This window comes from Bifidobacterium asteroides (assembly GCF_030758775.1).
In the GTDB taxonomy this organism is placed as follows: domain Bacteria; phylum Actinomycetota; class Actinomycetes; order Actinomycetales; family Bifidobacteriaceae; genus Bombiscardovia; species Bombiscardovia kimbladii.
In genome coordinates, this window is the sequence record NZ_CP132384.1 from 1,724,753 (window position 1) to 1,782,423 (window position 57,671).

General features: G+C 63.4%; 38 protein-coding genes, 2 tRNA genes and 3 pseudogenes (2 of these 43 running past the window's edge). 7 read left to right on the forward strand and 36 right to left on the reverse strand.

Annotated features, from left to right (window positions below):
* The 6 genes and pseudogenes from RAM15_RS07100 to rpsO form a co-directional block, all read right to left on the reverse strand.
* On the reverse strand, positions 1-41 hold the 5' portion of the coding sequence (locus RAM15_RS07100) for a polyphenol oxidase family protein (RefSeq protein ID WP_306221323.1). Its footprint begins 940 nt before the window's first position; 41 of the gene's 981 nt are visible here — the first part of the coding sequence; the start codon lies at positions 39-41; its stop codon lies beyond the left edge, outside the window.
* Positions 38-919: an aldo/keto reductase gene (locus tag RAM15_RS07105; protein ID WP_306221324.1), complete on the reverse strand. Its 882-nt coding sequence runs from the start codon at positions 917-919 to the stop codon at positions 38-40. The genes RAM15_RS07100 and RAM15_RS07105 overlap by 4 nt, the downstream gene beginning before the upstream one ends.
* A 427-nt stretch (positions 920-1,346) precedes the next feature.
* A pseudogene (locus RAM15_RS07110) lies at positions 1,347-3,263 on the reverse strand (DUF2207 family protein); the annotation flags it as partial.
* On the reverse strand, positions 3,260-3,844 hold the full coding sequence (locus RAM15_RS07115) for a LemA family protein (protein ID WP_144085014.1): 585 nt from the start codon (positions 3,842-3,844) through the stop codon (positions 3,260-3,262). The gene RAM15_RS07115 and the pseudogene RAM15_RS07110, both read right to left, overlap by 4 nt.
* An 81-nt stretch (positions 3,845-3,925) precedes the next feature.
* A complete protein-coding gene (locus RAM15_RS07120) occupies positions 3,926-6,679 on the reverse strand; it encodes a polyribonucleotide nucleotidyltransferase (RefSeq protein ID WP_306221325.1) in 2,754 nt (917 codons plus the stop codon).
* A gap of 250 nt (positions 6,680-6,929) precedes the next feature.
* Entirely contained in the window at positions 6,930-7,199 is a 270-nt protein-coding gene (gene rpsO / locus RAM15_RS07125) for a 30S ribosomal protein S15 (RefSeq protein ID WP_024626835.1), read from the reverse strand.
* Between the two features lie 318 nt (positions 7,200-7,517).
* Between rpsO and RAM15_RS07130 the strand changes: the two genes are divergently transcribed.
* The gene (locus tag RAM15_RS07130; protein ID WP_306221326.1) at positions 7,518-7,847 is read left to right on the forward strand and encodes a DUF4176 domain-containing protein; all 330 of its coding nucleotides are present in this window, start codon (positions 7,518-7,520) and stop codon (positions 7,845-7,847) included.
* Positions 7,848-8,484: 637 nt separating this feature from the next.
* The gene (locus tag RAM15_RS07135; RefSeq protein WP_306221327.1) at positions 8,485-9,711 is read left to right on the forward strand and encodes a hypothetical protein; all 1,227 of its coding nucleotides are present in this window, start codon (positions 8,485-8,487) and stop codon (positions 9,709-9,711) included.
* A 50-nt stretch (positions 9,712-9,761) separates the two neighbouring features.
* Here the strand turns inward: RAM15_RS07135 and RAM15_RS07140 are convergent, their stop codons facing one another.
* The 4 genes from RAM15_RS07140 to RAM15_RS08555 form a co-directional block, all read right to left on the reverse strand.
* Positions 9,762-10,478 (reverse strand): hypothetical protein, encoded by a 717-nt coding sequence (locus RAM15_RS07140; RefSeq protein ID WP_372338652.1) that lies wholly within the window; start codon positions 10,476-10,478, stop codon positions 9,762-9,764.
* Positions 10,479-10,982: 504 nt separating this feature from the next.
* Positions 10,983-11,270, reverse strand: coding sequence for a hypothetical protein (locus RAM15_RS07145; protein ID WP_306221329.1), 288 nt, complete (start codon positions 11,268-11,270; stop codon positions 10,983-10,985).
* 235 nt (positions 11,271-11,505) lie between these two features.
* A complete protein-coding gene (locus RAM15_RS07150; RefSeq protein WP_306221330.1) occupies positions 11,506-11,790 on the reverse strand; it encodes a hypothetical protein in 285 nt (94 codons plus the stop codon).
* A 1,095-nt stretch (positions 11,791-12,885) separates the two neighbouring features.
* Positions 12,886-13,089 (reverse strand): helix-turn-helix domain-containing protein, encoded by a 204-nt coding sequence (locus RAM15_RS08555; protein ID WP_372338682.1) that lies wholly within the window; start codon positions 13,087-13,089, stop codon positions 12,886-12,888.
* 1,299 nt (positions 13,090-14,388) lie between these two features.
* On the opposite strand from RAM15_RS08555, the gene RAM15_RS07155 reads away from it, so the two are divergent.
* Positions 14,389-15,219, forward strand: a complete 831-nt coding sequence (locus tag RAM15_RS07155) for a hypothetical protein (protein WP_306221331.1) — start codon at positions 14,389-14,391, stop codon at positions 15,217-15,219.
* Between the two features lie 324 nt (positions 15,220-15,543).
* Here the strand turns inward: RAM15_RS07155 and RAM15_RS07160 are convergent, their stop codons facing one another.
* Together RAM15_RS07160 and RAM15_RS07165 are read right to left on the reverse strand one after the other, a co-directional pair.
* Positions 15,544-16,014, reverse strand: a complete 471-nt coding sequence (locus tag RAM15_RS07160) for a holo-ACP synthase (protein ID WP_306221332.1) — start codon at positions 16,012-16,014, stop codon at positions 15,544-15,546.
* A 358-nt stretch (positions 16,015-16,372) separates the two neighbouring features.
* Positions 16,373-16,446: transfer RNA gene (locus RAM15_RS07165), tRNA-Gly, on the reverse strand.
* Positions 16,447-16,830: 384 nt separating this feature from the next.
* Here RAM15_RS07165 and RAM15_RS07170 point away from each other — a divergent pair.
* Positions 16,831-17,085: a hypothetical protein gene (locus RAM15_RS07170; RefSeq protein ID WP_306221333.1), complete on the forward strand. Its 255-nt coding sequence runs from the start codon at positions 16,831-16,833 to the stop codon at positions 17,083-17,085.
* Between the two features lie 1,631 nt (positions 17,086-18,716).
* On the opposite strand, the pseudogene RAM15_RS08560 reads toward RAM15_RS07170, so the two are convergent.
* From RAM15_RS08560 to RAM15_RS07190, 5 genes and pseudogenes are all read right to left on the reverse strand, one after another.
* A pseudogene (locus RAM15_RS08560) lies at positions 18,717-21,662 on the reverse strand (beta-ketoacyl synthase N-terminal-like domain-containing protein); the annotation flags it as partial.
* A 173-nt stretch (positions 21,663-21,835) separates the two neighbouring features.
* Positions 21,836-28,046: pseudogene (locus tag RAM15_RS07175) on the reverse strand (fatty acid synthase subunit beta domain-containing protein); the annotation flags it as partial.
* A 51-nt stretch (positions 28,047-28,097) separates the two neighbouring features.
* Positions 28,098-29,669, reverse strand: coding sequence for an acyl-CoA carboxylase subunit beta (locus RAM15_RS07180; RefSeq protein WP_306221335.1), 1,572 nt, complete (start codon positions 29,667-29,669; stop codon positions 28,098-28,100).
* Positions 29,666-31,501 carry an acetyl/propionyl/methylcrotonyl-CoA carboxylase subunit alpha gene (locus RAM15_RS07185; RefSeq protein WP_306221336.1) on the reverse strand — a complete coding sequence of 612 codons (1,836 nt, stop codon included), beginning with the start codon at positions 31,499-31,501 and terminating at the stop codon, positions 29,666-29,668. The genes RAM15_RS07180 and RAM15_RS07185 overlap by 4 nt, the downstream gene beginning before the upstream one ends.
* 64 nt (positions 31,502-31,565) lie before the next feature.
* The gene (locus tag RAM15_RS07190) at positions 31,566-32,672 is read right to left on the reverse strand and encodes a biotin--[acetyl-CoA-carboxylase] ligase (RefSeq protein ID WP_306221337.1); all 1,107 of its coding nucleotides are present in this window, start codon (positions 32,670-32,672) and stop codon (positions 31,566-31,568) included.
* 177 nt (positions 32,673-32,849) lie between these two features.
* On the opposite strand from RAM15_RS07190, the gene RAM15_RS07195 reads away from it, so the two are divergent.
* The gene (locus tag RAM15_RS07195; protein ID WP_306221338.1) at positions 32,850-34,742 is read left to right on the forward strand and encodes a DUF6020 family protein; all 1,893 of its coding nucleotides are present in this window, start codon (positions 32,850-32,852) and stop codon (positions 34,740-34,742) included.
* Positions 34,739-35,971 (forward strand): PucR family transcriptional regulator, encoded by a 1,233-nt coding sequence (locus tag RAM15_RS07200; RefSeq protein ID WP_306221339.1) that lies wholly within the window; start codon positions 34,739-34,741, stop codon positions 35,969-35,971. The genes RAM15_RS07195 and RAM15_RS07200 overlap by 4 nt, the downstream gene beginning before the upstream one ends.
* 90 nt (positions 35,972-36,061) lie before the next feature.
* Here RAM15_RS07200 and rplA read toward each other — a convergent pair whose 3' ends face one another.
* The 12 genes from rplA to dapE form a co-directional block, all read right to left on the reverse strand.
* Positions 36,062-36,751 carry a 50S ribosomal protein L1 gene (gene rplA, locus RAM15_RS07205; RefSeq protein WP_029678147.1) on the reverse strand — a complete coding sequence of 230 codons (690 nt, stop codon included), beginning with the start codon at positions 36,749-36,751 and terminating at the stop codon, positions 36,062-36,064.
* Positions 36,752-36,815: 64 nt separating this feature from the next.
* The gene (rplK, locus tag RAM15_RS07210) at positions 36,816-37,247 is read right to left on the reverse strand and encodes a 50S ribosomal protein L11 (RefSeq protein ID WP_015022451.1); all 432 of its coding nucleotides are present in this window, start codon (positions 37,245-37,247) and stop codon (positions 36,816-36,818) included.
* Between the two features lie 138 nt (positions 37,248-37,385).
* Positions 37,386-38,228, reverse strand: coding sequence for a transcription termination/antitermination protein NusG (nusG, locus tag RAM15_RS07215; RefSeq protein WP_045924864.1), 843 nt, complete (start codon positions 38,226-38,228; stop codon positions 37,386-37,388).
* A 30-nt stretch (positions 38,229-38,258) separates the two neighbouring features.
* Positions 38,259-38,483, reverse strand: coding sequence for a preprotein translocase subunit SecE (gene secE, locus RAM15_RS07220; protein WP_024626851.1), 225 nt, complete (start codon positions 38,481-38,483; stop codon positions 38,259-38,261).
* 44 nt (positions 38,484-38,527) lie between these two features.
* Positions 38,528-38,603: transfer RNA gene (locus RAM15_RS07225), tRNA-Trp, on the reverse strand.
* 120 nt (positions 38,604-38,723) lie between these two features.
* Positions 38,724-39,932, reverse strand: coding sequence for a pyridoxal phosphate-dependent aminotransferase (locus RAM15_RS07230; protein ID WP_306222268.1), 1,209 nt, complete (start codon positions 39,930-39,932; stop codon positions 38,724-38,726).
* Positions 39,933-39,975: 43 nt separating this feature from the next.
* On the reverse strand, positions 39,976-41,118 hold the full coding sequence (gene proB, locus RAM15_RS07235) for a glutamate 5-kinase (protein WP_306221340.1): 1,143 nt from the start codon (positions 41,116-41,118) through the stop codon (positions 39,976-39,978).
* Complete coding sequence (obgE, locus tag RAM15_RS07240; RefSeq protein WP_306221341.1) at positions 41,115-42,773, reverse strand: GTPase ObgE; 1,659 nt, start codon at positions 42,771-42,773, stop codon at positions 41,115-41,117. The genes proB and obgE overlap by 4 nt, the downstream gene beginning before the upstream one ends.
* Positions 42,774-42,900: 127 nt before the next feature.
* Complete coding sequence (gene rpmA, locus RAM15_RS07245) at positions 42,901-43,152, reverse strand: 50S ribosomal protein L27 (protein ID WP_015022457.1); 252 nt, start codon at positions 43,150-43,152, stop codon at positions 42,901-42,903.
* A 32-nt stretch (positions 43,153-43,184) separates the two neighbouring features.
* Entirely contained in the window at positions 43,185-43,493 is a 309-nt protein-coding gene (gene rplU, locus RAM15_RS07250) for a 50S ribosomal protein L21 (RefSeq protein ID WP_024626855.1), read from the reverse strand.
* A 155-nt stretch (positions 43,494-43,648) separates the two neighbouring features.
* Positions 43,649-46,291, reverse strand: coding sequence for an Rne/Rng family ribonuclease (locus RAM15_RS07255; protein ID WP_372338653.1), 2,643 nt, complete (start codon positions 46,289-46,291; stop codon positions 43,649-43,651).
* A gap of 236 nt (positions 46,292-46,527) precedes the next feature.
* On the reverse strand, positions 46,528-47,757 hold the full coding sequence (gene dapE / locus RAM15_RS07260) for a succinyl-diaminopimelate desuccinylase (RefSeq protein ID WP_306221342.1): 1,230 nt from the start codon (positions 47,755-47,757) through the stop codon (positions 46,528-46,530).
* Between the two features lie 143 nt (positions 47,758-47,900).
* Here dapE and RAM15_RS07265 point away from each other — a divergent pair, with 143 nt between their 5' ends.
* On the forward strand, positions 47,901-48,845 hold the full coding sequence (locus RAM15_RS07265; protein ID WP_306222270.1) for an AEC family transporter: 945 nt from the start codon (positions 47,901-47,903) through the stop codon (positions 48,843-48,845).
* 22 nt (positions 48,846-48,867) lie between these two features.
* On the opposite strand, the gene RAM15_RS07270 is transcribed toward RAM15_RS07265, so the two are convergent.
* The 7 genes from RAM15_RS07270 to spxB form a co-directional block, all read right to left on the reverse strand.
* Positions 48,868-50,217 (reverse strand): Maf family nucleotide pyrophosphatase, encoded by a 1,350-nt coding sequence (locus RAM15_RS07270; protein WP_306221343.1) that lies wholly within the window; start codon positions 50,215-50,217, stop codon positions 48,868-48,870.
* Positions 50,207-51,259: a homoserine kinase gene (thrB, locus tag RAM15_RS07275; protein WP_306221344.1), complete on the reverse strand. Its 1,053-nt coding sequence runs from the start codon at positions 51,257-51,259 to the stop codon at positions 50,207-50,209. Before thrB ends, RAM15_RS07270 begins: the two co-directional genes overlap by 11 nt.
* Positions 51,259-52,599: a homoserine dehydrogenase gene (locus RAM15_RS07280; RefSeq protein ID WP_082067735.1), complete on the reverse strand. Its 1,341-nt coding sequence runs from the start codon at positions 52,597-52,599 to the stop codon at positions 51,259-51,261. The genes thrB and RAM15_RS07280 overlap by 1 nt, the downstream gene beginning before the upstream one ends.
* Positions 52,600-52,712: 113 nt before the next feature.
* Entirely contained in the window at positions 52,713-54,284 is a 1,572-nt protein-coding gene (locus RAM15_RS07285) for a diaminopimelate decarboxylase family protein (protein WP_372338654.1), read from the reverse strand.
* 26 nt (positions 54,285-54,310) lie between these two features.
* Positions 54,311-56,068 (reverse strand): arginine--tRNA ligase, encoded by a 1,758-nt coding sequence (argS, locus tag RAM15_RS07290; RefSeq protein ID WP_306221345.1) that lies wholly within the window; start codon positions 56,066-56,068, stop codon positions 54,311-54,313.
* 43 nt (positions 56,069-56,111) lie between these two features.
* Complete coding sequence (locus RAM15_RS07295) at positions 56,112-56,501, reverse strand: Rid family detoxifying hydrolase (protein ID WP_306221346.1); 390 nt, start codon at positions 56,499-56,501, stop codon at positions 56,112-56,114.
* Positions 56,502-56,604: 103 nt separating this feature from the next.
* Positions 56,605-57,671: the 3' portion of a pyruvate oxidase gene (spxB, locus tag RAM15_RS07300; RefSeq protein WP_306221347.1), read on the reverse strand. 688 nt of this gene lie beyond the right edge of the window; the window shows 1,067 of its 1,755 coding nt (coding positions 689-1,755); its start codon lies off the right edge, out of view; its stop codon occupies positions 56,605-56,607.

The window sequence follows — 57,671 nt, forward strand, 5'->3', positions numbered from 1 at the left end:
CTCTGGGTGCCCTGCTCTCTTGGTTCAGGCTTGGGACTCATGCAGTCGCCGCCCGGTTCAGGCGGTCCATCTCGTCCTCGCTCAGTTCCATGTCAGCCGCCTGTAGGGAATCCAGAATGGTGGCCGCCCTGTGAGCCCCGGGAACCACGAAGACGTTGCTGTTCTGGGACAGTTCCCAGGCCAGGACCACGCGCTGGTGGGAGACGCCGCGCTCCTGAGCCACCTGCCGGAAGGCATCATAACGGGTTTCGTCCTTGGGCGCTCGGAAGCCTCCCAGGGGGCTCCAGCAGACGAAGGCCAGCCCCAGCCCGGCCGCATGGTCCAGCTCCTGGCGGGAACTGGTGAAGGTGGGTGAGAACTGGTTCTGCACGGCTACGAGGTCATCGCCCAGAATCTTGCGAGCCAGGTCCATCCGCTCAATATCTACGTTGGAGACACCCAAGGTCCGGGCCACGCCCTGCTTGGCCAGCTCAGCCATGGCCTCCAGGGACTCCTGGTAGGGCACCTGCGGGTCAGGACGGTGCATATAGAGCAGGTCAATGGTGTCCACGCCCAGGGCCTGAGCGGACTCCTTGGCGTGCCGGATCAGGCTCTCCGGCCGACCGTCCACAGCCCAGGTGGGCCGTCCGTCAGTGAAGTTGCGGTAGTGCCCAACCTTGGTGGCCACCAGCACGTCCTGACGAGGTCCCTGCCAGGAGTCCAAAGCCTGGCGAACCAGCCGCTCGTTGGTCTGTTCGGGGCCGCCCGATTCGTAATATGACCAAGCGGTATCCAGATGTCGGCAACCGGCATCCAGGGCCTGGTGGATGACGTCGATGGCCGTTGCCTGGTCCGGCTTGCCCTCGATGGACAATCCCATGCAACCCAGTCCGACCGCTGTCGTAGTAAAGGGCCCCAAGGCCCGCATCGACGATGTCATGTATGTACTCCCGTCTTGTAGATTGAGGCCGGCTTCGACACCGCCGGCCTCCCAACGAGCTTAACTGGCGGCCCGGTCTCAGCGGCCGCCGAAGCGATCCGCCACCGGAACCACCGCCGCCACCGTCGAAGGAGCCACCGCCGTCGCCAAACCCACCAATAACACTGCCAGAGCCGTTGCCGCTGGCCATGCCAATCAGGCCGCCAATCTGGTCGAGTCCCTGGGTCAATTGAGTACCCAAATCAATCACGCCACCTTGGCCGAGCGCTGAATTGACAGCCAATGTTTCAGGGTCACTCAGGGAGGAAGCCGCCGCAACATCCTGGCTGTAAGGCAGGAAGGTCCAGTAGAGCAGGCTGCCGCGCGCATTGTCATTCAGCCAGTCGGAGTCGGTCAGTTCAGGGCTGGCCTGTGCCAGCTGAGCGACGACCCGGTCGCTTATGCCGAAGGCCGTAGCGTAAACCAGGTAACGGTCCCAGAGCACCAGATCCTCCACACCCCGGTGGCTAAAATCGCTGAAGTCAAGCAGATAGCGCCGAAGTCCCGACACCTGGCCGGCCATGGGCTGTCCATTCCTGCTCAGCACCCGCCAACAGTTATAGCGCAAGGAGAATGTCACCACAGCCACCAGAAGCATGGCCAAGAGCGCACGTACCAGTACGGTGCCCGGCAGGAATCCGGCCAACAGAATGAAAGCAGCCAAGAGCACAGCCAGGAAGGCAAAGATGCCTACATTATGACGATAGGCGCGCAGGTCGGCTTTGTTGGTCTCATACTCGACAGCCTGGTAGAAAGCATCCAGGTAGGCCCTGCCATTATCGGATTCAGTCTTGGCGAAGAGCGCAATCATCTCATACAGGTCGAAGCGTTTATTCTCGGAGCCGATCATAGTGGAGGCACCTTCCAGCATGCTCAGGCAGGCTTCCTCGCTTGAGGACAGGGCCAGGGATGCTCGATCCTTGCTGCAGACCGGATTGATGACCACCTCCATGGACTGCTGTTTGCCTTTGAGCAGCAAGCTCCTCACCTGGGTGGTCACGGATCCTTCGCCGAAACTCGCCCGGTCCTCATACTTGACGGGAACAAGAGCGATGGCCCGCTTGGAGGCCAGGGAGAGAATGGTTGCTGACAATTGCCTGCCAATAGGGGATTCTCGGGTCAGCATCACATCGTTGATAACGGCAGCCACGGCGGGTGACAGATCAGGAGGCTGACGGTAGTAGATGATATCGCCTTGGTACTGGGAGTCTCCATAATTGCGGAAGGCATGCCAAAGCATCACTGCAATCAGCCCGATAGCAGCCAAGAGTACCAAGACGCCCGTCAAGAGTGCGATCCGCGCCCGCCTGGTCTGGTCAGCGTGCCAGCGCTCGTACTGCGGACGCTCCTGCCCGACAATACGGTCGCGTGCCGGCTGAGAATCGGTCCTGACCACCGAGGAAGTCCTCCCCGCATCGAAGAGCACCACCAAATCCAGATGCTGGCCCGGCTTGATGCGGTCTGCGGAGAATCGGATACGGCTGTCATCCACCACCTGGTAGGAACCCCTGCCAGCGAAGTGCAGCCAGGCCTTCGCGTCCTTGCCCTTCTCCGTTCCTGTCTGCTTGGGCAGCTTGACATTGGCGCTCACATGCTCAACGGGAATCTGGTTGGTGTCTCCCACGGGCTCCCATTGGAATTCGGCCACATCGGGATGGGCAGTGGTGACCCCGTGGAAGGTCATGTCGATGCGGAAGCGCCGACCTGAATCCTTGGCAGTCTGCGGAATGTTCCAGCCCAGCTCCACTTGGCATTGATTGCCCAGATCGCCGCAGGCGGACCCTTGGCCCGCATCGCCCGGCTTGTAGGATTTCAGCTTCCAGTCCGAGACCATGCCCATATACCAGGTGCCGGCCCAGTTCTTGTCCCAGTCGTGAATGTACTTGACATCATCAGGATACTTTAGCGGGTTGGTCTGCCTATATGTGGAGCCATTAGTCAGGTCAGTCACGCTTACGTCGCTTATGCCGGTCAGCCGGTCAGGCTTGATCTGATAGCGCTGGTAGAGCTCCCGCCAAGGGCGTTTCTTGCCGTGGTCGTCCTCGCGGGAATTCATGGTGACAGTCAGGGTCTGACTGATACGCAAATCCCCATTATCCAGGACCTGGACATCATAATCCACCGAATCGTATACCAGGTCGGGACGATTCCTGTTGGAGATATACAGGACAGCGAGGCACGTCACCAAGACTGCCACCAGAGCCAGCGCCAAGGCCCCGAGAAAGCGTGAGGTGCTCCAGGAGGGATGGCTCGAGGAGGGATGATTCGAGGCCGCCTTCCCGGAGGAGGCTGCTGGGGCGTTCACTGTCCGAAGTCCACAACTGGCGCCTGGCGGCTACCCTCGTCGGCCTGGAAGTACTGGGCCTGACGGAAGTGGAAGAGGGATGCGATGATGTTTGAGGGGACCGTCTCGATGCGGGTGTTGAACTTCTGAACCACATCATTGTAGAACTGCCTGGCGTAGGCGATCTTGTCCTCCAGGTCCTTGAGCTGACGCTGCAAGTCCAGGAAGTTCTGGTTGGCCTTGAGCTCAGGGTAGGCCTCCGCCCGAGCCATCAGAGTGACCAGGGATTGACCCAGCCGTTGCTCAGCATCGGCACGTGCCTGCATCTGGTCTCCGCCAGCCGTCTGTGCCTGGGCCACGTCGGCGCGGGCTTTGGTCACCTCCTCCAGGACGGTGGACTCGTGTGAGGCGTAGCCCTTGACCGTCTGGACCAGGTTGGGCACCAGGTCGGCACGCTGCTTGAGCTGGACGTCAATCTGGGCCCAGCCATTGGCCACCCGGTTGCGCAAGTTGACCAAACCGTTGTAGATACCGATTCCCCAGATGACCAGCAACACGACCAGCAAAACGATGATGATGAGCACGATCATTGATACGGACATGCCATCATTCTCTCACTAAATTCAGAAGAGACAAAAACGGGGACCCCGTCCAATGGAACGGGGTCCCCGCATCAGTGGGAATCAGTCCTCACTGTCGAAGGGATCGAAGTCCCTGCGTACGCGGCGACGGGGACGCTCTGAGCGCTCCTCCCGGTCGGCCCGGTACTCGTCGTAGTGCTCGTCGGCGGCATAACGCGGGTTCTCCCTGCGGCCACGGTAGCCGCCACGTCCGGAAGAGCGACGCTCATGACGACCGCCGCGGTCACCACGGCCACGACGCTCGCCACGGCCCCGGCCGCCACGATCCTCGTCATCATCGCGGGAGACCCGACGACGGTCGCGACGTGAGCCACGGTCCTCATCCTCGAACCAGTCTCCGCCGTCCTCATAGTCACGGTCGCGGCTCTGACGACGGTGCCGGGGACGGTCCTCCTGGTCCTCGTCGTCGTAGTAGCGATCATCACGCTCGGAACGGGAACGGCGCGGGGCCTCATACCGATCCTCGCGGTCGGAGGAACGACTGCGGCGATCACGACGATCACGGTCACCACGTCCGCCGCGCTCACGACGGTCGCCACCACGGTCACGACGGTCTGTGCGGCCGCCACGATCACGGCCGCCTGCAGACTCCTGATCCTCGAAGCCGGGGATGGCCAGGGAGATCTTGCCGCGGTCGTCCACACCCTGGACGATGACCTCGACGGTGTCGCCCTCCTTGAGGACGTCCTCCACGGAGTCGATACGCTCGCCGTTGGCCAGGTTGCGGATCTGCGAGATGTGCAGAAGCCCGTCGGTGCCGGGGGTCAGATTGACAAAGGCGCCGAAGCTGGTGATCTTGACCACCTTGCCGTTGAAGGTCTCCCCCGCCTCGGGCACGTGCGGGTTGGCGATCTGGTCGATGACCTCCTTGGCCTTGGCCGCTGCCTCGCCGCCCTCGGAGGCGATGTAGACCGTGCCGTCGTCCTCGATGGAGACGTCGGCACCGGTGTCCTCCTGGATCTGGTTGATCATCTTGCCCTTGGGTCCGATGACCTCGCCGATCTTGTCGACAGGAACCTGGGTGGTGATGATGCGCGGCGCATAGGGGCTCATCTCGGCGGGCCCGTCGATGCACTCGTTGATCACGTCCAGGATGGTGGCCCGGGCTTCCTTGGCCTGCTGCAGGGCGGCGGCCAGGATGTCGGCGGGGATGCCGTCCAGCTTGGTGTCCAGCTGCAGGGAGGTGATGAACTCGGAGGTGCCGGCCACCTTGAAGTCCATGTCGCCGAAGGCATCCTCGGCACCCAGAATGTCGGTCAGGGTCTTGTAGGTGGGCCGACCGTCGACCTCGCCTGTGACCAGGCCCATGGCGATGCCCGCCACAGGGGCCTTCAGGGGCACGCCGGCAGCCAGCAGGGACAGGGTGGAGGCGCAGACGGAGCCCATGGAGGTGGACCCGTTGGAGCCGATGGCCTCGGAGACCTGACGGATGGCGTAAGGGAACTCCTCGCGGCTGGGCAGAACCGGGATCAGAGCGCGCTCGGCCAGGTTGCCATGGCCCACCTCGCGGCGCTTGGGCGAACCCACGCGGCCGGTCTCGCCGGTCGAATAGGGCGGCATCTCGTAGTTGTGCATGTAGCGCTTGGTGGTGGGGCCGGACAGGGCGTCGATGGTCTGCTCCATCTTCAGCATGTTCAGGGTGGTGACGCCCAGCACCTGGGTCTCGCCGCGCTGGAAGAGTGCGGAGCCATGCACGCGAGGCACCACGTCCACCTCGGCGGACAGGGTGCGGATGTCGCGCAGGCCACGGCCGTCGATGCGGTAGTCCTGGGTCAGGATGCGGCGGCGGACAATCTGGCGCTGGAGCTCCTTGAAAGCGTTGCCCAGCTCCTTGTCCTTCTCGGCCTCGTCCATATCGGTGAACTCGTCAGCCAGAGCCTCGCGGACCTTCTCCTTGATCTCGTGGATGCGCTCCTGGCGGGGCAGCTTCTCCGCGATGGAGAGGGCCTGGTCCAGGTCGGCATGAGCCACCTGGTCGATGCGCTCATAGAGCTCGTCGGTGTACTCGGGGAAGAGCTGGAACTCCTTGGTGGGCTTGGCGGCTTTGGCCTTGAGCTCGCTCTGGGCCTCGCACAGAACCTTGATGAAGGGCTTGGCAGCCTCAAGACCCTGGGCGACCACCTCTTCGTCGGGCTTGATCTGGCCCTCGTCATAGATCAGGCTCCAGGCGTTCTTGCCGGCGCCTGCCTCGATCATGGCGATGGCAACATCCCCGCCCTCGACCACACGACCGGCCACGACCAGCTCGAAGACAGCGCGCTCGCGCTCGCTCCAGCGGGGGAAGGCCACCCACTGACCATCGATCAGGGCCAGGCGCAGACCCGAGACCGGGCCCTCGAAGGGCAAGCCGGAGATCAGGGTGGAGGCGGAGGCCGCGTTCAGGGCCAGCACGTCGTAGGCATCCTCGGGGTTGACGGCCAGGATGGTCTCCACAACCTGGACCTCGTTACGCAGGGTGTGCGGGAAGAGGGGGCGCAGGGGGCGGTCGATCAGCCGGCAGGCTAGGATGGCCTCGTTGGAGGGCCGACCCTCGCGGCGGAAGAAGGAGCCGGGGATCTTGCCCGCGGCGTACATCTTCTCTTCCACATCAACGGTCAGCGGGAAGAAATCGTAGTTTTCCTTGGGGCTGGATCCGGCGGTGGTGGTGGACAGCACCATGGAATCGTCATCAAGATAGGCGGCTACTGCCCCATCCGCCTGCTGGGCGAGACGACCCGTCTCGAAGCGCACCGTGCGCTTGCCATATGATCCGTTATCGATCGTGGCTTCTACAGCCGTGATTTCGGGACCCTCCATAGGGTTCCTCCTTTTGTTTACTTCTTGTTTACTACCTGATGTCAGGATGCTCGGCATCAATTAGCTGCCGGAGATCCTTCTACTTCGGTCTGGTCCTGCCGAACCCCATGTCCGGCTATCTTCATGCCTTGCGGACCAACCTTGCATTTGTGTTCAGCACCATCTTCTGCAACCCCATTCCGGGGTTGACGGTGCCTGGTTCAGTCATGCAAAAGCGCCCGAGCGCTAGGCCCGGGCGAAAGCATGCGTATCAGTGGCGCAGTCCAAGACGCTCCACCAGGGAACGGTAGCGGTTGATATCCACCTTCTTGAGGTAATCCAGCAACCGGCGACGATGGCCGACCATGAGCAGCAGGCCACGACGCGAATGATGGTCGTGCTGATGCTGCTTGAGGTGCTCGGTCAGGTCGGAGATGCGCTTGCTCAGCAGAGCCACCTGGACCTCGGGGGAACCGGTGTCACCCTCGTGGGTCGCGTATTCCTTGACGATTGCCTGCTTCTGCTCACTCGTAAGAGCCACGGCTCCTCCTCTTGCATTCTTCCGTTACGCGGTGCACCAGCCCTATGCTGAAGCGCTCTCGATCCGCGGGCGAAACACGCCAAAGATTCATTATACACATTTTGCGGACCAAGCGAACAGTGACGGAATCAACAAAGTGGAGGAAAGCGCAGCGAAAATTGGATTGGCGCCAATGAGGAATGAGTCACTTCACTCCGATGTAGCGAAGATGTCGCACTGTGTTGCACGAATCGACCGTGATTTACATGTAGTCCTGCTATAGGTTTTTAGAGAAGTTGAAGGAATGTAACTTCATTCATCCACCAAAGAGGGCATCTAATGAAACAATCCGAGCAGAACTCCATAAAATCAGAAGACACCATTCTTCCTTTGGGATCCGTGGTGAAAACCGGAAGAGACCCGGGTACCCTGCTGGTTATCATCGCCCGCGCACCGTTGACAGTCATGCATGGAACAACGGGTTACTTTGACTATGGTGCCGTACAATTCCCGTATGGCATGACCGATCCGGCCAAGATCGTTTTCTTCAACCGCCAAGACGTGACGGAAATGGTGTTCATGGGATATATCAACGCCGAGGAACGATCCTATGAACGAAGGTTTGATGAAGTCACCAAATCAACCGCCTACCCCCACCTTCATCTCTGATTCAGTTACCGGTCACATAGGACATACTCGATAAAAGGGATAAAGGGGAGAAAACCAAAAGCGACCTTGACGGATGCGTTGATGAAGCAACCGCCAAGGCTATGCAATTCAATACATTGAACCACTCTTTCATGGTCGGCGATTTTCTTTCTGGCGGTTTTGAATCATTGAGCGGCATTGCTGATTCCTTCGGCACATACTGACAACAGGCAGCTACCCAAGACGCTATGGCTCATGGCCTGATCACTGCCTCTGATGGTGTTATCGGTGCTGCAGCATGAGCTGCCGCTGGAGCAGTTGTGGGATTCAATCGCCCCTGCACCAGGTAGGATTGTAGGAGCTGGAATTGGTTTAGTCGTAGGATACCTCGGTACAGTAGCCGACAACGCTTTTCACGACGATTCCGTCAATCGCAGGAACGGAGATGACATGTGGGGCCACATGAAGGACAATCTATGGTAGCTTTCCCGCTGTCTCCTGCATTGCCATGTGCGCGGCTCGGATTGAAACCGGGGATGACATTAGTGGGGGCGTACTGATGTTGTACCTATTGATAGATGTCGTATTAGGCTCTCCGGCGATGCTGGTCTGGTTGTTTGTGTTGATGTCGTTCAATGCGTGGAGGTCGAGGCGGCTGATGGACCGCGTCCTGGCGCCCTACCTCCTGGCGCGGGGCCTGTGCCTGCAGACCTTCCAGGGGCATGTGTGGCGGCGGCGCGGCAGGATCGGCCGGCCCCGGCCCGGGCAGGTCCTGCCCCTGGGCTCGCTGGTCGTCCTGGCCGACGGGCCTGCCACCGTATCCGGGGCCTACAGAGGCACCGGATGGTTCGACAGGCTGGGAGAGGACGGGCTGGTGGTCCGCCTGGTCGGCCAGTATGTGCAGCCACCCGAACAGACCACCGGGTCATCCGGTCCATGGTACGCGGGCAGGATCTGCTCCGTGGGCGGCCTTGCCTGCGGACCCGGCGTAGTTCCCGGGGGCGACGCTCCCCTGCCCGAGGTCGGCGTCGGCCACACCCCCGACCCCGGCCTGGTCATCTTCACCCAGGACCAGGTCAGCCTTCTGGCCTGGAAGGGACCCGACAACCCCGTCACCAGGCTCCTGCGCGCCCGCCAGGTCCGCGCCCTCGCCCGCGACCACCGGCGGGAGGACCAGGTTCGCCGCCGGACACGGCCGACGCCGAACTGGCACGCCAGCCGCCCCGCATGGTGGCGCTACGAAGCCATCGGCTTCCTGCCCGACCGGTTCACCCGCGTCTACTGGGACCGCGTCCGCAACCAGCCCGTTAAGGCCCCCATGCGCTACCGGACCCCGGAAGCCAGGGAATACAACAGAAGACACTACTCCGTCCCCTTATCCATCGTCGCGATGATCGTCATCATCTTCATATCCGCCTTGAAAATAGCCCGCGCATGGCACCGCTCCAGACCACACCCTCCACTCCAGGGGGGCGATGTCCTCCTGGGCATGCCCCCACGGACCACAGCGATCGTCAGCTGCGTCCTAGGCCTCGCCATCGGCGTCGGCGCATGGGTCTGGGCCACCCACCGGCAATTCCCCCAACACCACATGACCCCGGCCAGCAGCCGCGAACTCCAAACCGCCCTCGACAATTACTGGATCGGCATGCGATACATCACAGGAACTACCATCCCCTACACCATGCATGTCCTCGGCTACAGCGTTTACATCCTGGTGCCGCTCATGTTCCTCACTGATTTCTTCACCCTTCCCGAATGGGTCCATACCCTCATGGGCTGGCCCTTGGTCGCTCTGTTTGTGACCTGCGGGAGCCTAATCATCATAGATACCTCCTACGCCGAGCGGATAGCCAAACGCCTGGATCGGGAATTAGCCGAGTAAAGCCCATATGCATCAGCCCCCATCCCCTAGTAAATTCGCGATCCTATGATTCAAGCCGCGGTGATGAGGCCTCCGAAGAGGACGATGGCGATGGCAATCAGTTCAATGATGAAGAACATGGACAGTGCCGACCAGCTGTGAGTCAGCGTGTTCCAGGGGGAATCCTTGCGCACGCAGACCAGGATGGCCACAAAAATAACGGCAAAGACCGCCACGCCCAACCCGGCCGCGATGATGCCCAAGTTGGCCGCGTTGGCCAGGATGGCCTGATGCTGGTAGACCACGAAGGTGCTGTACCAGAAGTTCATCTTGAGCAGACAGAGGCCGGCGATCAGCTGTTCGGCAGCCAGGCTCAGCACGAAGACCACCCGCCAGAACCAGGAGGACGACTCGATGATGGACATGCCGATGCCCATAAAGGTCAGCACAGTCACGGTCCAGGCGATCAGGGCAATGCCGCGCGGATCCAGGACCGAGGCATAGTGGAGCACGCCCTGGGTATGGTTGATGGCCAGCGAGCGCCCATATCCATAAGGAATGACGATGGCCAGGAGAATCGCCAGCGCGAAGACCACCCAGCGGACCGGGCGGGCACGGCGCTGCTCAATCTCAGCCAGAGAGTATTCAGAGTCCGGAATGGTCGCCTCAGGATGAGCCGAAACTTTGTTCACTGCGGTCGCCTCATCTGGATGCGGTTGCACGACTGCGGAACCCGTTGCCTCGCTTCTGCCGGATTCCGCGCCATCCGCATCGTCGAATTGCTCCATCGGCGACCACACCTCCAAGTCCGCTGCTCGTGGACACATCGCCTACAAGCTTATACCGGGCGGCGCACCCGCGCCCAAGAATGCAAAAGGTCAATTCGCAGGCACTCGGCATCCAGGCAATAGCAGATAAATGGAGTCATCCTGAAAGCGACACAGCCCACCCACGCAGAAGCGGGGAACACCTGATTTCTGCGATCAAAAATGCTGCAGACCTAGACTCATCCCCCACGCATCCGATGAGCACCCGGGCCGCGTCTTCTGACCAGCCGATCATGCTCATCTGAAAACCATGACGATCCGTGTTCAAACACCCTGCTAGTCATCTACCGCTAGTCATATACAAAGCAGACAAAACCCTCAATCAGGGCACACCAATGCGATTACTCCGGCTGGAGAGAATCAAACACTCATGTACGGACTATGAAGCGGTTATGGATTCTCCCTGGCACTCTAATAGCGATTCTTTTGCCGATTGCAGCGGCATATGGGAGCTTGGTGGATGAATCAGTCGAACTGCCTGATGCCGATGACATCACGGAAACTCACATACTCGTCACCGGGACCGCAGCCTGTGCCGTAATTTGTACCGTAGTACACACGATCCGACTGGATCATTCGCCTTTCCTCATCATCCAGCGAATCCCAGACCCGGCGCTCGGCTTCATCCATTTTCTCAGTGATAGGATGCCTCGACGCATAACTGTCGATCAGATCCTGGGGGATGTTGTCATGAGCGGTGCAGGCCTTGTCCTTAGTTGCCATTTCTCTCATGAAATCCTCATCCATGGCCATTCGTCTCCTCTCATCTTTGTGAACCTGCAGGGCATCCATCCCATGCCCCGCAGGATCATCCCCGCGCCTGCTGGGGACACAGAGCATTCTCATTTTTGGCCGAACAGACAGCTGGACCATTCCCAGAGGATCAAACACTCATGTACGAACTATGAAGTGGTTATGGTCTCTCCCCCAGCGCTCCAGTGGAGATTCTTTTGCTGATTACAGCAGCATACAGGAATCCGGAGATGAATCAGTCGAACTGTCTGATGCCGAGGACATCGTAGAAACTCACCTTGGTGTCGCCGCCGAAGCCAGCACCATAGTTTGTCCCATAGTATGTACGATCCGACTGGATCATTCGCCTGTCCTCATCATCCAACGAATCCCAGACTCTGCGCTCTGCATCATCCATGTCATCAGTAATGGGATACTTTGACGTATAGTCATCAATCCTCTTTTGGGGAATATGGTCATAAGTGGTACAGGCCTTATCCTTGGATGCCATTTTTCTCATAAACTTCTCATCCAAGGCCATTCGTCTCCTCTCATCTTTGCGAACATGAGGGCATCCATCCGATGCCCTGCAGGATTGTCCCTGCGGGTTTAGGGAGGACCAGCAGTATTTCTATACTACTGAAAAGTCCCGGTCCATTGCTTGAGATCATTCTCGCCAATGCAGAGAGCACAGCACTCTCCCGGCTAGGAACAAGAGAATCCATGAAAGCTTGACACTATGCCGGAGCAGCAACTCATACTCATGTTTGAGAGGAATACAATTCATAATAGAGTACCAAGGAAAGAACAGTTTTAATTCATGTTTCCGCTAAAAAACAGTGCTGTCTAGGTGATTCAAAGTAGTGCGATCGGTTTTCCAATTTAGGCTCATACTTGGAGGGAGGGGGGGGGGAACTAACGCATATACGGCAGGCAGAGAACCATACGTGGCGGCATTCTCAATCCACGCTCCCGTGAAGGGAGCGACCGAGTGTTGGAGACCAGCGCCGCCTGCCTTTGCAATTTCAATCCACACTCCCCTGAAGGGAGCGACTGGAATCCGAAATCGGAAATGCTCAGATTCCAAGAATTTCAATCCACGCCCCCCATGAAAGGAGCGACCGTTCACGTCGCCTATGAAGCCTCGCACGTTCTGATTTCAATCCACGCTCCCGTGAAGGGAGCGACCCCATATGATGGGGCTGCCATCCCATTTGACTGGTATTTCAATCCACGCTCCCGTGAAGGGAGCGACGCCCATCATGGATAAGCTCTATGCGGCCATGGCCGAATTTCAATCCACGCTCCCGTGAAGGGAGCGACTGCGCAAACCGCCACCAGTCCAAATCTCCTCGAGATTTCAATCCACGCTCCCGTGAAGGGAGCGACGCCTTCGCTGGCCGGGTTGGCGCTGTTCTGCCCATTTCAACCCACGCCCTACGGCGACTTATTCATTTACGCGATACACATAAAACTTTGAACTCCAACATAGATTATACAAATTAAATCCGGCTCAAACAAATGCGCAGGAGCGCTCTCAGTCACAAATGATCTGCATCGCATTAAGGATATTACATCAGTCTACCGTTCATCGACAACCACATATAATCGACAAGTTCAACGATCCATCCATCGTCTACAAAGTGCAGCGACAATACTCAATAGGTGACATACATACTTTTGATTTAAAAGCGCTACAAAAGACGGACGGCTTGGAATATCCGCAATTCCGAGCTATACATTCGACAGACTTGGAGGAATTGCTGAGCATTCTTCGAGATGAGTTGATGGCGCGTCCATAACATAGACATAAGGCGTATAACCAGTTTCCTTTTTGAATACCCTAATGAAGCTAGGCTCCCCCTAGGCCAGTCATAACTGCAGGCTGATGAAAATCAAGAAACTCATCCAGATGATTAGCGATTTATGTCATCACCATTTGCATGTCATGGCCATTCCTGTCAACGTCGCCCCGATCCGCCGACAAAAAAGCTACGCATCGGCAACAGCCTGATAGCGATGGTATTGGCAGCAATCCAAAAGTACAAACTGGCCACCATGAGCAACGCCCTGCATAGCATTGATGCACAGTCTGAGCTCGCCTGATTTCAAATGCATGATTTGAAAACTGGGATAGGCGTCGCGCTCGGTGCGTTGGCCGTCGAGCAGATAATAAGACCTTCTTGGCATTGAGACTGCAAGCAGGAGTCAGGAATGCTTGGCATTTACTTGTTCGTGAAGCCGAAGCCCTGCAGCAGAGTGCTCAGAAATCCGGGGATTGCCCTATTCAGGATGGCAAAGCCAATTATAACGACCGCCATGAAGACGACGACTCCTATTAGCTCGTCACGCTGTCGCTGACGGCGTTGAGCCTCACGCGCCGCAGCCATTCTCTTGCGGTAAACCACCGGACACGTCGTCCCTGGACGATGACGATGTACAGGACATTCTGGATCATACTGACACACACTATTAGCATAAGTCTCCTCGCCGATTCCATGCATTGGTACTTGCCTGTAAGCTCCACTTGCTTCGTCCTTGTCTGGCCACACCACACAACCTCAAGATTGGGCGAGATCCAGTCAAAAGTGTTTAGCAGGGTTATACGCTAGTCAAACCAATCGCCCGAAACTGTTTACCTCCTTCAAAGACAAGGATGAAGATGTAAACTCGGCTGCACTTACCACGGCATTCCCTATGCCCGCCCTCATCGATGAACTCAGAGACACCAGCACCGACCCCAATATGCGAGCGCTGAAGTCAAAGACAAAGAGGCGAAAGACATACCTGCCGCACTCACACGCGACAACAGAGCGATTCGGAATCACTCTGGTTGTTGGTTTTGAATTATCGTGGCGAACATGTCAGCCATCCGTTCTGAAGTCTTTGAACTCAGAGTAAGCGAAGAGGATTGGGCCAATAACAACGAGGTTCCCCTTTGATGGAATCAGGCCGCAGATGCAGGGAACACATGAAGTCAAGTCCTGCGAGCCTGCTACAAATGTGGTTATTCACACGTATACGAGGAATACGCGTAGTATGCATAAAAAAGTTTGCATCAGTAAGGATTATCCTCGAGAATGAGGGTGTTCTGTCGCAGACCGTACTAGGCCTGCACCATGAGGGAAGTAAATCAGTCATGGCAGGGAAGGAGAATGCGAAGGGCGCATCGGCGAAGGGCGCCCATTGGCATTTCATCGTCGGTCTCGTGGCCGTCCTGGTGATTGCCGCGGGCCTATCGCTGGGGGTGTGGACTTGGTCTTCGCACGTCAAAGCGAAGTCCATGGCCGACTGCCGGTCGCAAGCGACTTCCGCGGCTCGGAGCGTGAAGGCCTACGAAGCGGATCGGGCTGCGGCGCAGCGGTGGGTTCGGGCCATACCCCAGGACGACGTGTCCGACACCAAGGTCGTGGCCACCGTGGAGAAGGCGGCCAACGACGAGGCCCGGACGGTCAAGGCGCACCTGGACAAGGCAATCGCTGACGGGGACTCGCTGCTCTCGGGCAGCAACGGCCAGGTAGCGGACAACGCTGTGTGCGACGCCCTGAAAACGGTGCTCGACCAGGTCAAGGTCGTGCAGGCCGACACCAAGGCAGATACCAACGTGCGGCGCAAGGCCATCCAGGATCTCGATCTCGCCAGCCAGATGCAGGCAGTCAATGACTCGAAGGCCGCCAAGGCCAATGCCGATCGGGAGGCCGCTGATCAGCAGGCCCAGCAGGCGGCTACTGCGGCTCCGGCGTCTTCCTCGGGCCACACACGGGGCGGCTCTGCCGGCGCTTCAGGCCGTTCCAACGGCTCCAGATATGCACGAGGCGGATCAAGAGGCGGCTATACCGCTCCAGCGCCTTCGTCGGGAGGCAGCGGCTCCAGCTACCCTCCCGCCCCCGATCACTACACCCAGGAGCAGATCGACGGAGCTCATCATTATCTGTGCATAATGCAACTTGACATCACCAGCGGATGCTGAGCGCCCTTAGCGTTTTCGGCCAGAATCAGGACCCGGCCGCGCCGTCCCTGAATTTCTTATCGGTCACAACCGGACGATGAGCCGAGATCATCCCACGGAAGTAAGGGACGCAACTCAAGAAGAGGTTGTATGTAGTTGGGAACCACAGTCAGCCCTTATGGCGACGCACGTAATACATAGAGCTGACTGCATCTGAAGTCTTGAACCTTGAATTCGACTTCGACACAATCGGAGCATCGCTCCACATGCCGAGGACTTCTATTTGGTTGTCTGACACGACAACTAGGAATTCACGGCACATGAGTCACATGTCCTAGCCTAATTTCAGACGAACCTGCACAAAAGCACAACCGCCGAAGCTACCGGCCCATCATGGCTGAGAGCGATATGCCAGCGCAACTCGACCTGGTCGACCTGACTACCGGTCAGAAGCAAGGATTCGTGAAGCTTGGCCTTTACGGAGGACTCTAGGTTGACACTCGGCCGTCCCCGACCGTCGTCCAGAATCTCCACACCGCTCCAGGGAAAATCATCCAAACCATAGGGCGACGGCTCAGGCCCCAGCGCTTGAGACCAGGCCTTGAGCACCGACTCCTTGCCAGCCCAGCGCACCGCCAAGTGCGCCGCTGTGTCGTCATGTTTGAGCAGGGCGCGCTGCTCGGCCTGCCGCCGCTCCCTTGGCGAGAATAAGCTTGTCATGCGCGTGCCTGGCATAGCCAGCTGTCGGCCGAACTTCTCCAGATCGACCAAATCATGTCCCAACCCCAGCACCTGTCCGAACCCGGCATCATCCATAGGCCCGAGTATGCCCCTCATCGGCCAATGCAGCAAATCACACAGTCGGAAATTGAGTACTTCGCGCTCCCCAACTGCGTCATTGATAGCTCCATTCCTGCGTAAGCGACCGTAAAAAGAAGAGCAAAAATAAGGGAAGTTGCGCCGTGTCAGCAGCAAGAGTCACAACGCTGGCATGACGCTGTTGGACCGCCCTGTAGCCACTGCCATCCAGAGCCTCCACGTGTACCCTATCGTGTACCCATTGAGCCCTAAATCGCCGATTACTGGGGAAAAATCTCACTCAGTCAGGCTTGATACTGACCGCTCCGAGTGACTGGAGAAACCGCCAAGAATGACGGAATACCAAAGATTACCGTGGAGCGGGCGACGGGAATCGAACCCGCGTAATCAGTTTGGAAGACTGAGGCTCTACCATTGAGCTACGCCCGCAAAGCCGTTGGCTCGGTACAGAGCATAGCACATGGGCCGGCCGGAACATGCAGTACATCGGTCATCGCCCGGTTGAACTCGGCAATAAACGTACGTATACATCACTGGGGAGAACCCCTCGGCGCCATGGAAACCGGCGCTGATTACCCCTCCTTTGCGGATAATCGTGAAGATCCGTACAGAAATTCTGATCCCTTGGCAGCTGGACTAGTCTCAGGCGGTTCATCCACCCTGAATAAGAGATCGCGCCGTCGCCAGTATCGCTTCTCTGCGTATCCATGGATCAATCCCCTGGATCCAAGGAACACCTCGTCCGTTCCAGTGACTGCCTGAGTACTGCAGGATCATCCATGCTCACGCGGTGACCACTCCTTATCGAAGGATATGGATGGGAAGAATAAACGTTCTGCACGGAACTTGGCTGACAGATTTCCGCAAGATTATTCATTCTTACAGAGCAAGTGGAATCAGACTGATAACGTGCTGCCACCCGATGTTAGAGAACAAAAATCAGAGGTAATTGACATTGGCATCGACAAATTCGCCACGCACAGCAGCCTTGCTTTTAGAGAATGGGAATTCCGCTATGCCCGCACATCGATTTTAAAAGTTGAAATCATGCTGGCGATAACAGTATGAGCATTAATCCTTCTGATAGCATTTACAGCAACATCAGTAAATATCTATTACGCGGTTCTCAAAAACGAGAACGGCGGGAAACAAGTAGCTGATCACAGTTGAGAAGGGGACTATAGCCAAACATAATTGACGAGAAGTTAGCCAGGTTCTTCTGCTTTGACTAACGAAGAGATGAATTTGTTTGCAGATAAGGTCAGATGCTAGCTTGCTGACGCGGAGCTACTACCATAACCTATGCGACAACTTGCTCTGCTTAAGCGTCGATGGATTGACCATACCGATTTTGACAGCCTTGCATCTTGCAGCTCCTTCTTAAGAAAGGGAATGAAATGGTATCAGTTATTAAACATTGTCTGTCAGCATGTTCGGATGACCTCAAAAACAATTGGGGCAAGCCGGATTACATGAAGCGACTCGCTGGGGCTACGATATTCGGATTTTGCGGTGTCGCTTTCGGTGTCGCGATGTTCCTTGTATTCCCTTAGACATGAACGATAACTTGCTGCAATATGGCTATGCACGCGAACGCAGTGAGCACCGATGAGTACGGTTCCTAAGCGGAAACGCTCGGTCAGCACAAGTTACCCTTATTGACTGGCTGTGGCTTCCCATGAGGGACACCCATCCGTGTGGTAACAATAATTAGTGAGAGCTGGGCGACAACATCGTGCATACGCGGGGTATTATGCCTGCCTTTGTTCTGAGCAATAAAACGGTACTCCTTACAAATCACTCCATGCAGCATAGGTGCCTTCCATTCCCAAGACCTGGCTGCAGGCATAAGGACTCATGTCCAGGAAATCAATCCGAATAGACCACTAGAAACAGGCAATCCCCTCAATGCAGTCAATCGCTTTACCGCCGCAATTCCTTTTCCCTGCAAGCGGTGTGTCCGCTGAGATGCTCCTTGAGCAGAAGCAGAGAACCTGACTGATACGAAACGGCGATGACACTTGGGATGTCACCCCAACCCCCGCATACAACCAATTATGGTGACAGTGGCCATCCGCTAAACGTTCAATTCGATCGACCGATCCGGCGACATCGACAACCAGCGACTCCCCCTTACTGTAGGCGTCCTGCCCACAGCTGAGGGGGAAAATATCGGCGTGGCTATGATAGTCGGGCTTCTTGCCATGAGTATTATGGCAGCAAACCTCAGCAGTAGGAATTCCATTACAGCGATCACTAGCACTAAAACTTCGCACGAGTAAGAGGCCGGACACTCCCCCAAGACGAGTTCGGCCATTTGGGTGGCCCAGCAATAATCCCAAGTAAAATCTGGGTCACCCATCTACTTTTTATACCTTTTTGTGAAAAGGCTCCAATGGGAGCCCGGTAATAGCACACCGCCGGTTGAGCAACATGCGGGCAATATTCGGACAAAATCCCTTGTGCACAGCCATTACAACAGCTCCAATGACCAATAAGTCCCTACGACCAGATAGCTCGCATACCTGCAAGGGAGCCCTTGTACATAAGGCATGAAGACAAGGGACAGCCGCACCCAATGGTAAGACAATAAGGGAGGCAAGCCGTCTGGCCCACCTCCCCGATCATCGCAATGACTGTTCCCTCACCGGACTCCCGCCTACTGCCTCAAACGGAAGTCCAGCTGGTTCACGCCGCTCTCAGCCCCGGTCGTAGTAGCCGTCGGCACCCAGGCGAGCCTGGGGATCCAGCAGCATGGCCTTCTCGATCTCATGGCCCACGTACCCGTGGCCGTCCTCGTGGAAGCGACGGTTGTCGATGGGCTCATAGAGCGGGGCCCGACCCATGCGGCCCTCCTCCAGATGTCGCTGACCAGCAGCCAGACGATCGTTGGCCCGGCGACGCCACTGATCCAGGGCCTCCTGGCCGGAGGTCTGGAGCACGGCTGCCTCAAAGGCTCCGGGGCTGACGATGACACCGATGCCGGAGACATGGCCAAAGCCCAGGGAGGTAACCAGCCCAGCCTTGATCCTGCCCACCTTCAGAGGCTGCTCCAGCCAGACCAGATGGTCGTCGCGTCTCAGGACCGGATCCACGCAGTCTAGGGAGGCATTGGCCGGAATGACCCCGGACCGGAAGAGCTGGGTGAGCCCGTTGATCTGGAAGATGCAGGCGCCGCCCTTGGCATGGCCGGTCAGGCTCTTCTGGGAGATGACGTAGAGCGGGTTGCCGTCCGTCCGCCCGATGGCGTGGGCCAGGGTGTTGTGCAACTCGGACTCGTTGGGGTCGTTGGCGTTGGTGGAGGTGTCATGCTTGGAGACCACGGCGATGTCGTCGGGGCTCACGCCCAGCTTGGCCAGCGAGCGCACCAGGTCCGAGTCCTTGCCGCCCATGCCGGCGGCCAGAGCCCCCAGTCCGGGTGCGGGGATGGAGGTGTGGGCACCGTCCGCGAAGGAGTGGATGTACCCGACCACGCCAGCCACAGGCAGACCCATGCGCAGGGCAATGTCGCCGCGGGTCAGCAGGATGGTCCCGCCGCCCTGGGACTCCAGGAAGCCCCCGCGCCGACGATCGTTGGCCCGAGAGAAGAACCGGGGCTGAATGCCCTTGGCGTACATCTCGGCGGAATCGGCGGTGGCGTTCATGTTGCCGAAGCCGATGACCGATTCCACGCCGATGTCGTCGATGGCGCCCGTGACCACGAAGTCCGCCTTGCCCAGGGCGATCTTGTCGGCGCCCTCCTCAAGGGAGACCGCAGCCGTGGCGCAGGCCGAGACCGGCTGAACCATGTTGCCGTATCCGCCGATGTAGGACTGCATGACGTGCGCGGCCACCACGTTGGGCAGGGCCTCCTGAAGGATGTCCGTGGGGATCTCCTTGCCCAGGAAGCGATCCAGGTAGAGCTTGCGCATGGAGGCCATGCCGCCGAAGCCGGTCCCCTGGGTGGAGGCTACCTTGGAGGGATGCACGGCCTGGAGAATCTCCACCGGGGTGAATCCGGCCGACAGGTAGGCGTCCACGGTGGTCACGATGTTCCAGAGGGCGATCTGATCCACGTCCCCGACCATGGAGGCGGGGATGCCCCACTTGACCGGGTCGAAGCCCTTGGGGAACTGGCCGCCCACGGTCCTGGACATGGTGGCCCGGCGCGGCACGCGAATGCGGGAGCCCGGCAGACGGGTGACGGTCCACTCGCCGGACTGCTCGTCGCGGGCGATGCTGGTGTGGTCCGGATCCTGGGCCACGTACTCTTCGGCCATGTCCTTGGTGGGCACCGAGAAGGCCACGTCGTGATCCAGGAAGACATCCACCTCCTCTTCATTGGTGCCCTGGCGGTAGTCGGAGCCCATGCCGTCGTCGAAGGGACGGATGCCGGAGCGGGCCACCACCTGATCGTGGTAGCGCTCGGCGATGTCCTGCTCGGGGACCAGCTCGCCGTCCGTGTCGTACCAGCCCGGCTTGGGGCTGTCCTGCCACTCGACCAGACCCATGTTCCAGGCCAGTTCGAGCACGGCGGCGGCGCTCAGGTCGACCTGGCCGTCCGAGTGGATGCCCATCTCGGCCTCGAAGCGGGTGCGGCCGGAACCCCAGGGACCCATCTCGCCGATGGAGACGATGACGATCTGATCCTCGGGCCGAGCGGTCACGCCCTGCCAATCCTGCAGATCCACCGGGGCCTGGGCGGGCACCCGGGGTGTGGGCAGAGCCTTGATGACCCGGTCCTGATCCTTGTCGGCATTTGCGAGCGCATCCCCGGGCTCTCCGGCTGGAGCCGGTGTCGACGGATCCTCATCCTGGGCAGCCTCGGCCTTCAGGGCCTTGAGGTCCAGCGGGCTGGAGCCCAGGCCGCCGGTCAGGTCGGCCTGGAGCGGGGCCTGGAGAGCCTGCTGACGTGCCTCTACAGTGCAAAGCTCCAGCAGGGAATCAGCCATCTGCCCGGTGGAGTAGGTGTGGATGCCGTGGCGCTCCACCACCCGGACCAGCGGATCATTGCCGCCCATGAGCCCGGTGCCCCGGACCCAGCCGATCAGCGGGTGGGCGAAGGTGACCCGGCCGGACCAGTCCTGCTCGGGGCGGGACCGGTTGACGATGGCATCCAGGGCGGCCTTGACCTCCCCGTAGGCTCCGTCGCCGCCGAACATGCCACGGTTGGGCGAGCCAGGCAGGACCACATGCAGACGGTGGTCGACGTCCGTGTCCGCACCAATGCCGGCGAACCCGGCGATCTGGCGTTCCAGGCTCCAGAGCATGAGCCGGGCCTGGGACTCGAAGAGCCTACCAGAGTCGGCCATGGTCCCGTGCATGGCGGGGGCTGCGAAGGGCAGCAGCAGGGTGGGCTCGTAGGCGGGCTTGAGCACGGTGGTCGTGGCCCCCGTGGTCTTGCGCTGCTCGTTGCCGACCCAGTCGACCAGGGCATCCACATCCCGGTAGCTGGACAGGTTGGCAGGCACGATCCAGAGACGGGCACCGCCCACGGCATGGCGACGGTAGAGGTCGCGGGCCCAGATGACGGTCTGCGGCTTCAGGGAATGGCAGACGGCGATGACCGTCGCCCCGCCCTCCAGGAGGCCGGCAGTCAAGGATCCAGCGATGGACTTGGGGGCCACGCCGGTGACCACGGCCACGTCCTTGGCGAACCGTGCGGCGGTCTGGTCCGAATCGGCTGGGGTCATGGCCTGGTCGGCGATGCCATTGAAGACCCGGGCCAGATCCTGCTCGCCGCGGTTGCGCGCCTGCTCGGCGTACCAGACGGCCTGATCGTGCACCTCGCGTCCGGCTCCTACGAAGCTCAGGCGGCTGCGGTCGTCGTCATGCTCGTGGTAGATGTGAGCCAGATCCTCGCGTGCGCTGGCCCAGCGGTCGTCGAAGAGGACGGCGCGCGAGGCCTCGAACCGTGGCGCCACCTGCTCGGGCCAGTCGCTGCCCAGCTCGGCATCGACGGCGGCCACGACGGCAGCATCCTCATTCTCGCCAGGCTGGACGGCCGGGGGTTCAAGCCCCAGCTTGTCCAGGAGGAAGCGGGCCGTGGAGGCCAGCACACCCTCAGAGCCGGTCACCTGGGCTGCGAAGGCATCCAGGGCGGCGGAGTCGACTACGGCACCGCCGGCGGCACCGCCTGCAGAGGGCATGGAGACCGTGACGCCGTGACGCTGGGCCACCTGCTGAACGGCCTGGTCGATCAGCGCATTGGCCGCAGGCACAGTGGAGACAGCCTCGGTGGGCAGGAGCGCCAGGTCGCCGCCACGCGAGGAGGCACCCTCACGGGTGTCCAGGACCAGGCTGGCCACGGTGGCCGAGACCCAGCCGGCACCCAGCTGCCAGACGTCGGAGACCCGCTGCTCCACCTGCTGCAGCTTGAGGCCGGAGGGGCCGAAGAGGTCGCGGATGCGCTCACGCACGATGTCGGAGAGCACCGGGCCGAAGGGCCGATAGTTGGGGGCCACCTTGTTCACCAGGGCGCTCAGGTCGGTCATGCTGGCCTCGGCGGCGCCGTCCACGCTGGCCACGCCCAGCTCGGAGCTGATGTCCATAAGCAGCTGGTTGCGCCTGGAGGAGACGCCGTTGGTCAGGGTGTCGGTGGTGTCGGTCTGCCCGATCTGCTCGGGGCGGATCTTGGTGGAGTAGGCCAGCAGGACAGCGATGGCATCCGAGGCCTTGAAGGGCAGGTCGGCCACATCGGCACCCGATGGGCCGCCGGTCGCCGGGGCCGGAGCGGGGGCCGAGTCCTCGGCTGCTGCAGGGGCAGGTGCGGGTGCAGCAGCCTGAGTAGGTTCAGGGCTGGAGACCTGGACCGGAGCTGCGGGCTCCTCCTGAACCGGGGCCATGGGATCAGTGTCGGTCAGATAGACCCGGCTCTCGTCCCTGCCCAGGTTGTAGACGCTCACGTGACGCTCGCGGAAGTCGGGCAGCTTCAGGGTCTTGGTGCCCAGGTTGGCCAGGGTGGGCGAATGGCCCAGCCCTACCTCGATCAGCTGCTCCACGCCCAGGCCGCCCTGCTCGGGGGCGTCGAACATGATCGCCTGGGTCTCGATCCAGCGCACAGGAGAGGCGAACTGCCAGGAGAGCAGCTCGGTCAGCAGCAGACGGCCCAGCTTCTGGTCGTCGGCCGCATACCGGTCCCATACCTGGGGATCGTCCAGCGCCTGCTTGATGCGTTCGGAGGGGACCACCTCCAGGATGGAAGCCGCGAACTCCTTGGTCATCTGGAAGGGCCGTGCAACCAGGTTGGGTATGTAGCGACCCTCCAGGCGGGAGTAGTCGATGTGCTCGGGCAGCAGGGCGTCCAGGGTGTCGCGGAACTCGGGCACCCCCTTGCGCAGCAGTGTGGAGTGGAAGGGCACGTCGATGCCGGGCACGTACATGAAGGCCGGCTTGCCGCCCGCCTCCTTGGCCCGGCGGTTGGCGTCGGCACGCAGGTACTCCAGACCGGCGATGGTTCCGGCTATGGCGTACTGCTGGCCGGCCAGGTTGTAGTTGACGATCTCCAGGAATTCGCCGCACTCCTTGGATACGGACTCCACATACTGCTTGACCCCGGAGTCACCCACGCCGAACTGGTTGGGACGCAGGGCGCCCATCCGGTAGTTGCTGCGCCCCTGCTCGTCGCGTTCGATCAGGGAATGCATGGTGGACCCGCGGTGGAAGACCAGCTCCAGAACCGTCTCCAGGGACATGACCCCGGCGAAGGAGCTCAGAGCGTTGTACTCGCCCAGGGAGTGGCCGGCGAAGTAGGCGGGCCAGATGTCCATGCCGGACTCACGCAGGCGGGCGGTCTGGGCGAAGGCCACGGTGGCCAGGGCCACCTGGGTGAACTGGGTCAGGTTGAGCAGACCCTCCGGATGGTGGTAGGTGACCCCCTTGGCCGTCAGGGTGTGCGGGTTGTCACGCACCACAGCCAGGATGGAGAACCCCAGCTTGCTGCGGGTCAGGGCATCGGCCCGTTCCCAGGTCTCACGGGCGGCCGGGGACTTGGCCCGCTCGTCCAGGACCATGCCCTGCTGCTGAATCCCCTGGCCGGGATAGACGTAGGCGGTCCTTGGGGCGCGGGCGATCGCCGTGCTGCGGGAGACCAGCTGGCCGTCGATCCTGCAGGTGACCTCCAGGACCAGGCCGCCATGGCGGACCTTGCCCACACGCTCCAGGCTGATCTCCACCTTGTCGCCCAGCTGGACCATGCCGTACATGTTGTAGGTCCATCCGGCGATCTCGTAGTGGACACCCTGCTCGTCGGTGGCCTGGGCCGCATATTGGGCGGTGGCCGACAGCCACATGCCGTGCACCAGCGGCGCAGACAGGCCGGAGACCGCGGCACCTCGCTTGGAGGTGTGGATGGGGTTGAAGTCCCCGGAGGTGCGCGCGAAGGCGGTCATGTCCTTGGGAGCGGTGACGGTGACGCGACGCAGCAGCCTGCGCGGCGTGTCCACCGTGTCGGCGCGGATGCCGCCGTACTCGGGAGCCTCCTGGGGCAGCTGGTCGCTGTAGGCACGGCCACGGATGGCGAAGCGCTCGACCTCGCGGGCCAGCACAGTCCCGTCCTGGGCGGCGTGAACCACATGGATGGTCACCACCCGGCCGGAGGAAGATTCCTGGTAGGGCTCGGCCCAGCTGGTCAGCTCGATCCGCTGGCCGGTATGCTCCAGCAGGCGCTTCTCGCTGACCTCCAGCTCGATCAGATGGTCCAGATGGACCGCGTTGAGCAGTCCCTCGATGATGGGGAAGCCATCCACATAGACGGATCCCAGGGCTGCGTAGATGGCCGGCCAGGCCGGACCCACCAGCGCATCGGGGGCGAAGCCGGAGGGGATCAGCGCATCGGGCAGGGCGCCTCCGGTGGCCGCCTCATGGTCGAAGCCCAGGTTGGATGCCAGGGTGTAGCCGCTGTGGGCCAGGCCGAAGGGGTGCTCGGGGTCGTCATCGTCCTTCTCGATGGCAGGCATGGCCTCCAGCTTGTCGCCGGTGATGGTGGTGTTGCCGATGCCGGCTGTATCGGCCAGCAGGGCGTATACATCCTTGGGCAGGCGGGTGCGGTCGACCACCGGGAAGAGGCCGACCTGGTCGCTCTTGATGGTCAACGGCACGACGATGTCGCGCACCGCATGCCTGTCCAGACCGCCGTCGGGGTCGTCGTCCCAGTAGGTATCCAGGTGGATGTCCAGGTCGTAGTGCTCGCCCAGGTCGTCCTGGCCGGTGGCGGTGATGGTGTAGTTGGGGTCGTCCATGGCCGTCCCGTAGGCCGGATTGGCCATCAGATGGCCCACCCAGGAGATGTTGGGGCTGCGGCGGATGAACTCCTGCGCATCAGCAGCGCCTGCCAGCTGGCTGTAGGCCTTGGCGGGACCGCTGCCCAGGTCGCGCACCCGGTCTATGGCCGCCTGCTCGAACCGTCCCAGAATGGAAGCCACCGGCTCGTCCACCGTGGTGATGCCCGCCACGGAGATGGGTCCGGGGATGGCCCTGACCGAGTCGGCGCCGTAGCGGGGATCTTCGGACTGCCAGAGCTGATCCTGGCCCCACCAGCGCAGCAGGTCGTTGTCGATGACCGGCACGAAGGGCATGGGCTTGGGGTACTCGCGCACCAGGACGGGGAACCAGGCCACGTCGGTGGGCACCACCTTGAGCTCTGCTGCCTGTGGGTAGGCCTCATGCAGTCGGCGAAGCGCCTGCTCGGGCTCGGCCACATCCTGCCTGGAGGCGAAGATGGAGTCGAACTCGCCGCTCTGACGCTCGCAGACACGGGCCTCGATGCGCCGCAGCAGGTGCAGGAAGCGGTCGATGTAGGTGTCGTCGGCCCAGGGGTAGGCCAGGTCGGCGAAACGCTGGGCCCAGTCCTGGTAGGTCATGGTCTCCAGATCGCCGAAGTAGGGCTTGGCGGTCTTGTTCAGGGCCTCGATGATCTCCCCGCGGCGGGTCTCCAGCTCCTCCGGGTGCTTCATGACCCGGACCAGCAGGCGGCCGCACTCGGCGGAGGAGTTCTCCATCTCGTAGATGTCGGCGTGCAGGTGGCTCAGGCCGGAGCCTACGCCCCCCACGGACTTGCCGCTGGGCACCCACTTCTCCCCCATGGGGGCGAAGGGGTCCGGATCGGGGGTTGAGCTGTCGATGCCGGGAGTGGCCACCAGAGCCCGCTTGATCTCGGGATTGGTGTGGGCCTCCTTGGCGGTCATGGCCGCTGTGCCGATCATGACGCCGTCCACGGGCATGTCCGGCAGGTGGTAGGCGCGGGACCACTGGCCGCTGATGTAGTCGGCCGCCCGCTCAGGGGTGCCGATGCCGCCGCCGGCCACCAGAACGATGTTGGGGCAGGCGCGGACCTCGGCGTAGGTGGTCGAGAGCAGGTCGTCCAGGGACTCCCAGGAGTGGTGGCCTCCGGCGGCGCCTCCCTCGACCTCCATGAGAATATGGGTGGGGGCGACCTTGCGGGCGATGGCCACGACCTGGCGGATCTGGTCCACCGTGCCGGGCTTGAAGGCCACGTAGGGGAAGCCCTCCTCGTTGAGCTGACGGATCAGAGTCACGGCTTCGTCCAGCTCGGGAATGCCGGCAGAGATGACCACCCCGTCGATGGGGGTGCCGGAGGCGCGCTTCTTGGGCACGATGTGCTGGCTGCCGAACTGGAGGTTCCACAGGTAGCGGTCCATGAACATGGCGTTGAACTCGACCGTGCGACCCTCCTGCAGCTGGTCCTCCAGCTGGGACACATGGCGGTCGAAGACCTCGGCGGTCACCTGGCCGCCGCCGGCCAGCTCGGCCCAGTAGCCGGCATTGGCGGCCGCAGCGACGATCTCGGGCTCCACGGTGGTCGGGGTCATGCCGGCCAGCATGACCGGGGGCTTGCCGGTCAACCGGCTGAAGGCCGTCTCCACCCGGGGTCCAGCCGGGGTCTCAAGCAGACGAGGGGTCAGCTTGGACCAGTCCTGGGTCCTGGCCGGATCCTCCTCCATGGTGGACAGCTGTGCGCGCCGGGCCTGGTTGGAGGCCTCGACCACGCCCACGCCGGTGCCTTGGACCAGGTTGTCCACCAGCTTGCCCAGGGTCTCGCCCGGGCCCAGATCCACCAGCCAGAGGGAGGCGGCATCCTGCTGGTCCATGACCTCGGCGATCCGGCCGGCCCAGTCGGCATGGTTGAGCAGGACCTCTTCAGCCAAGACCCGGGCACGCTCGGTGTCCAGACCGCAGCGGGAGGCCCAGTCCACGCTCAGGTCCACGGCCTCCTTCATGAGCGGGGAATGGAAGGGCAGGGTCACATCCAGGTACTCCAGAACCGGCGAGAAAGCCGTTCCACCACGGACCTTGTCCTCGCGCAGTTGACGCTGATGCTCGCTCTCCTTGCCTGCCTCGATGGCGAAGGCGGCCAGATCCTCCGGATAGCCGGACAGGACCAGGTTGCGGTCCGAGTTGGTCACGGCCACGCTGATGGGACCGCGAGCGCCAGGCACCCGGTCGACCAGGACCTCGACCTGATGGCGGGTGGCGCCGCGCACCGAAAGCATGGGGGTGGCCTCACCCTGGCGGTGGATGCCCAGGCGACGGGCCTGACGGGTGCCGGCCGCGCCGATCAGCATGGCGGTGGCCAGGATCTGGTCGATGGCGCCCTGGGCGGCTTTCATGGAACCGGCAGCTTGGATCTCCTGGACCATGTGGACGCCGATGATGCCCTGGGAGTGCCCCAGCAGGGCCACCGGGCGGGCCTGGGCTGCGTCGTAGCCCAGCTGGTCCATGTCCATAAGGGCGCCCAACTGCACCAGGGCGATGCCGGGCACGCTGACCGCCGCGTCGGCGGCCGGCCCCAGCCTGACCGGGTCAGGCTTGTAGCCAAACAGGTCCAGCTGACGGCCGTTGGTGGCCAGCAGGTCGGGCTTGACCGCCCTGAGCAGGTCGGTGGCCGCAGCCATCCGTTCCCTCAGAGACCTGTCGATGTCGGGATCGCCCTGCAGATCGGCCAAGGCCACGGTCCAGGGGTTGGACTGGCCGGCGAACATGAGCGCGTGCGGCTGCTCAGCGAGACGGTTGATGAAGAATGTACTGGTCATGATGTCCTATTCATAGAGAGTTGGGGATTGCTGATAATGACGAGGGGAAGCTCATAGAGGCTGGTTGCCGTGGTGCTTGTCGTTGACCCTGACGCGCTGCTTGTCTGCCAGGAGGTCCATGGCCTGGACCAGGACCGGTCTGGTCTGCTCCGGGTCGATCATGCCGTCCAGCTCGCCCATCTCCAGGGAGAGATTGGCGTTGACGGTGCTGGTTTCGTACTCCTGGGCCAGTTTGTTTCGCAGCTCATCCACGTCCCGGCCGGCCTCCTTGGCCTCCTGCAGGTCGCGCCGGTGGATGATGTTGACCGCGCCCTGGGCTCCCAGCACGGCTATCTGCGAGGATGGCCAGGCGTAGTTGAGGTCCGCGCCGATGGCCTTGGAGCCCATGACGATGTAGGAGCCGCCGAAGGCCTTGCGCAGCACGACGGTGACCATGGGCACCTGGGCGTTGGCGTAGGCGTAGATGACCTTGGCCCCCCGACGGATGATGCCGGCGTGCTCCTGGTCCGAGCCCGGCTTGTAGCCAGGGGTGTCCACCAGGGTGATGACCGGCAGGTTGAAGGCGTCGCAGAGGCGGACGAAGCGGGCCAGCTTCTCCGAGGACTCCACATCCAGGCTGCCCGCGTCCACCATGGGCTGGTTGGCCACGATTCCCACCGGCCGACCCTCCAGGCAGGCGAAGCCCACCACGATGGACCGGGCGTAGAGCTCCTGGACCTGGACCAGCTCGCCATAGTCGACGATGGCGTGGATGACATCCAGCACGTCGTAGGGCTGCCGGTCGTTCTCGGGAATGACCGTGGCCAGTCGTTTGGCGGCCTGGCGCTCGGCATGGCCGGAGATGAAGGCATAGCGGGGAGGCTCCTGGCCGCTGTTGGCAGGCAGGTAGGCCAGGACGGTCCGGGCGTAGTCGATGGCGTCGGCCTCGTCCTCACCCAGGTAGTGGGCCACCCCGGAACGGGTGTTGTGCACGTAGCCGCCGCCCAGCTGGTCCATGCTGATGGTCTCGCCGGTGGCCGCCTTGACCACGTCGGGACCGGTGACGAACATGTCCGAGTTCTCCTTGGTCATGATGATCAGGTCGGTCAGGGCCGGGCAGTAGACGGCGCCGCCTGCGCAGGGTCCCAGGATCAGGGAGATCTGGGGGACGAAGCCGCTGGCCTGGCAGGTCTTGCGGAAGATGCGGCCGTACTGGGTCAGAGCGGCCACACCCTCCTGGATGCGGGCGCCTCCCGAGTCGATCATGGCTACGATGGGAACCTTGATCCGCAGGGCCATGTCCATGAGCCGGCAGATCTTCTCGCCCTCGGCCCGGCCCAGGGTGCCGCCCCTGACGGAGAAGTCCTGGGCGTAGACGCCGACCTTGCGCCCGTAAACAAGGCCGAAGCCGGTGATGACCGCGGATCCCGCCCGGTCTCCGGCGATGTCGCCGCCGGCGAAGCGGCCCACCTCCTCGAAGGTGTCCTTGTCGAAGAGCAGGTCCAGGCGCTCACGGGCGGTCTGCTTGCCCTTGGCGTGCTGACGGTCGCGGGCGTGCTCCTCGGCCTGCTTGGCCAGGGCGGCGGCCCGGTGGATGCCCTGGCGCACCGGCTGGGCGCCCAGGGTGGATTCGGCGACGCTCATGCCTGCTCCTCCCCGCCCAGATCCAGGGTGACCAGGGTCTGGCCCGGATCCACCCCCTGTGCCACGGACACGTCGATGGTCTTCACACGGCCCTTGGCCGGGGCATAGACGTAGTTCTCCATCTTCATGGACTCCAGAACCACCAGCAGGTCGCCCTTGTCGACCTCCTGGTCGGGGGCCACGTTGATGCGGGTGACCACCGCCTGCATGGTGGCCACGATGACGCCGGACCGGGCCGCATCCTGCCGGGGTGCGCCGGGCTCCTGATCGCGCAGCCCACGCCCGCGCAGGGGCTGCCGGGGCCGGGAAATGCCGCCGTGGCCGCCGACGCCGCCCATGCCTCCCAGCAGCGACTGGGGCAGGGCCAGCCTGACCCGCTTGTCATCGATCTCCACGTTGTAGGTCTCCATGGGATCGCTGTCCCGGTCCTGTTCCTGGGCGGAGGCGCCGGAGACCGAGGCGGGCTGGCCGCTGCCGTTGGAGGCAGGCTCCACGTTCAGGTAAACCCGTTCCAGCCACTTGGTGGACACGTCGAAGGAGTGCCCGTCCTCGGCGGTGAACTCGGGGTTGGTGAAAATCTTCTGGAAGAGGCCGGCCGGGGTGGGGACCCCGCTAATGCTCATCTCCCGCAGGGCCCGACGAACCCTGGCCACGGCCGCCGGACGGTCCTGGGCGGTCACGATCAGCTTGCCCATCATGGAGTCGTCCCTGGGCGAGACCGTGTCGCCTACCTCGACGCCCGAATCCACGCGAATGCCGGGGCCGGAGGGCCACTGAATCGACTCGATGGTCCCTGAGCTGGGCGTCAGGTTGGTGGCCGGGTCTTCGCTGGTGATGCGCAGCTCGAAGCTGTGGCCGCGGGGCGGGGGCGCCACGTTCAGGGAGCCGCCGTCGGCGATCCGCAGCTGCTCACGGACCAGGTCCAGCCCGCAGACCTGCTCGCTGACCGTATGCTCCACCTGCAGCCTGGGGTTGACCTCCATGAAGTAGACGTCGTCCCTGGGGGTGACCAGGAACTCGCAGGTGCCCAGGCCCACGTAGCCCACCGTGTCGAACAGGCGGCGGGAGAACCCCTCCAGCTGAGCGATCACATCGTCGGACAGGAAGGGGGCCGGGGCCTCCTCCACCAGCTTCTGGTTGCGGCGCTGAACCGAGCAGTCCCTGGTGGAGTAGACGGTGAACTGGCCGTGGCTGTCCCTGCCGGACTGGGTCTCCACGTGCCGGGCCCGGTCCACGAACTTCTCGATGAAGTAGTCGCCCAGGTCGCCGCCCTGAAGGGCATCATGGTTCATGTAAAAGGTGCGCAGCTCGTCGCTGTCATTGATCAGGGTGATCCCCCGGCCGCCGCCGCCGTCAGCCTTCTTCATCATGACCGGATAGCCGTGCTCGTCGGCGAAGTCCAGCAGGGGGCGCATGTCGGTGACCGGCTCGCTCAGGCCTGGCACCACGGGCACCCGGGCCCGCTCGGCCACCTTGCAGGCGGTGATCTTGTCGCCCAGCTCGTCCAGGACCCCCGGGGCCGGACCCACCCAGGTGATGCCCGCCTCAATCACCTTGCGCGCGAAGGAGGAGAACTCGGACAGAAAGCCGTAGCCGGGGTGGAGGGCGTCAGCGCCGGACCGGCGGGCGATGGAGACAATCAGGTCCTCGTTCAGATAGGTCTCCATATTGGTGTCCCCAGGCAAGAGGTAGGCCTCGTCCGCCATCTGGGCATAGGGGGCGTCCCGATCCTGGTCGGCATAGACGGCCACGGTGGCGATGCCCATCTCCTGGGCGGTGCGCACAACCCGCAAGGCTATTTCGCCGCGGTTGGCGATCAGCAGTTTTTTCATTCCCCTCTCCTCACTGGTTGATCAAGGGCGATTGGACTGACGAAAAGCATGAACAAGGTAGGAATTAGGCTCCCACAACGGCCACTTCGGGCAGGACGCCCACATCGGCCGTGGACACGTCAACCTGGCTGCCGTCGGGCAACCGCACCCGCAGGGAGGCATCCGGATTGATCTCCAGGGCACGGCCGTCCACAGGCTCACCGGCCACGGGGACGACCCTGACCCGCCTGCCCAGCGTCCAGCTGAGTGCGGCAATCCGCGAGCGCAGCCCCTGCGGCCCGTTCAAGGCCCTGTCCAGCGACCCGTCAATGCCAAGGGGGGCCATCTCCCCGCTCAGGTGCCAGCTGATGGCATCGACCAGGTCGTCGCGCAAGGCCTGGTAGTCAGGCAGGTCCCGGTAGTGGAACTGCAGGGAGGTGGACTCCGCAATAGGAAGCGCCTGCCGGGGCAGAAAGAGGTTGATGCCGATACCGACAGCCAGGGCCGACCAGTCCTGATCCACCCGGACCAGCTCGCAGAGGATGCCGCCCAACTTGGCCCCGCGGCAGAACAGATCGTTGGGCCACTTGAGGGTCAGAACCCGTTCAGGAGCGCCGCCATCGGCCAGCCGGCAGCCGTGGTACTCAAGCACATCCTGCAAGCCTTCCAGAGCGGCCAGTCCCGCCACCATAGGCATCCATCCGCCAAAGGGCCCAGTCAGCAGTCCAGTGGGCAGCGGCAGGGCCCAAGTAGCCAGCAGGGAGCATCGGGGCTGATTGACCCAGGTTCGGGCAAGACGACCGCGGCACCGGGACTGCGCATCGGCAACCGCTACGCTCAGCGGCATGGTGCTCCCCCCGGCGCCCGGCCATCGCCGAATGCCCTTACTTGCGACTCTTCCCTCGTACCGTGTAGTCGTAGAAACACCCTGACGGGCGTTTTTTCGAGGCGTATCTTCGGCTTTTCCCCTTGTGCCAAAGGCCAGTCCCTTCACGGTCTCCGTGCTCGTTGTCGATTCACCGCCCCCAAACAGCCGCTCGACCCGGTCGCGCGCATCCGAATACGTCGAGGCTTCCAGAGCATGAGCCACGAGCGTATTGGTCGAATCGACGGTGTCGAGCACCACGATCGAGGAGAGTACGCCACTGTCCAGCGATGCCGATGGCTGCCACTTGATATTCTGATGAGGCACGCGTTCCACTATACGGCACAAGGGGTCAGCCCCGGTAGCGAACCATCCACAAAAGCGGCGGCCGGTTTTTGTATCTTTTCACAGGAGACCCTTGGACAGCTTTGAGCGCATCCTCGGATGGGCACTGGATAAAATGGGGAAGCCGTAGACCAGGCACGACCCGCGAAAGGGGTTCTTTTGAGCGCAGACAGCGGAAGGACGCAACCGAGAGAGGCGGGCGAACAACCTGTGCAGACTTCGGCCTTGCAGACCGGAAGGCCTGGATCCCGCGCATCTCGGGCCGCCGGCCTGGTCCTGGCCCTGCTGGCCTGCCTCTGGATCGCTTTCTGCACTGGTTTGGGTCCCATCTACCGTCAAGAGGGTTCGCTGACACAGGTTGGCCTGGCCCAGGTGCTGATCATGCTGGGAACCCTGGCCATCTGCCTGGCCCTGGTCCTGGCCTGCCGCCGGATTCTGCTGGGCTGCGAACCCCTCCGAATGCCACAGCGGCTGACCGCCCTGGCGCAGCGCCCACGGATGCGTGCCTACGCTGCCTTCATCACCCGGCAAACCAGCGGCTGGCGGCCCATCATGCGCCTGCTTCTGCTGGGCTGGGCCTGGGCCTTTCTTACCCTGCTGGCCGCCTATGGGGCCGACCTGTACGCGCAGGCCCAGGAATGCGCCAACTTCCTGGCCCAGCTGCAGGGCGATCAGCCCCCCTACGGCGGCAATGCCTTCACCCAGATGGACGTCTACCCCATCGGCCACTACCTGTTGCCGGGGCACCCGGTCTTCCTGACCGACCAGCACAACATGGTGTTGACCCTGGTCTACGGGATGACCATCATGGCCTCCAACCATCTGACCGGATCCTATGACGCGGGCATCGTGCTCCTGGCAGGGCTGCAGGTGATCTTTGCGGCCTTCTGCTGCGCCGTCACCGCCGACCGCTTCCTGCGCGGCAGCGGAACCGAACACGTCGGTGCCCTGGCCCGCACCCTGGTCATGCTCTTCTTCCTCTTCTCCCCCTTCGTGGTCTTCAGCACCTTCAGCCTGACCAAGTCCCCCCTCTTCGCCTTCGCCTTCATCTGGTGGTTCGGCATCTGGCGCCAGCTGGAGTCAGGGGACAAGGACTCGCCGCTCTACGCCAGCCAGGCGGCAAAGTTGCGGCCCGGCCTCGCCTTGAGCACCCTGATCATGCTGATCAGCGCCAAGTACGCCCTCTACATCGTTCTGGCCCAGCTGATCCTGGCCCTGATCATCCGCCGTCGCCAATGGGCCACCATCCTGATAGGACTCCTGCTGCCCCTGGTCCTGTTCACAGGGGTGACCGGGACCCTGACGGCCACAGGGACGGTCATCCAGGGTGACCCCGTGGAGAGCCGCAGCATCCAGCTGCAGCAGATCGCCCGGGTGGCCCAGCGCAACCCCCAGGGGATTCCGGCCCAGGCAAGAGCCGACCTTGAACCCATCATGGATCTGGACAATGCCGCCATCCAGTACACCCCCTGGGAGGCCGACCGGGTCAAGTCCTCGGGCAACCAGCCCAAACTGATCGTCTATCGCTGGAGAACCGTCACGCCCGAGCAGATGTCCCGGCTCAACCGGGCCTGGCTCCAGGTGGGACTGCGCAATCCGGTGATCTACCTGGACGCCTTCATGGCCGAGGCCTACGGCTACTTCGACCCCGGCGACCCTGCCTACGTGGCCATGTCCTACTACCTCAACAATGGCTACGTGCAGAACTCGGGCTCCTGGCTGGCGGCCTGGTGCCACGACTGGCGCAACGGGGTGACCGGATTCGTCAGGACCTGGGCCGACACCCCCCTGCTGGGCCTGGTGGCACGGGCCAACTTCTGGGTGGTGGCCGCCCTGCTGCTGATCGTCGCCCGCCTGGCGGCCGGTCACTGGCGCGGGGCCCTCTGTTGGTTCCCCCTCCTGCTGATCATGGGGGTCATGATCACCGCCCCGGCCAACAACTTCGAACGGCACATGCTGCCGGTGGACATGGTGGTGCCCTTCCTGATCCTGGACATGGTCCGGCAGAGCCGCCGCGCCCGCGCCGAAAATCTGATGGACTGGCCGTCATGATCGGCAAGTCGAAACGGTCCAGACCGCCGGACGAAGACCCTGCCGAGGAGCAGCAGGCTCGCCAGGTACCTGCCGCCTCCGGTGCCGCCATGGAGCAGATTCTCCTGAAGACGCTGGATCATCTGGATGAGGCGCTGCCCTGGACCAGGTCCCTGCCCGCCGATGGACGCAGAACCTTGGAGGGGGCCGTTCGAACAGCCCTGGACGACCTGCGCTCCCGACTTGACGCCCAAGGCGCGGAAGACAGCGAAGTCCCCTCCCCCGTGCCAGCAGAGCTCTCCCGGAGCCTGGGCCCCCACCGGGCCATGGAGCTGACCCAGGTCATTCTGGACATGCTTGAGGAGGCCGGCCGAACCATGGGAGCCAAGGGGGAACGGTCCACGCTGGTCTACACCCGTCATGCCGCCACCGCAGCAGCCGCTCTCTATGCCGACCTGGCCGAGGCAAGAAACGGACGCAAAGCCACAACGGAGTCCAGGATCATCCGGCATTTGATTGAGCAAACGGCGGATACACGGACCGTTGACGATCTGGCCCGGCTGGGCTGGCCGACCGAATTCGACTGCTTCGCCGTCGTAGGCGAGGCCCAAGGCAACGATGAGGGACAGGGCATGGAGAACGCCCGCCAGCCTATCCACACCACGGTGGCCCGTCAAGGCGGCAGGGCGCTGGTGGGCGAGAACGAAGGGCTCATGGTGGTGCTGATCGATTCCAACCGGTCGGGCACCCCGGCCGACTTCTGCGCATCCATCCTGCGCTTCTTTGCCGACGAGTCAGCTGTCTGCCTGGGACCTTTCCACCATGGAATCTCCGGTGCGGGAGCCTCCATCCGAGCCGCCCTGAGCACGCATGCGGCAGCCCCGGCAGTGGCTGACCCCATCACCGCCGCCCTGCCTAGGCCACTGCACGCCGACGACCTGCTGCCCGAACGAGCCCTGAACGGGGACAGGGACGCTGCCGACCAGCTCTACCAGGAGGTCTATCTGAGCCTGGCCGGCCAGGATCCGGACGGGCCCCTGCCGACCACCCTGCTCACCTTCCTGCGCTCGGGCAACTCGCTTGAGGTCACCGCCAAGAAGCTGGGCATCCATCCCAACACCGTGCGCTACCGGCTCAGGCGCTGCGTGGAGGTGACCGGCTGGGATGCCATGGACCCGCGAGAGTCCTTCGTCCTCCAGGCAGCCCTGATCATCGGCAGAATCCGCAGGTCGCATCCGGGCGCCGACTGACTGGCGCCATACCAGCTGCTGCCTGGCCAGGATATGAAAAGAGCGGGGACCCGAAGGTCTCCCGCCCTTGAAATATAGAGCCGAACCCGCTCAGAGCACCGCGATGTCCAGGGGAACGCCCGGACCCATGGTGGTGGTGACGGTGGCCTTGGTGATGTAGCGGCCCTTGACCGTGGCCGGCTTCAGGCGCTTGATCTCCTCGTCGACCGCATGGAAGTTCTCCTCCAGAGCCTGCTGCTCGAAGGAGACCTTGCCCACGGGGAAGCTCAGGTTGCCGTTCTTGTCCACACGGAACTCGATACGTCCAGCCTTGATCTCGGTGACCGCCTTGGCCACGTCCATGGTCACGGTGCCGGTCTTGGGGTTGGGCATGAGGCCACGGGGACCCAGCACGCGGCCCAGACGGCCGACCTTGCCCATCATGTCGGGGGTGGCCACCACGGCATCGAAGTCCAGATAGCCGCCGGCGACCCTGGTCACCAGCTCGTCGTCGCCCACCTCGTCGGCTCCGGCCTCGGCGGCTGCGGTCGCCTGGGGACCACGGGCGAAGACCAGGACGCGCACGGTCTTGCCGGTGCCGTTGGGCAGGCTGACGGTGCCGCGGACCAGCTGGTCGGCCTTGCGGGGGTCCACGTTCAGGCGGTAGACGGCCTCCACGGTCTCGTCAAACCCGCGCTTGGGCATGCTCTTGAGCAGGGCGATGCCCTCCTCCGGGGTGTACAGGTTGGTGCGATCGACCTTCTCGGCCGCCTCGCGATACTTCTTGGAACGCTTGGTCATCTGCTTCTCCTATCAGCAGTCGCGGTGCGGGCAAGCGTATGCCCTACCGCTCACAACGAAAATTTCAGTCGGTGACGGTGATGCCCATGGAACGGGCGGTGCCTTCGATGATCTTCATCCCGGCCTCGACGTCACGGGCCGACAGATCCTCCATCTTGGTCTGGGCGATCTCGCGGACCTGGGCCTTGGTGACGGAACCCACCTTGGTGGTCAGCGGGTTGCCGGCACCCTTGGAGACACCGGCCGCCTTGCGCAGCAGATCGGCTGCCGGCGGAGTCTTGGTGATGAAGGTGAAGGAACGATCCTCGTAGACGGTGATGATGCAGGGGATGACCTGGCCCATCTTGTCCTTGGTGGCATCGTTGTACTGCTTGCAGAAGTCCATGATGTTCACGCCGTGGGAGCCCAGTGCGGGGCCCAGCGGGGGCGCGGGGTTGGCCTTGCCGGCCTCTATCTGCACCTTGATCAGCGCGGTGACTTTCTTCTTTGCAGCCATATGCTGGTTCTTCTTTCTACGAAGCGGTGATGTCGGAGACCATGGATCCCCTCCCGCAACCTGTTCTTTCCAAATGCGCTCCACAGGAGAGCACAAGCTTGATGATTATCGCATCGACCGAGGACCGACCGAAGGCTTTCAGGCGATCTTTTCGACCTGGTCGAAGCCCAGCTCCACAGGGGTGTCCCTGCCGAAGATGGAGACCAGAACGGTCAGCTTCTGGGTGGTGGGCTCCACGTCTGAGACCACGGCAGCCATGGTGGCGAAAGGCCCTTCGGTGACGGTGACCTGATCGCCAACGGCGTAGGAGACCTCCACCGTGCGCTTCTTGGCGGCCTCGGGCTTGTCTCCAGCGGCCTTCAGGGCCTCGGAGGCGATCATGGGGGCCATCATCTGGACGACCTCCTTACGGGTCAGCGGGGCCGGCTCCTTGCTGGGGCCGACGAATCCGGTGACGCCCTCGGTATCGCGAATGATGCGGCGGGCGTTCTCGTCTGGCCACATGCGAATCAGCACGTAGCCCGGCACACGAACCCGGGTGACGACCTTCTTGCCCTTGTCGGTGTGCTTCTCGACCTCTTCCATGGGAATCTCCACCTGGAAGACCTTGTCCTCCAAGCCGAAGGAGGCCACGCGGGACTCCACGTTGGCCTTGACGCGCTTCTCGTAGCCGGAGTAGGTGTGCAGAACGTACCACTTGCCCTCAAGGGTGCGCAGCTTCTTGGAGAACTCGTCCACGGCGCGCTGACCGGGATCCTCCTGGTCGGTCTGGTCGTCGGAATCAGAGGAATCGTCCTGGGTGTCCTTGGCCTGGGCGGATTCGGCGGGTGTGCTGTCCTGCTCGGCCTGCTCCGAAGAGGTTCCGAGCTGCTGATCCTGGACCTGGGCATCCTCCTGCGTGGGGGCATCTTCGGATGCCGACGGGGCCGACTCAGCGGCCTGATCGGGGTCCAGTCCCTCTCTGGTCAGATCATCACTCATGGATCACTCCACCTTCTACCTTGTCACAGCTCAGCCGAATATCAGGAAGGCTAGTTTGCCCAGTCCGAAGTCCATTACGGTTACGAAGATCATCAGCAACAGCACGAAGATGAAAACCGCCACGGACCAGCCCACCAGCTCCTTGCCTGTGGGAGTCACCACCTTGCGGATCTCATCGATGACCTGCTTGATGAAGAGCCCGATACGCATGAAGAAGTTCGGCCTGGCTTCCTCAGCCCCATCCTTCTGTGCCATGGTCATCCGTCCTTCGTTTGTTCTGCATCATCTGCTGCAAGCCTTGGCAGGGAAGGCGGGACTCGAACCCACAACCTACGGTTTTGGAGACCGTTGCGCTACCAATTGCGCCACTTCCCTATCGGAACTTTCCACCAGCCTACTCGACCGGGAGGAAAAACCGCCAAATCGCAAGTTTAGCCTAAAGGGCGGATTGCGTCCAACCGTGTTGCCTCCACAGCATTTCGCCCAGGAGCCGGATCAGGCGCTGACCCAGGCCCCAAGGCGCCTCATGCCCTCGGCCAGGTCATCGTCGGCCAGCGCGTAGGAGAAACGCAGGCAGCCGGGCGCGCCGAAGGCCTCACCCGGCACGGCCGCCACCTGGATCTGCTCCAGGATGACCTCGGCCAGCTCACCCGAGGTGGCGCAGACCGTGCCTTGCGGTCCCACTGGCCGATTCAGCAGACCGGTCACGTCGGCAAAGGCGTAGAAGGCGCCCAGAGGCTCAGGGCAGGTCACCCCCTCCATGGCGTTCAGGGCATCCACAATGGCCCGTCGCCGCAGGGCAAAGGCCGACCGCATGGCATCCACGTCCTCCAGACCGCCGGTCAGGGCGGCCAGAGCAGCCTGCTGGGAGACGTTGGCCACGTTGGAGGTCATGTGCCCCTGAAGCTTGGCAGCCGCCTGGGCCACCGGCAGGGGGGCGACCAGCCAGCCCACCCGCCAGCCTGTCATGGCATAGGTTTTGGCCACGCCGTTGACCACGATCAGCTGATCGCGTACCTGAGGCACCAGAGCACCCGGATAGGGGGTATGCGCCCCCTGGTAGGTCAGGTGCTCATAGATTTCGTCGCTGATCACCCAGATCTGGTGTTCGATGGCCCAGCGATCCACGGCAGCCACCAGGCCTGCGTCCCAGATCGCCCCGGTTGGGTTGGCGGGCAGGTTGAGGATGATGGCACGGGTGCGCTCGGTTCGGGCCGCCTCCAGCTGCTCCAGGCTGGGGATATAGCCCTGGTCGGCTCCGCTGAGCACCGGAACCGGCCGACCGCCAGCCAGCAGAACCATCTGAGGATAGCTGGTCCAGTAGGGAGCGGGGATGATGACCTCATCGCCAGGGTTCAAGAGGATCTGGAAGGTCTCGTAGACGGCCTGCTTGCCGCCGTTGGTGACCACCACCTGATCCGGGTCGATTTGATAGCCCGAATCACGCAGGGTCTTGTCGGCGATGGCCTGCTTCAATCGGGGCAGACCCGCCGTGGGCGTATAGCGATGGTTGCGCGGATCCAGACAGGCGCGGGCCGCCGCCTGCACTATGTGGTCAGGCGTGGGAAAGTTGGGTTCGCCGGCACCGAAGCTGATCACATTCATGCCCTGGGCCTTCATGGCCTTGGCTTTTGAATCCACCGCCAGAGTGGCACTGGGGGCCACTGCGTCTATGCGTTTGCTCAGGGTCTGCCATTGCGCCATAGTCATGTTGCCATGCTACCGCCCAGCACCCCCAGGGCTGTGCTCAGACCAGGACCAGAGAGTCCCGATGCACCAGCGGGTGGGCATAGTGGGCGCCCAGTCGGCGGCGGAGCTCCTTGGTGTTGAGGCCCAGCATGTCCTGGGCCTCCTCGGAATCGTAGCCGGACAGGCCCTTGGCCACCTGGCGGCCAGACTCATCGTGGATCCAGACCGGATCCCCGGCAGAGAACTCACCCTGGACAGATCTGGCACCAGCCGCCAGCAGGCTGGCCCGACCGCCGCGCAGGGCTTTGACAGCACCCTGATCCACCAGATAGCCGCCCCGGGGACGGGAGGCGAACTTGATCCAGAGCCGATGCGAGGAGCCCCGCGGACGGATGGGGGCGAAGAGGGTGCCCACCCTGTCGCCGGCCAGGGCAGGACCTGCAAGGTCGGCGCGGGTCAGAACCACAGGCATGCCGGAGGCCGCAGCAATCCGCGCCGCCTCCAGCTTGGTGGACATGCCCCCGGTCCCCAGCCCGGAGACGGACCCCTGGGCATCCACCTGGTCCATGATGGCCGCCACATCGGGCACGAAGCCGATTCTGAGGGCCCCTGGCCGGGATGGGGGTTTGGAGTAGAGGGCGTCCACATCAGTCAGCAGAACCAGGGCATCGGCGCTGACGATGTTGGCGATCAGGGCCGAAAGGTGGTCGTTGTCGCCGAAACGGATCTCGTTGCTGGCCAGGGCATCGTTCTCATTGACGATGGGGATGACCCCCAGATCCAGCAGACGGCAGAGGGTGCGCCGGGCGTTGCGGTACTGGACGGCATGGGTGGTGTCACGGGCGGTGATCAGGATCTGGCCCACACGCAGACCATAACGGGCGAAGGCAGTCTCGTACTGGGCCATGAGCAGACCCTGGCCCACTGAGGCCGTAGCCTGCTGGGTGGCCACGTCACCGGGGCGTTGGTCAAACCCCAGGGTGCCGAAGCCGGCCGCGATGGCCCCGGAGGTGACCAGGACCAGGCGGGCGCCATCCGCAGCAGCCGAGGCCAGGGCGCCCACCAACGAACGCAGGCGGCCAAGGTCCAGGTGCCCATGGGGATCGGTCAGGGAGCTGGATCCTACCTTGACCACCATGGTGCGGGCCTGGGCCACCCGGGAACGGACCGCGGCCTCGTCGGATCCCTCCCCGCCGGTCATTGCCCAGCCTCCTCCGAGCGCCCCAGCAGGCCCTGCCTGTCATGGGGATCGTCATCCACGGAGGGGTCGGCCCAGTGCCCCTGGCGCCGCTCCTTCTCCATGACCTGACGCACCGCCTGCCGGGCATCCATCATCTGGTGGTACTGGCGGCGGCGCTCGCTGTTGGTGCGACGACGGTTGAGCCCCTGGCTCTCCTCCAGACGCAGGTCACGGCCCCGGGCCACCTGGGGGGTGCCGTCCAGCATTTCGGCGCCGGCCGCCACGCTCGGATCCCAGTCGAAGGCCACCGCATCGTCGCCAGGACCGATGCGGACCTCGTCACCTGGCCTGGCTCCGGCCTTGCGCAGGGCATCCTCTACACCCATCCGGGCCAAGCAGTCGGCCAGATAGCCCACGGCCTCCTCGTTGTCGAAGTTGGTCTGGCGAACCCAGCGTTCGGGCTTGGCTCCGCAGACCCTGAACCAGGTCTGTCCGGACCGGGTCTGATGCCGCTCAAGGGTGAAGTCCCCGGACTGGTCGCCGCTCCTGCGCCACCGCTCCAGGGGGCGGATGACCACGCGCTCCTCCTGCCTGGCCTCCTGCTGCTCCCGCAGCTGCCTGCGCAGACGATCCACCAGACCGGCCAGGTAGTAGCCCAGTTCCTTGAGCCCCTGATGCGAGGCTGTGGAGACTATGAAGACCTTGAGGCCCAGGGCTTCGAAGTCGGGACGGACGAATTCGGCCAGTTCGCGCGCCTCCGGCAGGTCGGCCTTATTGAGGATGATCACCCTGGGCCGCTCGGCCATGGGGATGACCCCCAGCGGAAGCTCCAGGCGGTCGGCATAGCGGGAAAGCTCCTCCTCCAGGGCCCGATAGTCGCTCATAGGGTCCCGATCAGGCTCCAGGGTGGCGCAATCGATGACGTGGGCGATGATCTCAGTGCGCTCGATGTGCCTCAAAAACTCCAGCCCAAGGCCCTTGCCCTGGGAGGCGCCCGGAATCAGCCCTGGCACGTCGGCCATGGTGAAGCGGCCCTCCCCTGCCTGGACCACGCCCAGGTTGGGCACCAAAGTAGTGAACGGATAGTCGGCGATCTTGGGCCGGGCCGCGCTCATGGCCGCCACCAGGCTGGACTTGCCTGCGCTGGGGAAACCGACCAGGGCCACATCGGCGATGGATTTGAGCTCCAGCACCAGGTCGCGCTCCTGGCCGGGGTCCCCCAGCAGGGCGAAGCCGGGTGCCCGTCTGGCCTTGGTGGCCAGGGAGCGGTTGCCCAGTCCGCCCACACCGCCCTGGGCCGCCACGAACCGGTCCCCCGCATGGGCCAGGTCGGCCAGGCGCTCGCCAGGCTGCTTGCGCTCGCCTTGGCCGCCCTTGGCTGTGAAGACCACAGTGCCCACAGGCACTGGCAGGATCAGATCCTGGCCGCGGCTGCCATCCTTGTCACCGCCCAGACCCATGGTGCCCGATTCGGCCTGGCGGTGCGGCAGGAAGCGGTAGTCCAGCAGGCTGGTGGCGTTGGCGTCGGCCTGAAGAATGACCGAGCCGCCCTGGCCGCCGTCGCCCCCATCGGGCCCGGCCAGGGGCTTGTACTTCTCGCGGCGGATGGAGGACGCCCCATTGCCGCCGTCGCCACCCTTGACATGGACGGTGACCTGATCCACAAATGCGCTCATAGGGGCCCATGGTACTCAATCCGGCCTGACATGCGGCCCCTGAGAGCTGAATGCCCGGCATCTTCATACATATGCAAAAAGGCCACCCCATGACAGGGATGGCCTTTGGCCGATGCCGATAAGGCAATCAGGCGGTGAGCACGTCAACGACCTTGCGGTCGCGCCGGTTGGCGAACCGAACCGTTCCGTCCGTCAGGGCGAAGAGGGTGTGGTCCTTGCCCAGGCCGACGTTCTGGCCGGGATGGAACTTGGTGCCACGCTGGCGAACGATGATGTTGCCGGCCACTACGGCCTCGCCGCCGAACTTCTTGACGCCCAGGTACTGTGCATTCGAATCGCGCCCGTTGCGTGAGCTGGACGCGCCCTTCTTATGTGCCATGTCTGGTTCCTTTCCTACCTCGACCTAGGCCCTCAGGCGATGGCCGTGATCTTGACCACGGTCTGCTTCTGGCGGTGGCCCTTGCGGCGCGCCACGCCGGTCTTGTTCTTGAACTTCTGGATGTTGATCTTGGGGCCCTTGGCCTCGTCGTCCACAACCTCGCCCTTGACGGAGATCTTGGCCAGATCCTTGGCGGCCATGGTCACCTTGGATCCATCGACGACCAGCGCGACCGGAAACTCGACCGACTCGCCCTTCCTGGCAGCCAGACGGTTGACCGTGATCTGGTCACCGACCTCGACCTTCTCCTGATGGCCTCCGGCCTTCACAATCGCGTACATAGCCCTACCTTGCCTGTTGTCCAAAGCTGTTTGCGCCCGGCATCCGAGTCCCGCCATGCGATTGACTGACCCGTCCAGACACCAGCTAACCAGTATAGAAGCAAACACACCGCATCGTCAAATGTGCCTGCCCCGCCGACAAAACGAAATTCAGTTTATGACTCCTTGGCGACATCCGCCGTCTCAGCCTGAGCATCGTCCTCGTCCGACGCCGCCTGGGCCGCCGCAGCGATCCTGGCCAGCTTGGCCTTGACTGCAGGAGTCGAGCCTGTGGACAGGGTCTCCTTGGAGGAAGAGCCATGCCCATGCTTGTTGGTCTTGACGAAGGGGTCGCCGCCCTTGACCGCATAGGGGTCGGCATAGGAGGCGGAGATGGTCGGCTTGTCGTGGAGGATGAAGCCTCGCCCATGGCAGGTGGGGCACTCCTCGGAGAAGGCCTCGACCAGACCCTGCCCCACCCGCTTGCGGGTCATCTGGACCAGCCCCAGGGAGGTGACCTCGGCCACCTGATGCTTGGTGCGGTCCCGGGCCAGGCACTCCACCAAGCGGCGCAGGACCAGGTCGCGGTTGGCCGGCATGACCATATCCACATAGTCGATCATGATCATGCCGCCGATGTCGCGCAGGCGCAGCTGCCGGGCGATCTCCTCGGAGGCCTCCAGGTTGCAGCGGGTCACCGTCTCCTCCAGGGACTTGCCCTTGCCGATGAAGCGGCCCGTGTTCACATCGATGGTGGTCATGGCCTCGGTGCGGTCGATGACCAGGGAGCCGCCGGAGGGCAGGTAGACCTGACGTTCCATGCCCTTGCGCAGCTGGCTGTCGATGCTCCAGCGGTCGAAGACATCCTTGCCCTGGTGCTCGGCGGGATCCCAGTGCTCGAGCTTCTCCTCCAGGTCGGGTGCCATGGTCTCCAGGTAGTTGCGGACCCTCTCGTAGACCCCCTCGCCCTGGACCACCAGCTTGGCGAAGTCATCGTTGAAGATGTCGCGGACCACGCGGATGGCCACGTCCGGCTCGCCCTGCAGAAGCTTGGGGCGCTTGCCGTGCAGGAACTCCTTGCGCTTGTCCTCGATCTTGCTCCACTGACGCTGCAGGTTCTCCAGGTCCTTGGTCAGGGCCTCCTCGCTGGCCCCCTCGGCCGCGGTGCGGATGATGACGCCCATGTCCTTGGGAGCCACCCTGGAGACGATGCTCTTGAGGCGGGAACGCTCGCGGTCGGGCAGCTTGCGGCTGACGCCGGTCATGCCGCCCGAGGGCACCAGGACCAGGAAGCGGCCGGCCAGCGTGACCTGCGAGGTCAGCCGGGCGCCCTTGTGGCCGATGGGATCCTTGGTGACCTGGACCAGCACGGGGTCGCCGGACTTGAAGGCCAGCTCGATCCGGCGGGGCTGGCCCTCCAGGCGGGTGGAGTCCCAGTTGACCTCGCCTGCGTAGAGCACGCCGTTGCGGGCCTGGCCTATGTCCACGAAGGCGGCCTCCATGCTGGGCAGGACGTTCTGGACCCGGCCCAGGTAGATGTTGCCGACAGTGGAGACCTCCTGGATGTCGGAGACGTAGTGCTCGACCAGGATGTCGTCCTCGATGACCGAGATCTGGGTGTGGTGCTCCTTCTCACGCACCACCATCAGACGGTTGACGTTCTCACGGCGGGCCAGGAAGTCCTGCTCGACCAGCTGGGACTGACGGGAGCGTTCGCGACGGTTGTCCCGTCGACGCTGCTTCTTGGCCTCCAGGCGGGTGGAGCCCTCCACGTCGGTGATCTCGTCAATATACTGCTGCTTGCGGGAACGGCGGGTGCCGGACACCTCTGACTCGCCCTCAGCGGACTTGGAACCCCTGCGACGGCGGCGGCGACGGGTCAGCGGCGCCTCGTCCTCGTCATCCTTGTCCTTTTCCTGCTCGTGCCCACGACGGCGGCGACGGGTGGAAACGGACTTTTCAGAGTCTTCATCAGCGCTCTTGGCACGGCGGCGGCGGGTGCGGGTGCCGGACACCTGCTGTTCCTCGTCCTGCTCCTGGTCCTCGTCGACCACGAAGGTGATGCCCTCATGGTCCAGATCCTCCTCGATACGCTCCACCTCGTCGGCGGCCCTGCGCTCCTCGGCGTTGAGCCTGCGGGAACGGCGTGAACCGCCCTCCGAAGTGTTCCTGGACCTGCTGCGGCGAGAGGTCTTGGGCGCTTGCTCGGCATCCTCGTCCTCGTCATCCCGTTCTTCGCGCTCATCGTGCTCAGGCCGGGAAGCGGGTATGACCGGCTCCTGGAAGAGCAGGGATGTCATAGGACGGGGACGGGAGGCGCGCGGGCGCTCATCCTGCTCTTCGGCCTTCCGGCCTGACCTCTGGCTGCGGCCCGAGGTCAGTGCCTCCACAGCCTCAATGGCACGCTCCTGACGCTCCTGGTCAGGTTCGCCCTCCTGGGCATGCTCCTCAGTGCGTCGGCGGGCGCCAGTCCGGGTGCGACGACGAGTGGTCGTCCTGGTCGGCTTCGACTCGCCCTCATCCACTTGGGCATCCTGATCGTCCGCCTGATCCTCCTTGGGCTTGCGGGCGCGACGGCGACGGGTGGCGGAGGGCTTGGACTCGTCCTCCTCCTCTTTGGCCTTGCGGGAGGCCTTGCGTTTTTCGGCCTCGACCTTCACGGGCACGTCGGCACCAGCGGCGCCGGCCACTCTGACCACACGCCGTCCAGCGCGGCGACGGGTGCTGGAACTGGCGGTCTGGTCGACCTGCCCTTCCTGCCCATCCCTGATGGCGGACCTATTATCCTGCGTATCCTCAGTATTCGTTTTTTCGGGCACAATGCTCCTTGCGGCACGCCGCCTCGCGCCGCTCTCACGGTTCCGATCCGTCCTCACGCTGCACTCTCACTGCAGCCGCGCACCTGCGTGCGCCCGATCGAAACGCCTTGGCAAAAAGTCTTCCTGACGCAGGCGGACACCGACGCCCGTACGGATCACTGGGTCTCCGTCCGGGGGGATCAACGCCTACGCTGCAAGTGGTCAGGCAGAACCACCGTCCTCTAGTATGTCACAGATCAGCGGCCATCAGGTCCATTGAGCCACTCGACCAGTATGGCTTCCAGCCGGACCAGGTCATCCAGGGGCACCTGTTCGTCGGCCTTGTGGGCCAGCAGGGGGTCCCCCGCCCCCAAATTGACGGCTGGTAGGCCAAGGGCTGAAAACCGCGCCACATCAGTCCATCCCAGCTTGGCGCGAGGCTGCTGACCCGTGGTCTGGGCAACAAGGTCCGCCAGCGAACGAGCCCAAGGCGAGTCCAGACCAGGACGAGCCGCGGGCGATTCGTCGCACATGCGCACCGAGAATCCCTTGAAGACTCCTCCTAGGGCCACATGTTCGCCATTGCCCAGCTCGGCGCCCGTCCCCTGACCCATCATCAGCTCCTTGGCCTGGGACAGGCTCTTGTCGGGGGCGAACCGGTAATTGACGTGCACCCGGCATCGGTCAGGAATGACGTTGGTGCCCAGGCCGCCCTCGATCATGGTGGCGTTGAGACCCTCACGATAGTCCAGGCCATCCACCTTCACCGTGGCCGGTTGGTACCGCTCCAGGCGTTCCAGAATGGGCGCGGCAGCGTGGATGGCGTTGCTGCCCATCCAGGCCCGGGCGGAGTGGGCCGTCGTGCCGTGGGTGATCAGGTCGAAGCGCATGGTTCCGTTGCAGCCGGCCTCGATGGCGCAGTCGGTGGGCTCGCCGATGATGGCGAAATCCCCTCGCACCCAATCAGGATGGGCAGCCACCACCCGGCCCAGCCCGTTCAGATCGGCCTGGACCTCCTCATGGTCGTAGAAGACGAAGGTCAGGTCATAGACCGGCTCCTGCAGGGTGAGCGCCAGGTGGAGAAAAACAGCATCAGAGGCCTTCATGTCGGCGGCGCCCCGGCCGTACAGCACCCGGGATCCGGGGTGGGCGGCGGCCAGGTCGGCGCGTATGTCCGGGTCGCCGGGCTCCAGCCAGCGCGGGGGCAGGTTCCCATCCACGGGCACGGTGTCCAGATGACCGGCAAGGACGATGCGGTGGGGATGGCCCAGCTGGGTGGAGGCCACGACCGTGTCGCCCAACCGTCGGACCAAGAGGTCAGCCCTTGACGACAGGGCCCTCTGGACTGCATCAGCCAGGGCGCCCTCCTGGCCGCTGACCGAGTTCAGGGCGGTCATGGACTCCAGTATCCTTGCCAGGGCCTGGGCGGGTTCAGCCCCTCGGGCGCCGGCGAGAAGATCAATATCGGTCTGTGTGTTCTTGGCCATAGTGCCATGCTAGCGGGCCGGGAATCGCAGGTGGACTTGCAGCCGCAAGCATGAGGCCCGGGTGGCACAATGGGGACAACAGAAGCGGTGGCACTCCGCCTGGGAGGCCGCCGTCCACCATGCGAGACGAGGAGGATGCCGGAGTGCCTGGACTGCTCAGTGCCATGGAAGGGTTCTTCATCATCGGCGTGGTCATCGCCGTGGGGTATGTGGCCGCCCGCTTCCATGTAGGCGGTCCAACGGCCCAGCTGGTGCTCAACAAGTACTCCTTCTTCGTCTCAACGCCCTGCCTGATGTTCGCCATCCTCTCCAAGCAGAGGCTGTCGGTCATCTTCCACCCCAGCATCATCGTGGCCTTCCTGTCGGCAGCGGCTGTAGGCCTGCTCTTCGTAGCCCTGAACGCAACCAGCTTTCACCTGCCGGCTGCCGAAGCCACCATCGGCGCTCTCGACTCCTTGTACTTGAACTCCAACAACATCGGGCTGCCTGTAGCCACTTATATTCTGGGCAATCCCACACTGGTGGCACCCATCCTGGTCATGCAACAGGCCCTGTTCACCCCTATTGGATTGACCGTTCTGGACGCGACCACCTCTGGCAAGCTCTCGATCAAGACCATCCTCAAACAGCCCCTGAAGCAGCCCATCCTGATCGGCTCCATAGGCGGCATAGTGATTTCGGCCATCAGCGCCCGGGCCGGCCATTTCATCATCCCCGACTTCGTCTACAAGCCCATCGACATGATCGGGCAGTCGGCCGTGCCCATGATCCTCATGGCCTTCGGCATGTCCCTGCGAGGTTCGCGGCCCATGGGCCGGGGCACCGACCGTCGTGCCACCCTGTGCGCGGTGATCCTGAAGAATCTGGTCATGCCCATCATCGCCTACCTGCTGGCCCGGTTCATGATGGGCTTCAGCGGGGCGGAGCTGTACGGGTGCGTGGTTCTGGCGGCCCTGCCTACCGGTCAGAACGTCTACAACTACGCGGCCCGCTACGAGGTGGGAACCACCTTCGCCAGGGACGGCATCCTGCTGAGCACGATCAGCTCGCCCGTGATCATCGCCCTGGTCGCCCTGCTCCTGAGCTGATCAACCCGACCGAGCCTTCTGTTCAGCCTTCGGCCGCCAGAGTCTCCAAGCGTTGCCGGAAGTGCGGCCAGTCCTGTCCGAAGGCCTTCAGAAGGGGCAGGTCCGCGACCTTGTCCAGATCCACCCATTCCAGGGCAATGCTCTCATCGTCATTCATGCGCGGCTCGACCTGGTGGCCGGGGCGCTCGAAGGCCAGGATGGTCGTATAGCCCCAGGGGCCGTGGTCCTCCAGGTAGGAGCCCACCACCTGGATGTCCTCCGGACGGATGTTGGCCTCCTCATAGCTTTCGCGCAGGCCGCCCTCCAGGGGGTTCTCCCCGTCCGAGATGGCGCCGCCCGGCACACCCCAGGTGCCGCCCTCGGCGCTCCAGCGGGCCCGGTGTTGCAGAAGCACGCTGATCGGCGCGCCCGTGCGGGCATCGCGCCGGGCCAGCAAGACGCCGGCAGCCCCGTTGAGCCCCCAGTGCCGCTTGCCGCAGGCACAGTTCACCCACCCGTCGCCAGGCTGGTGGACGTTCTCCACAGGGGCGACCAGTCCCTCAGGACCATGCGTCGATCCGTCTGCCTGCTGCCGCTCAGGCTGGACCCGTTGGGCCCACAGTTGAGGCCAGGAGACGCCCAGCTCCTGGGCCAGGGCGCGCAGGGTGGGCATGCTCAATCCCATCACTCCGCTGGGATCGCCCTGGATGCCCTGGATGAAAGCGCTGCCCAATCCCTCCAAGGTGAAGGAGCCGGCCACCTCCAAGGGTTCGCCGGTGGCCACATAGGCCTGCATGGAGGCCCGGTCATAGTCTCCGAAGGTCACCTGGGCGCTGCTGACCGCTCGAACCCGTCGGCCGGTGGCCAGATCGATCAGACAGTGACCGGTGACCAGGGTGCCTGTTCGGCCGCGCATGGCCATCAACCGCTCCAGAGCACGCTCCGGCTGGTGAGGCTTGCCCATGACGGCGCCGTCCACGCTGAACAGCGAGTCGCACCCCAGCAGGAGGGGCCCACGCCCGGCTCCGAGCATCCCGCCCCAGGCTCCGATGACCTGGCTCATGGAATTCCTGGAGGATGCATCCGAATCACCCTGGCTCAGAGGCCTGAACGTGACCAGGTCGCCCCGCGAGCGCCTTTCGGCATCCTTGACGGCATCCATGGTCGCTTGGACAGCCGAAGCCTTGGCCTCAGCCAAGACAGCGACCCGCTCGCGCGCATCCAGATCCTCCAGGCGGCGGCCCAGTTTACGGGCCTGTTCAGCCAGGACGGCCGGCTCATCCACCTTTGAGGGTCGGATGATGGGGTCAATGCCCGCCTGGACCAGGAGCCGCCGCCGGGAGGGGGAGGATGATGCCAGAATGAACGGGATATGCCTGTCTTCAGTGTTCACGATTGCCTTCCTGGTCCCGTTCCACCTGGACCCCCCCGCAGTCCACGTCCAAGGGCAGAATCCGCCAGCGGCCGGAATCCAGATAGTCCTTGGCAATGGTCCGCAGCTCATTTTCGGCATCACCGTAATGCAGGACGATGATGCAGGGACCGGCTCCAGAGACGGCCGCCGCGTAGCCCCGACCGCGCAGGAGCTGCAGGAGCTTGGTTGAGGAGGGCATGAGCCCGGCCCGGTATGGCTGATGAAGACGGTCCTGGGTAGCGACGAAGAGCAGGGCGTTGGCTCTGGCAGACTGCTCGGCTGCCTCTGTCTCCAGGTCATCCAGGGACTCAGGGTTCAGAGCGCCAGGAATCAGGGCCGCCCTTGACAGGTTGTGGACGGCATCCGCGTAAGGCACCCGGTTGGGCAGGGCCTGTCGGGCCTTCTGTGTGGACAGATGGGCGCCGGGAACGAAAACCGTGGCTTTGATGGCCGGGTCCACCTTGTAGCGCAGGGTGTGGTAGCCGCCCTCCAGGGGCGCGCCCCCGGCTATGGGCAGGGAACCCACGCCCTCGCCAGTGGCCAGATCATAGGAGACGGTCAGCCCCCCGTAGACAGCAGGCGCCACGTTGTCGGGATGCCCCTCGATCTGGGCGGCCAGTGCGAAGACGGCATCACGGCGCAGTGGGCCAGTGTGGGCGAAGGCCGCAGCCGCCGCGATTCCGGCCACGATGGCCTCGGCGCTGGATCCCAATCCCCTGGCCTGGGGGATTCGGTTGACCGCGCGCATGATGAAGCCGAACCTTGGCAGTCCGAAGACCTGGCAGGCCCGCCTGAAGGTGGAGACGACCAGGTGGGTCTCGTCTCGGGGCAGGGTCCGTTCCCCCTCGCCCTTGATGACCACATAGGCGGTGGTGTCGCCCGGGTCCACGGAACGGGTGAAGACGATCTCGTCATGGTAGTCCAGCGCCAGGCCGACCGCATCAAAACCTGAACCCAGGTTGGCGCTGGTGGCCGGCACGCGCACCCGCACAGTAGACGGGCCCTCTGTGGCAGCGGCCATCATTGGGCCTGCCGATCGAAGACGCGAAGGATAGAGGCCTGCCCAGTGACCGAGTCGAAGGTGGAGATCCGCTCGACGACCTGCCGCAGGGTCACCTCGTCGCACAGGTGGGTGACCACGCGCAGCTGCTGGATCTCGCCGCTGTAGCCCGGGTCATGCAGGGTGGGCTTGATGTCCTGGTTGACTCCGTTGATGGAGATGCCCGCCTCGGAAAAGACCTGGGCGATGGCCGCCAGCACGCCAGGCTTGTCGTGAATGAGGAAACGGACGGCAAAGGCGGCCCGGGATGAATCCAGAGGGGCCATGGGGATGTTGGCGTACATGGGGATCCCCGGACCCATGCCATGCTGGACGATGTGGCGGGCCTCGGTGACCACGTCCCCCAGAACGGCTGATGCTGTGGGCGCCCCGCCGGCACCCCGGCCGTAGAACATGAGGTCGTCGGCGGCCTTGGCGGTGACGAAGACGGCGTTGAAGCTGCCATGGACCGAGGCCAGAGGGTGGCTGTCGGGGATCAGCGCCGGGTAGACCCGGGCGGAGATGCCCTGTTCGCCGCGCTCAGCCACAGCCAGAAGCTTGATGACCCGGTGCTCGGTCTGTGCGGCCGCTATATCGTCGGCGGTGATGGTGCGGATGCCCTCCACGGGTACATCATCCATGCGCACGTCAGTGTGGAAGGCCAGCGTGGCCATGATTGCGGCCTTGGCGGCTGCATCCAGCCCGTCCACATCGGCGGTGGGGTCCGCCTCAGCGAAGCCCTTGGCCTGGGCGTCGCGCAGGGCCTGGTCGAATTGAAGACCCTTGGTGGTCATCTCATCCAGAATGTAGTTGGTGGTCCCATTGACGATGCCCACCAGGCTGGTGATGCCGTCGCCCACCAGGGACTCGCGCAGGGGCCGCACGATGGGGATGGCCCCGCCCACGGCCGCCTCGAAGTAGATGTCGACGCCCCGCTCTTCGGCAGCACGGTAGAGCTCAGGGCCGTGCTGGGCCAGGAGGGCCTTGTTGGCGGTGACCACGCTGGCGCCGGACTCGATGGCCTTGAGCAGCAGGGTGCGGGCCGGCTCGATGCCGCCGATCAGCTCGATGACGATGTCCGCCCGGGTGACCAGGTCGGCTGAGTCTGTGGTCAGCAGGGACGGATCGATCCAATCAGCCTTGACCTTGTCAGGATGAAGGACGGCGATGCCCACCAGCTGCAGGGGACGGCCCACTCGACTGGCCAGGTCCTGGCTCTGCTCCACCAGGAGGCGGGCGGTCTGGGAACCCACGGTCCCAGCCCCCAGAAGTGCTATGCGGATGGGCCTGACGGCCTCCTGCTGCTGCATGCGTTCAGGCATATGGATCCTCCATCCGCCCCATCGGGGCCTGTCGCAGGGTATTGCTCCATCTTAGAAAGCCAATCCGACACCCGCATCCACCCCGGCGCCTGCTTCCGCCAAGACGGAGCGCATCATCCCTGATCCAAGGCCAGCAGGTCATCCATGGTCTGCCGCCGCAGCATCAGATGGGCACCGGACTGGTCCAGACCTACCACGGCGGGAATCAGAGCCTGGTTGTAATTGCTGGCCATGGTCCGCCCGTAGGCGCCGGTCACCGGCACCAAAAGCAGATCACCCCGGCGAATGTCCGCTGGCAGGGCCACATTTTGCACCAGGATATCCCCCGATTCACAGTGCTTGCCGACCACACGGGCCTGGATACGGTCCCCGCTGCCATCCCGGTTGGCCAGGACAGCCGTGTATTGAGCTTCGTAGAGGGCCGGACGAATGTTGTCGCTCATGCCGCCGTCAACCGAAACGTAGGTGCGCACGCTTCCGTCAGACAGGGGAACGGGCTTGACGGTGCCCACCCGATACAGGCTCATGCCGCAGGGTGCCACGATCCAGCGGCCGGGCTCGAAGGCGATGACCGGCATGGGCATGCCCAGGCGACGGTTGATGGCGACCATGTCAGCCCCCAGGCTGGTCAGGGTCTGGTCCAGGTCCATCCGATCCTCATCCGGGGTGTAGGGCACGGAGAAGCCGCCGCCCAGGTCCACCTCGGGCATCAGGTATCCGTCGGTGGCCCAGAAGGTGTGCCGCAGCAGCATCATGCGCCGGGCGGCCTCGATGAAGGCCGAAGAGTCATGGATCTGGGAGCCGATATGGGTATGGATGCCCACCAGCTCCAGTTCCTTCTCGTGGGAGCGAATCTCCTTGAGCATGGCGATAGCCGGTCCGTCAGCCAGGGCGGACATGGCTTTGATCCGGGCGGGATCAGCAGGTTCAGCGGGCCCGTTGGCGGCCGAATACAGGGCTGAAGACGACGGGGAGACCACGGAATCGCCAGGAGCCAAGGAGGCGTCATTCTTTGTGGCCGCCGAAGCCGCTGCCCCAGCCTGTCCGGAGGATCCAGGCTCAGGCCCGAGGTCCAGCAGGCCCACGTCGGTGCCCTGGGGCAGCAGGGGGATGCCGAACTTCTGATCCTCGTGGGCAGTGGAAATGTACTCGTGGCCGCCGGCGTGCACACCCACGGTCACCCGGAGCATGACCTTGGCGCGACGCCCCTGGGCCCTTGCAGCAGCGGCGATTCGCGCAGGCTCGTCGGGCGCATCGATGACGATGGCCCGGTAGCCCTCCTTCACAGCCAGATCAATCTCCTGGTCGGACTTGTTGTTGCCATGCAGGACCAGACGACGGCCAGGGGCACCAGCAGCCTGGGCGATCAGCATCTCGCCCAGGGAGCAGGTGTCGATATCCAGCCCCTGGCGCAGCATGATCCGCACGGTCTCCTTGCTGAGGAAGGCCTTGCCCGCGTAGCTGACCCTGGTGGTCGCACCACCCAGGTCCCGCAGGGCCGCCTGGCGGAAGGCCGAGGCCCGTTCCGCCATCATCGCGGTGTCCATCAGATACATGGGGGTGCCGTAACGCTTGGCCAGGTCCTCCATGGGGCACCCATGCATGGTCAGCATGCCCTGACGGTCCCGCTGCAAAGCCCCGGGCCAGAACCCGTCGGGCCCCAGCCCGCACATCCCTGTTTCCATCAACGACCTCCCAGTGACCTTCAGGCTTACATACGGTCCGGGGCCTGGACGCCCAGCAGCCCCAGACCGTTGGCGATGACCTGCTGCACGGCGTCATTGAGCCGCAGACGCGCCGCTGCCCGGGCCGGCTGTGGATTCCTGTCCTCGTCCTGGTCCAGATCCGCCCGGCCGGTCGGCTCCATGGGCACCACGCGCTCCAGGTTGTACCAACGGTGATAGACCCCAGCCAGCTGCTCCAGGTAGTGGGCCACCCGGTGGGGGGCCTTCTGGTCGCCTGCAGTCTGGATCACATTAGGATAGAGGGCCAGGACGCCCAGAACATCGTTGTCAGCAGCAGTGTCCAGCAGGGACAGATCGGCTCCGGAACGGTCGATGCCCGCCTGGGACGCGTTCCGATCCACGTTTTTAGAGCGGGCGTGCGCGTACTGCACATAGTAAACAGGATTGTCGTTGGTGTGCGAGGCCAGCAGGTCCAGGTCGATGTCCACGCTCTGGTTGTAGTCGGTGCGGGCCAGGGAATACCGGGCGGCATCCACCCCCACGGCATCCACCAGATCGTCGATGGTGACCACGTTGCCTGCCCGCTTGCTCATGCGCACGGCCTGGCCGTCCTTGATGACATTGACCAGCTGGCCGATCAGGATCTGCATGTTCACGCCGGGAGTGTCCCCAAAGGCCGCGCAGATGGCCATCATTCGGCCGATGTAGCCATGATGGTCGGCACCCAGCATGTAGATGGCCTCGTCGCAGGGATCCTTGGACCTGCGACGCTTGTTCAGATAATAGGCGATGTCGGCCGCCACGTAGGCTGCATGCCCGTCGGACTTGATGATCACCCGGTCCTTGTCGTCGCCGTAGGTGGTGGAGCGGAACCAGGTAGCCCCGTCCTTCTCGAAGATGTCGCCCTTGGCCCGCAGCTCGTCAATGGCCCGCTCCACCTGGCCGGACTCATAGAGGCTGTTTTCATGGAACCAGACATCGAAGTTGACCCGGAAGTCACGCATGGACTGCTGGATCTCGGCGAACATCATGGGCACGGCCCGAGTGCGGAAGGCCTCGCGCTGGGGGCTGTCACCCTCGGCGCCGTCCTCGTCGCGCACCCTGGGCATGGCCAGGATGTCCTGCCCTTCGTCGGCAGCTTCCTTGACCACCCGGGAGGCGATCTCGTCAATATATGAGCCCTTGTAGCCGTCAGCAGGCACGGGCTCGCCGTGGGCCGCCGCCACCAGTGAGCGGGAGAAGCGGTCGATCTGCGTGCCGTGATCATTGAAGTAATACTCCCTGACCACCTTGGCACCGTTGGCCTCCAGAACCCGGGCCATGGAGTCGCCCACAGCCGCCCAGCGTGTGCCGCCGATATGGATGGGACCCGTGGGATTGGCCGAGACGAATTCCAGATTGAGCGTGCGCCCGCTCAGGTGATCGTTGCTCCCATAGGCGGAGCCCGCCTCCAGGACCGCATCGACCACAGCGGCCGCCGAGGCCGAATCCAAGGTTATATTGATGAAGCCGGGACCAGCCACATCCACCTGGGCGATCCCGTCGTCCTCCCGCAGAGCCTCAGCCAAGGCCTGCCCCAGTTCCGCAGGCCTCATGCCGGCCTTCTTGGCCAGCTGCATGGCGATGTTAGTGGACCAATCCCCGTGGGAGCGGTCCTTGGGACGCATGACCGCCAGATGGTCGGCATCAGGAACCATGTCGGGCTCCAGACTCCCCAGGCGGCCTGACTGGGCCATCTTGACGGCGGTCGAAGAGATGATACGGGCAAGTGCTTCAGGACTCATGCCCTCAAGTCTAGCGACGGCGGCGACCAGCAGCCGGCCTGTCTCAGGCCAGAGCCACGACCTCGATCTCGACCAGGGCCCCCTTGGGGATGTCCGCGCCACCGAAAGCCACGCGGGCCGGCCGCACCGAGCCGATGAAAACCTGGGAGTAAGCCTGGTCCACCTGGGTGAAATCCTCAACCCGCCGCATAAGAACAGTGGCCTTGACCACCTTCTCCATGCCGCTGCCGGCTGCATCCAGGATGTTCTTGACGTTCTTCAGGGCCTGGGTGGCCTGGTCAGCCGCAGTGCCCTCCACCAGCTCGCCGGTGTCCGGGTCGATGCCCAACTGTCCGGAGACAAAGACAAAGCCCCCGGCCTTCACAGCCTGACTGTAAGCCCCCAAGGCCTGGGGCGCATATGGCGTGCCGATCTCTTCCGGTCCATCTTCCATGAGTCCGTCCTTTCCTTCAGATCCGCCGCACCCATGCAGGGCCGAAGCCCGGGCGGACACCGTCCACTATAGGAGTGCCCGCCCGGCAGAAGCGGCATCAGTCTCAGCCCTTGCGAGCCTCCTGGCCCATCCAGTAGGCCAGGGAGCGCAGATCGCCGGCCTCGTAGGTCTTGACGAATTTCTCGACCTGATCCGGATCCGAGCAGGTCTCCGGGAACCGCATATAGCGGGTGTCCAGAGGGCTGGCTCCTGTCAGCTTGACATCGATGACCGAAGACCTGTCGGCCTTGCGAGCCTCGGAGAAGGCGTGGCGGGCATCGGCCACCGTACGCACGGTGAAGCCCAGGGCGCCCATGCCCTCGCCGACCTTGGCCCAGTCGGTGTCGGGCAGGTCCACTCCGCTCAGAGGCTGATGGCTGTCGTCGCGCTGCTCGGCCTCGATGTAGCCCAGGGAACGGTTCGAGAAAACCACGTTGATGACCGGTGCATGGTACTTGAGCTGGGCCAGCACCTCCTCGCCGAGCATGGCGAACCCGCCGTCGCCGCTCAGGGAGTAGACGGTCGATTCCGGATGCTCCAGCTTGGCAGCCAAGGCGGCCGGCACGGCATAACCCATGGTGGCGTGCTTGCCGGAGACGGTCCAGCGGTTGGTGGGCTTCAGATGCAGCAGGCGCAGGAAGTCGATGTCCACATTGCCCACATCGGGGATGACAATGTCATTGTCCTCAAGCTGCTGATCGATGACGTGGAAGACAGGCTCGGGCCTCAGGGGCGTGCGGGTGTCCTCGTTGAAGGAGGCCAGCCACTGGTCCCAGTTCTCCTTGCTGCGCAGGCAGGCCCTGTAGAAGACGGACTCCTCCTGGTCCTGGCCAGCGGCGGTTATAGCCTTGAGGGCCTCGCGGGCATCGGCCTGGATGGCCAGGACCACATTGGCCTGGAAGCGCTTGCCCAGCTTGACCGGGTTCAGATCGATCTGGATGACCTTGGTGTTGGGGGTGACGAACATGGACCCGAAGGGGTTGTCCGAACCCACCCAGACCGTCAGATCCGAGGTGTAGATGGCCTCCGTGGCGGTCTTGGTGGCCACGCGGCCGGCCGACTGCAGGTAGGCAGGATAGGTGTCCTCCACAATCCCCTTGGCCGGGAAGGTGGAGACCATGGGCATCTTGA

Excerpts from the sequence above, each read along its gene's own strand:
- RAM15_RS07105 (WP_306221324.1), bottom strand. The coding sequence starts at position 919 with ATGACATCGTCGATGCGGGCCTTGGGGCCCTTTACTACGACAGCGGTC.
- RAM15_RS07115 (WP_144085014.1), bottom strand. The coding sequence starts at position 3,844 with ATGTCCGTATCAATGATCGTGCTCATCATCATCGTTTTGCTGGTCGTG.
- RAM15_RS07120 (WP_306221325.1), bottom strand. The coding sequence starts at position 6,679 with ATGGAGGGTCCCGAAATCACGGCTGTAGAAGCCACGATCGATAACGGA.
- RAM15_RS07130 (WP_306221326.1), top strand. The coding sequence starts at position 7,518 with ATGAAACAATCCGAGCAGAACTCCATAAAATCAGAAGACACCATTCTT.
- RAM15_RS07135 (WP_306221327.1), top strand. The coding sequence starts at position 8,485 with ATGGACCGCGTCCTGGCGCCCTACCTCCTGGCGCGGGGCCTGTGCCTG.
- RAM15_RS07140 (WP_372338652.1), bottom strand. The coding sequence starts at position 10,478 with ATGGAGCAATTCGACGATGCGGATGGCGCGGAATCCGGCAGAAGCGAG.
- RAM15_RS07145 (WP_306221329.1), bottom strand. The coding sequence starts at position 11,270 with ATGGCCATGGATGAGGATTTCATGAGAGAAATGGCAACTAAGGACAAG.
- RAM15_RS07150 (WP_306221330.1), bottom strand. The coding sequence starts at position 11,790 with ATGGCCTTGGATGAGAAGTTTATGAGAAAAATGGCATCCAAGGATAAG.
- RAM15_RS07155 (WP_306221331.1), top strand. The coding sequence starts at position 14,389 with ATGGCAGGGAAGGAGAATGCGAAGGGCGCATCGGCGAAGGGCGCCCAT.
- RAM15_RS07160 (WP_306221332.1), bottom strand. The coding sequence starts at position 16,014 with ATGGATGATGCCGGGTTCGGACAGGTGCTGGGGTTGGGACATGATTTG.
- RAM15_RS07170 (WP_306221333.1), top strand. The coding sequence starts at position 16,831 with ATGGATGGGAAGAATAAACGTTCTGCACGGAACTTGGCTGACAGATTT.
- RAM15_RS07180 (WP_306221335.1), bottom strand. The coding sequence starts at position 29,669 with ATGAGCGTCGCCGAATCCACCCTGGGCGCCCAGCCGGTGCGCCAGGGC.
- RAM15_RS07185 (WP_306221336.1), bottom strand. The coding sequence starts at position 31,501 with ATGAAAAAACTGCTGATCGCCAACCGCGGCGAAATAGCCTTGCGGGTT.
- RAM15_RS07200 (WP_306221339.1), top strand. The coding sequence starts at position 34,739 with ATGATCGGCAAGTCGAAACGGTCCAGACCGCCGGACGAAGACCCTGCC.
- rplA (WP_029678147.1), bottom strand. The coding sequence starts at position 36,751 with ATGACCAAGCGTTCCAAGAAGTATCGCGAGGCGGCCGAGAAGGTCGAT.
- rplK (WP_015022451.1), bottom strand. The coding sequence starts at position 37,247 with ATGGCTGCAAAGAAGAAAGTCACCGCGCTGATCAAGGTGCAGATAGAG.
- nusG (WP_045924864.1), bottom strand. The coding sequence starts at position 38,228 with ATGAGTGATGATCTGACCAGAGAGGGACTGGACCCCGATCAGGCCGCT.
- secE (WP_024626851.1), bottom strand. The coding sequence starts at position 38,483 with ATGGCACAGAAGGATGGGGCTGAGGAAGCCAGGCCGAACTTCTTCATG.
- RAM15_RS07230 (WP_306222268.1), bottom strand. The coding sequence starts at position 39,932 with ATGGCGCAATGGCAGACCCTGAGCAAACGCATAGACGCAGTGGCCCCC.
- proB (WP_306221340.1), bottom strand. The coding sequence starts at position 41,118 with ATGACCGGCGGGGAGGGATCCGACGAGGCCGCGGTCCGTTCCCGGGTG.
- obgE (WP_306221341.1), bottom strand. The coding sequence starts at position 42,773 with ATGAGCGCATTTGTGGATCAGGTCACCGTCCATGTCAAGGGTGGCGAC.
- rpmA (WP_015022457.1), bottom strand. The coding sequence starts at position 43,152 with ATGGCACATAAGAAGGGCGCGTCCAGCTCACGCAACGGGCGCGATTCG.
- rplU (WP_024626855.1), bottom strand. The coding sequence starts at position 43,493 with ATGTACGCGATTGTGAAGGCCGGAGGCCATCAGGAGAAGGTCGAGGTC.
- dapE (WP_306221342.1), bottom strand. The coding sequence starts at position 47,757 with ATGGCCAAGAACACACAGACCGATATTGATCTTCTCGCCGGCGCCCGA.
- thrB (WP_306221344.1), bottom strand. The coding sequence starts at position 51,259 with ATGGCCGCTGCCACAGAGGGCCCGTCTACTGTGCGGGTGCGCGTGCCG.
- RAM15_RS07280 (WP_082067735.1), bottom strand. The coding sequence starts at position 52,599 with ATGCCTGAACGCATGCAGCAGCAGGAGGCCGTCAGGCCCATCCGCATA.
- RAM15_RS07285 (WP_372338654.1), bottom strand. The coding sequence starts at position 54,284 with ATGGAAACAGGGATGTGCGGGCTGGGGCCCGACGGGTTCTGGCCCGGG.
- argS (WP_306221345.1), bottom strand. The coding sequence starts at position 56,068 with ATGAGTCCTGAAGCACTTGCCCGTATCATCTCTTCGACCGCCGTCAAG.
- RAM15_RS07295 (WP_306221346.1), bottom strand. The coding sequence starts at position 56,501 with ATGGAAGATGGACCGGAAGAGATCGGCACGCCATATGCGCCCCAGGCC.